43 protein-coding genes and 1 pseudogene (2 of these 44 cut by a window edge) are annotated in these 57,671 nt (G+C 72.4%); 24 read left to right on the top strand and 20 right to left on the bottom strand.

All coding sequences use genetic code 11. The features are described from left to right. On the bottom strand, positions 1 to 70 hold the 5' end (the start) of the coding sequence (locus tag ABGB11_RS15500; protein ID WP_347633173.1) for a hypothetical protein. Its footprint begins 1,001 nt before the window's first position; the window shows 70 of its 1,071 coding nt (coding positions 1–70); its start codon is at positions 68 to 70; the stop codon falls past the left edge of the window. A gap of 95 nt (positions 71 to 165) precedes the next feature. On the opposite strand from ABGB11_RS15500, the gene ABGB11_RS15505 reads away from it, so the two are divergent. Beyond that, positions 166 to 585 (top strand): TIGR03668 family PPOX class F420-dependent oxidoreductase, encoded by a 420-nt coding sequence (locus tag ABGB11_RS15505; RefSeq protein WP_347633175.1) that lies wholly within the window; start codon positions 166 to 168, stop codon positions 583 to 585. Here ABGB11_RS15505 and ABGB11_RS15510 read toward each other — a convergent pair. The 3 genes from ABGB11_RS15510 to ABGB11_RS15520 all read right to left on the bottom strand — a co-directional run bounded on the left by ABGB11_RS15510 (position 582) and on the right by ABGB11_RS15520 (position 3,281). Further along, positions 582 to 1,379, bottom strand: a complete 798-nt coding sequence (locus ABGB11_RS15510; RefSeq protein ID WP_347633176.1) for an alpha/beta hydrolase — start codon at positions 1,377 to 1,379, stop codon at positions 582 to 584. The two genes, ABGB11_RS15505 and ABGB11_RS15510, sit on opposite strands and share 4 nt — an antisense overlap. A gap of 87 nt (positions 1,380 to 1,466) precedes the next feature. After that, positions 1,467 to 2,465 carry an ADP-ribosylglycohydrolase family protein gene (locus ABGB11_RS15515; RefSeq protein WP_347633177.1) on the bottom strand — a complete coding sequence of 333 codons (999 nt, stop codon included), beginning with the start codon at positions 2,463 to 2,465 and terminating at the stop codon, positions 1,467 to 1,469. A gap of 15 nt (positions 2,466 to 2,480) precedes the next feature. Further along, positions 2,481 to 3,281 carry an AraC family transcriptional regulator gene (locus ABGB11_RS15520; RefSeq protein WP_347633179.1) on the bottom strand — a complete coding sequence of 267 codons (801 nt, stop codon included), beginning with the start codon at positions 3,279 to 3,281 and terminating at the stop codon, positions 2,481 to 2,483. Positions 3,282 to 3,343: 62 nt separating this feature from the next. Here ABGB11_RS15520 and ABGB11_RS15525 point away from each other — a divergent pair, with 62 nt between their 5' ends. Further along, positions 3,344 to 3,754, top strand: coding sequence for a DUF2000 domain-containing protein (locus ABGB11_RS15525; RefSeq protein WP_347633181.1), 411 nt, complete (start codon positions 3,344 to 3,346; stop codon positions 3,752 to 3,754). On the opposite strand, the gene ABGB11_RS15530 is transcribed toward ABGB11_RS15525, so the two are convergent. Both ABGB11_RS15530 and ABGB11_RS15535 read right to left on the bottom strand, forming a co-directional pair. Continuing rightward, positions 3,729 to 4,826 (bottom strand): acyl-CoA dehydrogenase family protein, encoded by a 1,098-nt coding sequence (locus ABGB11_RS15530; RefSeq protein WP_347633183.1) that lies wholly within the window; start codon positions 4,824 to 4,826, stop codon positions 3,729 to 3,731. The two genes, ABGB11_RS15525 and ABGB11_RS15530, sit on opposite strands and share 26 nt — an antisense overlap. A gap of 92 nt (positions 4,827 to 4,918) precedes the next feature. Next, on the bottom strand, positions 4,919 to 5,161 hold the full coding sequence (locus ABGB11_RS15535; RefSeq protein WP_021592600.1) for a hypothetical protein: 243 nt from the start codon (positions 5,159 to 5,161) through the stop codon (positions 4,919 to 4,921). Between the two features lie 148 nt (positions 5,162 to 5,309). Between ABGB11_RS15535 and ABGB11_RS15540 the strand changes: the two genes are divergently transcribed. Next, on the top strand, positions 5,310 to 5,903 hold the full coding sequence (locus tag ABGB11_RS15540; protein ID WP_347633186.1) for a Uma2 family endonuclease: 594 nt from the start codon (positions 5,310 to 5,312) through the stop codon (positions 5,901 to 5,903). A gap of 5 nt (positions 5,904 to 5,908) precedes the next feature. On the opposite strand, the gene ABGB11_RS15545 is transcribed toward ABGB11_RS15540, so the two are convergent. The 3 genes from ABGB11_RS15545 to ABGB11_RS15555 form a co-directional block, all read right to left on the bottom strand. Continuing rightward, positions 5,909 to 6,886, bottom strand: a complete 978-nt coding sequence (locus tag ABGB11_RS15545; protein WP_347633188.1) for a pyridoxal-phosphate dependent enzyme — start codon at positions 6,884 to 6,886, stop codon at positions 5,909 to 5,911. A gap of 67 nt (positions 6,887 to 6,953) precedes the next feature. After that, positions 6,954 to 7,799: a hypothetical protein gene (locus ABGB11_RS15550; protein ID WP_347633190.1), complete on the bottom strand. Its 846-nt coding sequence runs from the start codon at positions 7,797 to 7,799 to the stop codon at positions 6,954 to 6,956. A gap of 93 nt (positions 7,800 to 7,892) precedes the next feature. Continuing rightward, on the bottom strand, positions 7,893 to 8,297 hold the full coding sequence (locus ABGB11_RS15555; protein ID WP_347633192.1) for an ATP-binding protein: 405 nt from the start codon (positions 8,295 to 8,297) through the stop codon (positions 7,893 to 7,895). A gap of 128 nt (positions 8,298 to 8,425) precedes the next feature. Here ABGB11_RS15555 and ABGB11_RS15560 point away from each other — a divergent pair, with 128 nt between their 5' ends. The 3 genes and pseudogenes from ABGB11_RS15560 to ABGB11_RS15570 all read left to right on the top strand — a co-directional run bounded on the left by ABGB11_RS15560 (position 8,426) and on the right by ABGB11_RS15570 (position 9,890). Continuing rightward, positions 8,426 to 9,238, top strand: coding sequence for a helix-turn-helix transcriptional regulator (locus ABGB11_RS15560; protein WP_347633194.1), 813 nt, complete (start codon positions 8,426 to 8,428; stop codon positions 9,236 to 9,238). Next, entirely contained in the window at positions 9,235 to 9,429 is a 195-nt protein-coding gene (locus ABGB11_RS15565; protein ID WP_347633196.1) for a DUF397 domain-containing protein, read from the top strand. The genes ABGB11_RS15560 and ABGB11_RS15565 overlap by 4 nt, the downstream gene beginning before the upstream one ends. Positions 9,430 to 9,620: 191 nt before the next feature. After that, a pseudogene (locus ABGB11_RS15570) lies at positions 9,621 to 9,890 on the top strand (nitroreductase/quinone reductase family protein). 156 nt (positions 9,891 to 10,046) lie between these two features. Here ABGB11_RS15570 and ABGB11_RS15575 read toward each other — a convergent pair. Continuing rightward, positions 10,047 to 10,589 (bottom strand): DUF1707 domain-containing protein, encoded by a 543-nt coding sequence (locus tag ABGB11_RS15575; RefSeq protein WP_347633198.1) that lies wholly within the window; start codon positions 10,587 to 10,589, stop codon positions 10,047 to 10,049. A 149-nt stretch (positions 10,590 to 10,738) separates the two neighbouring features. Here ABGB11_RS15575 and ABGB11_RS15580 point away from each other — a divergent pair, with 149 nt between their 5' ends. The 3 genes from ABGB11_RS15580 to ABGB11_RS15590 all read left to right on the top strand — a co-directional run bounded on the left by ABGB11_RS15580 (position 10,739) and on the right by ABGB11_RS15590 (position 12,489). Then, positions 10,739 to 11,317 carry a Uma2 family endonuclease gene (locus ABGB11_RS15580; RefSeq protein ID WP_347633200.1) on the top strand — a complete coding sequence of 193 codons (579 nt, stop codon included), beginning with the start codon at positions 10,739 to 10,741 and terminating at the stop codon, positions 11,315 to 11,317. 110 nt (positions 11,318 to 11,427) lie between these two features. Further along, a complete protein-coding gene (locus tag ABGB11_RS15585) occupies positions 11,428 to 12,069 on the top strand; it encodes a hypothetical protein (protein ID WP_347633202.1) in 642 nt (213 codons plus the stop codon). Next, on the top strand, positions 12,070 to 12,489 hold the full coding sequence (locus ABGB11_RS15590) for an NUDIX hydrolase (protein ID WP_347633204.1): 420 nt from the start codon (positions 12,070 to 12,072) through the stop codon (positions 12,487 to 12,489). Here ABGB11_RS15590 and ABGB11_RS15595 read toward each other — a convergent pair whose 3' ends face one another. Both ABGB11_RS15595 and ABGB11_RS15600 read right to left on the bottom strand, forming a co-directional pair. After that, positions 12,490 to 13,239, bottom strand: coding sequence for a glucose 1-dehydrogenase (locus tag ABGB11_RS15595; RefSeq protein WP_347633206.1), 750 nt, complete (start codon positions 13,237 to 13,239; stop codon positions 12,490 to 12,492). It lies immediately after the preceding gene. Positions 13,240 to 13,250: 11 nt separating this feature from the next. Further along, positions 13,251 to 13,979: an SDR family oxidoreductase gene (locus ABGB11_RS15600; protein WP_347633208.1), complete on the bottom strand. Its 729-nt coding sequence runs from the start codon at positions 13,977 to 13,979 to the stop codon at positions 13,251 to 13,253. Between the two features lie 101 nt (positions 13,980 to 14,080). Between ABGB11_RS15600 and ABGB11_RS15605 the strand changes: the two genes are divergently transcribed. Continuing rightward, positions 14,081 to 14,908: a helix-turn-helix transcriptional regulator gene (locus ABGB11_RS15605; protein ID WP_347633210.1), complete on the top strand. Its 828-nt coding sequence runs from the start codon at positions 14,081 to 14,083 to the stop codon at positions 14,906 to 14,908. Here ABGB11_RS15605 and sbnB read toward each other — a convergent pair. Both sbnB and sbnA read right to left on the bottom strand, forming a co-directional pair. Then, the gene (gene sbnB, locus ABGB11_RS15610) at positions 14,899 to 15,924 is read right to left on the bottom strand and encodes a 2,3-diaminopropionate biosynthesis protein SbnB (RefSeq protein ID WP_347633212.1); all 1,026 of its coding nucleotides are present in this window, start codon (positions 15,922 to 15,924) and stop codon (positions 14,899 to 14,901) included. The two genes, ABGB11_RS15605 and sbnB, sit on opposite strands and share 10 nt — an antisense overlap. Positions 15,925 to 15,948: 24 nt before the next feature. Then, the gene (gene sbnA / locus ABGB11_RS15615; protein WP_347633214.1) at positions 15,949 to 16,914 is read right to left on the bottom strand and encodes a 2,3-diaminopropionate biosynthesis protein SbnA; all 966 of its coding nucleotides are present in this window, start codon (positions 16,912 to 16,914) and stop codon (positions 15,949 to 15,951) included. A 238-nt stretch (positions 16,915 to 17,152) separates the two neighbouring features. Between sbnA and ABGB11_RS15620 the strand changes: the two genes are divergently transcribed. From ABGB11_RS15620 to ABGB11_RS15650, 7 genes are all read left to right on the top strand, one after another. Further along, positions 17,153 to 18,793, top strand: coding sequence for an AMP-binding protein (locus tag ABGB11_RS15620; RefSeq protein ID WP_347633216.1), 1,641 nt, complete (start codon positions 17,153 to 17,155; stop codon positions 18,791 to 18,793). A 458-nt stretch (positions 18,794 to 19,251) separates the two neighbouring features. Continuing rightward, positions 19,252 to 28,746, top strand: coding sequence for an amino acid adenylation domain-containing protein (locus tag ABGB11_RS15625; protein ID WP_347633218.1), 9,495 nt, complete (start codon positions 19,252 to 19,254; stop codon positions 28,744 to 28,746). Next, positions 28,743 to 36,425, top strand: coding sequence for an amino acid adenylation domain-containing protein (locus ABGB11_RS15630; protein WP_347633220.1), 7,683 nt, complete (start codon positions 28,743 to 28,745; stop codon positions 36,423 to 36,425). The genes ABGB11_RS15625 and ABGB11_RS15630 overlap by 4 nt, the downstream gene beginning before the upstream one ends. Further along, positions 36,422 to 40,363, top strand: a complete 3,942-nt coding sequence (locus ABGB11_RS15635; protein WP_347633222.1) for an amino acid adenylation domain-containing protein — start codon at positions 36,422 to 36,424, stop codon at positions 40,361 to 40,363. Before ABGB11_RS15630 ends, ABGB11_RS15635 begins: the two co-directional genes overlap by 4 nt. Before the next feature lie 14 nt (positions 40,364 to 40,377). After that, complete coding sequence (locus ABGB11_RS15640) at positions 40,378 to 40,587, top strand: MbtH family protein (RefSeq protein ID WP_347633224.1); 210 nt, start codon at positions 40,378 to 40,380, stop codon at positions 40,585 to 40,587. Beyond that, on the top strand, positions 40,580 to 41,242 hold the full coding sequence (locus ABGB11_RS15645; RefSeq protein WP_347633226.1) for a GNAT family N-acetyltransferase: 663 nt from the start codon (positions 40,580 to 40,582) through the stop codon (positions 41,240 to 41,242). Before ABGB11_RS15640 ends, ABGB11_RS15645 begins: the two co-directional genes overlap by 8 nt. After that, the gene (locus ABGB11_RS15650) at positions 41,239 to 41,976 is read left to right on the top strand and encodes an alpha/beta fold hydrolase (RefSeq protein ID WP_347633228.1); all 738 of its coding nucleotides are present in this window, start codon (positions 41,239 to 41,241) and stop codon (positions 41,974 to 41,976) included. The genes ABGB11_RS15645 and ABGB11_RS15650 overlap by 4 nt, the downstream gene beginning before the upstream one ends. 67 nt (positions 41,977 to 42,043) lie before the next feature. On the opposite strand, the gene ABGB11_RS15655 is transcribed toward ABGB11_RS15650, so the two are convergent. After that, positions 42,044 to 43,099 (bottom strand): S1 family peptidase, encoded by a 1,056-nt coding sequence (locus tag ABGB11_RS15655; protein ID WP_347633230.1) that lies wholly within the window; start codon positions 43,097 to 43,099, stop codon positions 42,044 to 42,046. Positions 43,100 to 43,399: 300 nt separating this feature from the next. Continuing rightward, on the bottom strand, positions 43,400 to 44,476 hold the full coding sequence (locus ABGB11_RS15660; protein WP_347633232.1) for a S1 family peptidase: 1,077 nt from the start codon (positions 44,474 to 44,476) through the stop codon (positions 43,400 to 43,402). Between the two features lie 309 nt (positions 44,477 to 44,785). Here ABGB11_RS15660 and ABGB11_RS15665 point away from each other — a divergent pair, with 309 nt between their 5' ends. The 4 genes from ABGB11_RS15665 to ABGB11_RS15680 all read left to right on the top strand — a co-directional run bounded on the left by ABGB11_RS15665 (position 44,786) and on the right by ABGB11_RS15680 (position 48,700). Beyond that, positions 44,786 to 45,769 (top strand): ABC transporter ATP-binding protein, encoded by a 984-nt coding sequence (locus ABGB11_RS15665; protein ID WP_347633234.1) that lies wholly within the window; start codon positions 44,786 to 44,788, stop codon positions 45,767 to 45,769. A 43-nt stretch (positions 45,770 to 45,812) separates the two neighbouring features. Beyond that, positions 45,813 to 46,766 carry an ornithine cyclodeaminase family protein gene (locus ABGB11_RS15670; protein ID WP_347633236.1) on the top strand — a complete coding sequence of 318 codons (954 nt, stop codon included), beginning with the start codon at positions 45,813 to 45,815 and terminating at the stop codon, positions 46,764 to 46,766. A gap of 84 nt (positions 46,767 to 46,850) precedes the next feature. Beyond that, positions 46,851 to 47,639 carry an SDR family oxidoreductase gene (locus ABGB11_RS15675; protein WP_347633238.1) on the top strand — a complete coding sequence of 263 codons (789 nt, stop codon included), beginning with the start codon at positions 46,851 to 46,853 and terminating at the stop codon, positions 47,637 to 47,639. After that, positions 47,636 to 48,700, top strand: a complete 1,065-nt coding sequence (locus ABGB11_RS15680; protein WP_347633240.1) for a dihydrodipicolinate reductase — start codon at positions 47,636 to 47,638, stop codon at positions 48,698 to 48,700. The genes ABGB11_RS15675 and ABGB11_RS15680 overlap by 4 nt, the downstream gene beginning before the upstream one ends. Before the next feature lie 9 nt (positions 48,701 to 48,709). Here ABGB11_RS15680 and ABGB11_RS15685 read toward each other — a convergent pair whose 3' ends face one another. From ABGB11_RS15685 to ABGB11_RS15695, 3 genes are all read right to left on the bottom strand, one after another. After that, positions 48,710 to 49,537 (bottom strand): nitroreductase/quinone reductase family protein, encoded by an 828-nt coding sequence (locus ABGB11_RS15685; RefSeq protein WP_347633242.1) that lies wholly within the window; start codon positions 49,535 to 49,537, stop codon positions 48,710 to 48,712. A gap of 289 nt (positions 49,538 to 49,826) precedes the next feature. After that, the gene (locus ABGB11_RS15690) at positions 49,827 to 52,769 is read right to left on the bottom strand and encodes a BREX system ATP-binding domain-containing protein (protein WP_347633244.1); all 2,943 of its coding nucleotides are present in this window, start codon (positions 52,767 to 52,769) and stop codon (positions 49,827 to 49,829) included. A 99-nt stretch (positions 52,770 to 52,868) separates the two neighbouring features. Continuing rightward, positions 52,869 to 54,125, bottom strand: a complete 1,257-nt coding sequence (locus ABGB11_RS15695; protein WP_347633246.1) for a glycosyltransferase — start codon at positions 54,123 to 54,125, stop codon at positions 52,869 to 52,871. A gap of 168 nt (positions 54,126 to 54,293) precedes the next feature. On the opposite strand from ABGB11_RS15695, the gene ABGB11_RS15700 reads away from it, so the two are divergent. Beyond that, positions 54,294 to 54,941 carry a histone deacetylase gene (locus ABGB11_RS15700; protein WP_347633248.1) on the top strand — a complete coding sequence of 216 codons (648 nt, stop codon included), beginning with the start codon at positions 54,294 to 54,296 and terminating at the stop codon, positions 54,939 to 54,941. Further along, complete coding sequence (locus ABGB11_RS15705) at positions 54,928 to 55,380, top strand: peroxiredoxin (protein ID WP_347633250.1); 453 nt, start codon at positions 54,928 to 54,930, stop codon at positions 55,378 to 55,380. Before ABGB11_RS15700 ends, ABGB11_RS15705 begins: the two co-directional genes overlap by 14 nt. Positions 55,381 to 55,401: 21 nt before the next feature. Here ABGB11_RS15705 and ABGB11_RS15710 read toward each other — a convergent pair whose 3' ends face one another. Then, complete coding sequence (locus ABGB11_RS15710) at positions 55,402 to 57,027, bottom strand: CocE/NonD family hydrolase (RefSeq protein ID WP_347633304.1); 1,626 nt, start codon at positions 57,025 to 57,027, stop codon at positions 55,402 to 55,404. A 167-nt stretch (positions 57,028 to 57,194) separates the two neighbouring features. Here ABGB11_RS15710 and ABGB11_RS15715 point away from each other — a divergent pair, with 167 nt between their 5' ends. Then, on the top strand, positions 57,195 to 57,671 hold the 5' end (the start) of the coding sequence (locus ABGB11_RS15715) for a mechanosensitive ion channel family protein (protein WP_347633252.1). 606 nt of this gene lie beyond the right edge of the window; only the first 477 of its 1,083 coding nucleotides appear in the window; it begins with the start codon at positions 57,195 to 57,197; its stop codon lies beyond the right edge, outside the window.

Here is a 57,671-nt window from a genome sequence, read left to right on the forward strand (position 1 = left end):
CCGCGCCCATCGACCACGCGCCCGCCGCGTATCCGGCCCAGCGGGGCCACTGCCTGATGATCGATCCCATGGGACGACCCTCGCCGGGACCCGCCCCGCCCGGCTTCCCGCCGAGGGGGGATCCGCGTACTCCTGCCGGGGGAGGCGGCATGGCAGGCTGAGGGTGTGCCGAAGCTTGCGCCGGACGAGGCGCGCCGCCTGCTGACGACGGTTCCCGTCGTCCGGCTGGCGACCGTGGGGGAGGACGCGCGGCCGCACCTCGTCCCCGTGACGTTCGCCGTCCACCGGGGCGCCGTCTACACGGCCGTGGACCACAAGCCCAAGAGCACGCGGGATCTGCGGCGGCTCGCCAACATCCGCGCCAACCCCCGCGTCGCGCTGCTGGCCGACCACTACGAGGACGACTGGGAGCGGCTCTGGTGGGTCAGGGTGGACGGCCACGCCCACATCGTCGAGGACGCCGCGGGGATGGCCGAGCCCGTGCGGCTCCTGGCCGGCCGCTACGCCCAGTACCGCGAGCGCCCGCCCGAGGGGCCGGTCATCGCGATCACCATCGACGCCTGGACGGGCTGGTCGGCGTCCTAGAGCTTCCTCTGGAAGGCCGTGACCGCCTCGGCGACCTTCTCGGGGTACTCCACGTGCGGGTGGTGCCCCGCCCCGTCCAGCAGGACGACCTCGCCGTTCAGCCTCTGCGCGACCCAGCGGGCCTCGGCGGCCGGGTCGGGCCAGTCGATGTCGCCCGTCCCCATGATGACGAGCACGGGCGCCTGGACCCGGTCGAGCCGCGCCTCGGACTCGGCGTGCGACATGCTCAGGTAGCCGGCGATGACCTTGCCGCGGCCCGGCTCCTTGAAGTTGGCCCTCAGCTTCGCCGTGTGCTCGGCGAAGTCGGCCGGCCGCTTCGGCTCCCACTTCGGGTAGTAGGACATGTACAGCGGCACGGCCAGCCCGGGAATCCGCGCGAGCGCGATCGTCAGCTTCTGCGTGAAACCGGCCTTGCCGTCCCGGACGAACGGGGCCGCCAGCACGAGCCCGCTGATCAGCTCCGGTGCCTCGGCCGCGACCCACACCGCCGCCGCGGCGCCGTTCGAGCAGCCGTAGATTAGCGCCGGGCCGGCGTCCAGGTGCCGCAGCAGCGCCATGAGGTCGTGGGCCAGCGGCGTGCTCCCGTACTCGGGCCACGTCGCGCTCGTCTCGCCCATCCCGCGCTGGTCGACGGTCACGACCCGGTACCCCGCCTCCAGCAGCAGCGGGCGGAGGAACCGGTACTGCGACCGGAGGTCGAGCATCGACGGCAGGCAGACGACGAGGGGGCCGTCCCCGCTGTCGTCGTAGGCGAGACGCCCATCGGGTAGGTCGAGGAACCGGGTCTCGCTCATCGCACGCTCCTTAAACTTTGCTAGCCCCATGGCTAATGAGATTAGCCGTAGGGTGCGGTGCCGTCAAGAGCGGTGCTCTCGCGAGGGTCAGTCCCAGGCGGTGCCGATGGCGGCGAGACGGTCGGCGTACTCGATGCGGGCGGACCATTCGGCGGGCCAGGCGTCCATGCCGAGGCGCGCCCCCGCGAACGCGCCGGCCAGGCACGCGATCGAGTCGGAGTCGCCGGAGCTGGCGGCGCCGCGCCAGATCGCCTCGACCGGCTCGTCCGGGAACAGCAGGAAGCACAGCAGGCCGGTGGCGAGCGCCTCCTCGGCGATCCAGCCCCCGCCGGTGATCTCACAGGGGTCGGACGCCCGGTCGCCGCGCGCGAGGGCCTCGTCGAGCCGGTCGAGGACGGCGAGGCACTCGTCCCAGCCGCGCGAGACGAAGGTCTCCGGGGCGTCCATGCCCGGCTGCTGCCAGAGAGTGCCGAGCCAGCGCTCGTGGTACGTCGTGCGCTGGTCGTGGCAGCGGGCGCGGAGCGCCCCCGGCAGGTCGGACGGGTCGATCCCGTCGGCGAGCCACCGGACGGCGAACGCGGTCAGCTCGCTGGCCGCGAGCCCGGTCGGGTGCCCGTGGGTGAGGGCGGCCTGCAACTGCGCCGCCGCGGCCCGCGTCTCGTCCGTCAGGCCGGGCGCGAGCCCGACCGGCGCGACGCGCATGTTGGCCCCGCAGCCCTTGGAGCCCGCGACGGTGGCCTTCACCCAGGGCAGCCCGGCTTCGAGGCCCTGGCAGGCCCGGATGCAGGTGTGGCCGGGCGCCCGGGTGTTGTCCGGATCGTTCAGCCAGTCGACGAACCGCCGCCGCCACATCGGCGTGATCAGATCCGGGGTGAACGGAGGGTTGGCCAGCGCGTCCAGGAGACCCAGTCCCACCGCGACGGCCATCTGCGTGTCGTCGGTGACGAGCGCGGGATCGCCGTTGAGCTGCGTCGGCCCGTGGTCGCCGAACCGCTTGTGGATCTGCTTCATGGACAGGAACTCGGTGGGTGCCCCCAGCGAATCCCCGTACGCCAGCCCGAACATCGCCCCGCTCGCCCGTTTCATACCGGGCATTCTCCCTCAGACGGCACTCTGGAAGCGGCCCGGCGTCATGCCGTAGCAGCGCACGAACCAGCGCGTCAGATGGCTCTGGTCGGAGAAGCCCGTGCGGGCCGCCACGTCCCCGATGGCCTCGCCCGCGGCGAGCAGGCGGCGCGCGGCACGGAGGCGGAGCTGCCGCTGGTAGTCGCTCGGCCCCATCCCGTACGCCCGCCTGAACCCCCGGTAGAGCGCGAAGCGGCTGCACCCCGCCGCCTCCGCCAGCTCGTCGGCGCCGATGTCGTCCAGGTACGCCTCGTCCAGCCGCCGCCGGGCCCGCTCGACGAACCCGCCGGCCGCCGACGCGCGCACCCGCCTCGTGGCGGCGCGGTCGACCATCGCCCCGACGGTCGCGGTCAGCAGCTCGTCCCGCCGCAGGGCGGGCGCACCCCCGAGCAGGGCCGTGTGCAGGCCGCGCAGGTTCTTCGCCAGGACGGGATCGGGCACGACGGGCGAGTCGAACAGGGGCAGCCCGGCCGGGCCGTCCGCGATGTCGGCCAGGACGGCGGCCACCAGCTCCGGGCCGATGTGCACCATCCGGTACGTGAAGCCCAGCTCGTCGGCGGCATGGCCGTCATGCGGATCGTCCGGATTGAACGCGATGACCATCCCCGCCGCGCTGGTGTGGGCGTCGCCGCGGCACCGGAACGCCTGGTAGCCGTCCTCGGTCACGCCGAACGAGTACGTCTCGTGGCTGTGCCGGTGGTAGACGTGCCGCTCGAAGTGAGCGTGCATCGCCTCCAGGGGGCGGTCGGGCGACCGCCAGTACCTGCTCCAGTCCACACGACCAGTCTGGCGCACGAGCGTTCAAGACGGCGCGCCTCCCGCGCGGCACCCTGGACGGCATGCGTTTCGACACCAAGATCGGGATCGTGGTCCGGGACGACCTGGCCGCCTGGCAGCGGCTCAACGTCACCGCGTTCCTGGCCGGCGCCGTCGCGGGCGGCGTGCCCGGCGTCATCGGCGAACCGTACGAGGACGCCTCCGGCAACCGGTACCTGGCGATGTTCCGGCAGCCCGTGCTCGTCTACGAGGCCGACGCCGCGGCGATCCTCAAGGCCCACGGCCGCGCCCTCGCCCGCGAGATGGACATCGCCGTCTACATCGAGGACATGTTCAAGACCGGCCACGACGAGGCCAACCGGGAGACCGTCCGCGCGGTCACCGCCGAGGACATGCCTCTCGTCGGGTTCGCCGTCCACGGGCCGAAGAACGGCGTGGACAAGGTCCTCAAGGGGCTGCGGCTGCACCCGTGATCCCGGCGAGCGCGGCGAGCCGCTCCCGGTGGCGGTCCGGCGCCCCGAACAGCTGCCGCGACCCCTGCGCCCGCTTGAAGTACAGGTGCGCGTCGTGCTCCCAGGTGAACCCGATGCCGCCGTGGAGCTGGATCGCCTCGCCGGCGGTGCGGAAGTAGGCGTCCGAGCAGTACGCCTTGGCCAGCGCGGCGGCGGCCGGCAGCTCCCCGGGGCTCTCGTCGGCGGCGGCCGCCGCGTTCAGCACCGCCGACCGCGCCGACTCCACGAGCACGAACATGTCGGCGCACCGGTGCTTGACCGCCTGGAACGACCCGATCGGGCGCCCGAACTGCCGCCGCACCTTCACGTATTCGACGGTCATGTCGAGCGTCTTCTGGGCCCCGCCGAGCTCCTCGGCCGCCAGGACGACGGCCGCCACGTCGAGCGCCCGCACCAAGGCGTCCCGCCCGCCGACCTTGCGCGCCGGGACGCCGTCCATCTCGACCCGCGCCAGCTTCCGCGTCTGGTCGAGCGTGGGCAGGACGTTCCTGGTAAGGACGGCCACATCCTCGACGGCATAGATGCCCACCCCGTCATCGCCCTTGGCCGCGACCAGAACCAGATCGGCGATGTGGCCGTCCAGGACGAAGTTCTTCGCCCCCCGCAGCCGCCCGCCCTCGACCGTGGTCTCCACATCCTCGGGATCCCACGACCCGCCGTCCTCGGCCACGGCCAGCGTCGCGATGACCGACCCGTCCGCGATCCCGGGTAGCAGGTCGTGCCCGCCCTCCCCGGCCTCCAGCGTCGCCGCGGCCGTGATCGTCGCCAGGAACGGCGCGCACACCACGGCCCGCCCCATCTCCTCGAACACCACGGCCAGCTCGCGCACCCCGAACCCGGCCCCGCCGTGCTCCTCGGCGATCGCGAGGCCCTGCAGGCCGAGCTGCTCGGCCATCTGCGCCCACACCTTGGGGTCGTAGCCCTCGGCGGTCTCCATCAGCCGCCGCACCTCGGCGGCGGGGGACCGGTCGGCGAAGAACCGCCGCAGCGCGTCCCGCAGCTCCCGCTGCTCCTCGGTGACGACGAGCCTCATCGGGCGGCCTCCCCCACGTGTCCGGCGCTCACCGGATCATCGTGCCGCGCGCCCGGCTCCCGCCTCCCGCGCGTTCCCATCCACCGGGACGATCAGGGCGCCCAGTCGTGCGGACCGAGCACGTACCCCTTGCTCGTCGAGTGGAGGTGGTTGATCGACACCAGATGCCCGAGCGCGGCCCACAGATCCTCCTCGGGCGCCTCGACGAGCGCCCCGATCGTCTCGAAGTCGGCCGCGCCCCGCTCCTTGTCGATTTCCGCCACGGTCTCGTACACGGTCAGCTCGAAGTCACTGAGCTCCTGAACGTCCCCGCGCCTGGCATCTCGCTCATCCATAGACAAACCGTGCCCACTCGCGCCCGTTCTATCTGCCCCACCCGACGCATAGGGCCGTACGCTGGGGGCGTAACGCTCGACAACTACGATCTGTATGCGAAGGGTGGCGCTCTGCTCATAGACTCGCTCGCGAGGAAAGGAGCAGAGCATGACTGTCATGGTTCATGAGCCTCTGTCGCACGGGGACGCCGACGTTCTCCTGGAAGGTTTCCTCGCCCTCGACACCCCGGAGGGCTTCCGAGCCGAGCTGATCGACGGAGAGATCGTCGTGTCCCCACCCCCCATAGGCGCGCACGAGTGGTGCATCGCAGAGATCAGCCTGCAGGTGGTGCGGGACTCCCCGCACAGGTTTCACTGGTCGGGCAACAAGGGTCTGCTCGTGCCAAGTAGTGATGGTGGGCAGCCGGGCAACCGCGTGATTCCGGACGCGACGTTCGTTCTCGCCGAGACGGGTCTCTTCCGCGACGCCGAGTCCTGGATGCCCGTTGAGCCCGGTGGCGTGGCCATGGTGGTCGAGGTGACCTCCTCAAGGCCGGAGGTGGACCGGGAAGCCAAGCGGCGCGGATACGCACGCGCGGAGATCCCGCTCTACCTCCTTGTGGACCGCAGGGAACAGAAGGTGAGCCTGTTCAGCGAGCCGAAGGAAGGCGATTTCCACAAGGTCGAGTGGGTGCCCTTCGGCAAGACCCTCCCCCTTCCGGAACCCATCGACATCGAACTGGACACTTCTGGATTCGCCTGAGCGGCCTACTTGGGGGTGGGGGCCGCGCCGACCCAGCGGTGGTAGGCGTCCAGGTCGACGTTGCTCCCGCACACGATGGTGACCACGTGCCGGCCGGCGAAGCGGTCGCGGTCTTCGATGATCGCCGCGATGCCGAGCGCGGCCGACGGTTCGACGACGAGTCCCGCGTGGTCGAGGAGCATCCGCATACCGGCGATGATCGATGCCTCCTGCACCAGGACGGCATCATCGGCGACCGCCAGAAGATCGTCCAGCACGGCCTGGATGGGAAACCGGCCCGCGACGCCGTCGGCGATGGTGTCGGTCGAATCCGTGGTGACGACACGTCCCTGGCGCCAGGAACGCGTCATCGCCGGTGCCCCAAGCGGTTGGACGCAGATCACCTCGACGTCCGGCGCCAGGGCCTTCATCACATGACCCACCCCGGTGGCCAGCGCGCCGCCGCCGAGCGCGATCAGGACGGTGTCGAAGGACGGCGCGGCGTCCACCAGCTCCAGGCCGATGGTCGCCGCGCCCTCGCAGGTCTCGATGTCCAGGCTGTCCTCGACCAGCCGGATGCCGTCGTGCCGCGCGATGGCCGCCGCCCGCTCGCGCGCCAAGTCGAAGTCGCCGTCCACGAGCTCCAACCGAGCGTCCAGCGCGCGGATGCGGTCGAGCTTGGCCGCAGGCGCGAAGCGGGAGGCCACGACGGCGACGTCCAGCCCCCGGCCGCGGCCAGACCACGCGAGGGCCTGGCCGAGGTTGCCCGCGCTGGCGCACACCGCGGCACGCGAGCCGCCGTCGGCGAGCAGGCTCGCAACGACCTCGGTGCCGCGGCCCTTGAAGCTGCGGACCGGGTTCGCCGTTTCGAGCTTGACGCTCACCGTGCACCCGAGGTCGCGCCCCAGCGCCTCGCAGTCGTACAGCGGAGTGTCGAGAAAGACCGGGTCGATCAGCTGGCGGGCCGCCCGGATCCGGGCGGTGTCGAGGCGTGTCTCCTGCACGGCAAAGCAGCCTAGACCGGCGGATGCCGTCTCCGTTCAGGCGGCCGGTGCCGGGTGGGCGACCAGGCTACGGCCGTTCGCCGTCGCGGGGCTTGAGCGCCTTGATCCAGGGCTCGGGGTCGTCGTGGATCCGAGCACGGAACCGGAATCCCGACTCCACCGTGCTCCATGTGCCGTCGTCGTCCCTCGACGCCCGAGCGCTATCGACGTCGTTGCGGTCGACCGCCAAGAGCACGTAGTCGGGTAGATGTCGTCCGTGATATCGGCTGGGGTAGTGGAAATCGTCGAGGAGCAGCAACCGCTGATCGGTGAGGATCAGATAGCCGTCAGGCCGCCGGTCCCAGTCTTCGTGGTCGGCCAGTGTCCACGCCACGTGCTCGACGGTCTCCATGGGATCGAGTGCGGCGATCACGTAACCGTGGATGTTCTTCGCCCGGTCATGGGCGTGGTGGTGGCCGGCCTGGTCGAGTGCCTCGCTGATCTGCGACCGGAGGTTCGCCTTGGCCAGGAGGGCATTGGCTTCGTCCTTGTCGCCGCGGGCGTCGAGCAGCGATATCAGCGGATCAAGGGCAAACATCTCGCCGAGACGCAATGCTGTGTAATACGCATCGATCGCGCCATCGGCGTCCCCTTGCACTTCCTCGCGGAGCCGGGCCAGTGATAGCGCCGCGTCCGCGGAGTCGCTGTAAACACCCATCTCGATGCAACGCCGGTATGCCTCCTGCGCGCGACCGATGTGGCCCTGCATCCTGAGCGAGTCGCCCAGCCACTTCAAGGCAACTGGCGACCAGTGCTCGGGCCCGCGTTCGACCACCAGTCGGAACGCGCGGCCCGCCATCCCGTACCGCCCCCAGAGATACATCCGCGTACCGAAGAAGAAGAGCCGTACCGCAAGCCACCGGGGCATCGCCATCCCGTCATGCTAAAGGCGCGGTTGCGACGAATCCGAGCAGACCGGTACCGGCCGACGCCCGTAACCGCTGGTGGTCTCGCCGGTCGTGCGGGGTCAGGGCTTGAGGCGGGCCCAGACCCACTTGCCGCCGGACGGGTCGGGCGTGTGACCGCACTCGGCGGCGAGGGCCGCGACGATCGGAAGGCCCCGGCCGCCGTTGTCGTCCCAGTGCTCCTCGGACACATCAAGAGTGTCGAGCGTCGTCTCGACCATCGGACGGGCCCGCGGGCGTTCCGGGCTGGCGTCCCAGACGGCGATGAGGACCCCACCGGAGTCCCGGCTGCACTGGTAGCGGATCTCCTCTCCGGGCGTCGCCGCCGCGGCGTTCGTGACCAATTCCGAGGCGACCAGAAACACGTCGTCCGAAATGTGCGTATAGCCCCACTTGTTAAGACGGGTTTGGGTAAGTGTGCGAGCCAGACCCGGCGCCGCCTTCGACGCCAGCATGGGGATCAGCATGCAGTCCGAGGTTGAGATCATCACTCACCTGCTTCTTCCTGGAGAGGTTCACGGTTCGTGTCCCCAGGGTCGCGATTCGTCATTACGCTGGGATGTATTTGCAAACACCTCAAACAACCAGGACTGCGATGAGTGCCGCCGACGAAATCGACCCAGCGTCCTCGCTCTATGCGTGGCTCGCTTATGACCTGCGGTTCTATCGTCAGAAGCGAGGGCTCACCGGTGTCCAGGTGGGCAAGATCATCAACTGTGTCCGATCCCATGTTGCGAACCTGGAAGCGGGGCGGGCGTGTATCGACATGGGCCAAGCGAAGGCCCTCGATGAGGCATGGGAGACCGGAGGGCACTTCGAACGACTGCTGGGGTTCGCGCGTTCGCTCCATAGCCCGGACTGGTTCCGCCAGAGTGTCGAATATGAGATGAAGGCGGGGATCCTCCGCATTTATCAGGGGCAGGTCATTCCCGTTCCGCTGCAGACCGAGGACTACGCCCGCGCCGGCTTGTCAATGGCTCGCGTCGACGATGTCGAGAAGGCCCTGATGGGCCGCATGGCGCGGCAGGAACTGATCATCGGCAGGGAGGAGCACCCCCTGATGATGGTTCTTCTCGATCAGGATGCGCTGGACCGTCCGGTGGGAAGCCCAGAAGTCATGAAGGCCCAGCTCAAGCGGCTGCTTGAGTTGGGAGAGCGTGCGAATCTGAGTGTCCGGGTCATCGCACGCTCGGCTGGCTGGCACATCGGGTTGAACGGTCCATTCCAGATCATGAGCCTGGAGCGCAGGGACGTCGCCTACGCCGGTGCCTTCCACGGTGGCCGATTGGTCCAGGATGCTGCTGAGGTTCGAGCAATGGCCGTAGACTTCGAATTAATCGGGACGAAAGCCTCATCTGAGGCCGAATCTCGTGCCCTAATCGGGAAGCTCATGGAGGAGTTCGCATGACGATCAACTGGCGCAAGAGCTCCTACAGCGGTAGCTCAACTGACGAGATGTGCGTCGAGTTGGCCCACCTTGCCGATGGTGTCGGGGTCAGGGATTCGAAGGATCCGGACGGAGCCCGGCTGGCTGTGAGCGGCGAGGGCTTCGGTGATCTGGTGCGGCGGATCAAGAAGGGAAGCCTCGACGGGATGTAGGGCGCCGATGCGATGCCGGACGGGCGCCGCCTTTCTGCTGGTGGGGGAACCGGACCGGTCAGGAATCGAGAAGCGGGCCGGAGCAAGCCGCTCCTAGCGTGACCTCCATGGAGAACAGGGTGGAGGTGGACATGGTGCAGCAGCAGGCGGGCGAGCCTAGGAGCGGGACGCCCGGAGCGTTCTCGCGGTGGATGCAGCACCGGATGAACGCCCGCACGAACCGCAAGGTCCGGCGGGGCCGGGGCACGTTCATGGGGATGGACGTGCTGATCCTGAACACGGTCGGGAGCCGGAGCGGGCGGCTTCGCGAGACGCCGGTGGCGTAGTTCGCCGATGGCGAGGACGCGCGGCTGATCGTCGCGTCCGGCGGCGGGAGCCAGAACCCGGACTGGTACGTCAACCTGGTGGCGCACCCCGACCAGGCGCGATCGAGCTGCCCAGGCACGACGCCGTGCCCGTGACGCCGCAGCGGCTTGAGGGCGCGGACCGCGAGCGGGCGTGGCAGCGCATCGCCGCGGCGCAGCCGCGCATTGCGAAGTAGCAGAGCAAGTTAGACCGGCAGTACCCGGTGATCCGGCTCGTCCCGCGATGACGCCGCGCCCCGCGGATCTGGGCTTTCAGCGCCGGGCGTGGCGGATCTTCAGGCGTCCGAAGCCCATGGTGCCGGAGATCAAGATCTTCGGCCCGCCGGGGCGGGAGCGCCGCGGTGGTGTGTAGGCCGAGTCCTTCCACACGGTCTGCAGACCTTCGACGTCGACCTCCGCGTCGCGGGGCACCGTGATCTTCGCCTCGCCGGTGGTGAGCTGCAGCTCGATGTCGACCACCGGATGCTCGATGACCGCCCGGGACAGGTCCAGATGCACCCGGCCGAACGCGGACTCGACCTTCAGCACCCGCGGCACCCGCCATGCGCCGCGCCGCCGGATCCGCCCGCTGACGGCGGCGATCGTGGACGTGGTGGGCGCCTTCTCCGCGGGGAGCGAGGCCAGCGCCGTCACCAGCTCGCCGTGCGTCCCGGCGTCGAACACCCGATTGAGAAGCCCGTCCATCTCCTCATGCGAGATGTGCCCCTCGGTATAGGCCCCCTGCAAGCGCCGCACGGCCGTCTCACGATCGTCTTCGCTGATCCGCGACGACGGGTCTTCCGCCAAGGGGCCCACGCCCTCACTCTAACGCCGCCTCGACGACCGACCTTTGGTGGATCCGGCGATGGGCCCATACGCTGGATGCGCCAGGCTCGGTTGCTACAATCCGCATTCGAAAGGTGACGCTCTGCTTATAGGCTCGTGCGCGAGGAAGGGAGCAGAGCATGACTGTCATGGTTGATGAGCCTCCAACGCAGGGCGACAGCGGTCTCCTGGACAGATTCCTCGCCCTCGATACCCCCGAGGGTCTCCGAGCCGAGCTGATCGACGGAGAGATCGTCGTGTCACCACCCCCCGGTAGCAGGCACGAGCGGACGATCGCCAGGATCAACCGCCAGGTCATGCTGCACAGTTCGACCGCGTTCGACTTCTCCGGCAACATGGGCCTCGTCCTGCCCAGCGACGGCGGTCTGCCGAACTACGTGATCCCGGACGGGACGTTCGCGCCTCTCGACCTGGATGTCTACGACAACGACGACTCCTGGTCGGAACCGGATGGAATCGCCATGGTCGTCGAGGTGACGTCTTCGAGACCGAGAGCGGATCGCGAAGGCAAGCGGCAGGCCTACGCGCGTGCGGAGATCCCGCTCTACTTTCTCGTCGATCGCGACGAGAAGCGGGTGACGCTGTTAAGCAGGCCGGACGGCGAGGACTATGCGCGCACCGATCAGGTGACCGTCGGCAACGGTCTGGCACTCCCGGAGCCGTTCGGGTTCGAGTTGGACACGACCGACTTCGTCTGAGGCATCTCTTCGCGACTTCGCCGAACACCTGGGGTGGGGGTGGCGTCTGAGGGGGTGTGGAGGCTGAGTGTGAGCGGTGTGGTGGGGCGTTGATCCCGGTGGAGTACGGCATGCCCGTGGGCGACGAGCTGTATCGGCGGCATGAGCGTCGCGAGATCTACTTCACCGGGTCGTGCATGGGCGGGCCGGAGCCGTGGTGGTGCTGGTCGTGCGAGCGGTTCGCCGACCCCGAGCCGCGGCCTCCGCGGACGCTGACCAGGGAGGGCTACCAGCTGTCCCTGCTGGACGACATGCGCGACATGGCCCCGGGGGCCGTGCTGGAGCCGCCGGCGCCCTACGACGATCCGCCGGCCGGACTGGTGGAGGAGGCCGGACGGTGGCGGGTCCTGCGGGATCAGAAGATCGCTGATCTGGCGGCGATCCTCGGTGAGCCGGTCAGTGGCGGGCCCTCCCTGCACCGGTTCGCCTTTCCGCTCTGGCCCGACTTCTGGCTCGAGCACACGACCCTGGACACCGAAATCGGCGGATACGTGATCGGCCGGAAGTTCGTGCGGCGGTCCGGGACGCCGATGCGGTCGGTGGACGAGATGCGCCCCTGGTCCGTCCTGCTGTCCGAGGCGCGGGACTTCTTCGGACTGGGGGAGAACCGGATGCCCAACGCGATCTGGCAGGTCGTGCCCTTCGAGGCCGGCGGGCGGCGGATGGAGGCGGTGTTCGTCTTCGACCTGCTCCAGCACGTCTCGGAGGTCTGAATGACCGTCCGGGTCACCGGGGTGGTGATCGAGGACGGACGGCTGCTGGTCCTCGATCAGGACACGGGGGACGGGCGGTCGTGGTCGCTGCCCGGAGGGAAGGTCGAGGCGGGGGAGACCCTGGCCGGCGCGCTGGTGCGGGAGATGAGGGAGGAGACCGGCGTCGAGGCCGAGGTCGGGCGGCTGCTCTACGTCTGCGACCACGTGCAGGCGGGCGTCGTGCACATCACCTTCGAGGCCCGGCGGGTCGGCGGGGCCCTGGTGGCGGGGACCGACACCAGGCCGATTCGCGCCGTGGCGTTCGTCGCTCTCGCGGAGCTGGTGGGGCTCGGGTTCGGTGAGCGGTTCGTGGAGCTGGCCCGCGCCGGGTTCCCCGGCGCGGGCTCCTACATGGGCGAGAAGGCCGCGATCGGCCTCTGATCACTGCGCGGTCCAGCCTCCGTCCACGGCGACGAGGGCGCCGGTGATGAAGCTCGACGCGTCCGACGCGAGGAACGCGACGGTCTCGGCCACCTCCTCGGGGCGCCCGATGCGGCCGATCGGGTGGGCCGGGCCGAACGAGGCGAGCATCGCGCGGCCGTTCTCGACGACGCCCTCCATGATGTCGGTGTCGATCACGCCGGGGAGGACGGCGTTGGAGCGGATCCCCTTCGGCCCGCCCTCGATGGCGAGCACGCGCGTCATCTGGGCCAGCGCGCCCTTGGACGCGGCGTAGGCCGTCTGCGTCTCGAACGCGACGACCGAGGAGACGGACGCGATCGACACGATCGCGCCGCCGCCGCCGGCGTCCATCGCGCGGAACGCCTCGCGGGCCTGGACGAAGTTGCCGCGCGCGTTGACGCGCAGGATGTCCTCGAAGTCCTCGACGGTCGTCTCGGTGATCGGCTTGTTGAGGGTGCGGCCGGCGTTGTTGACCAGGATGTCGAGGCGTCCGAACCGGTCGAGGGCGAGCTGCGCGGTCGAGCGGGCGAGGTCCTCGTCGGCGACGTCGCCGACCAGGGCCGCCACGGTGCCGGACGCGAGGTCCTCGACGGCCTCGGAGCGGTCGGTGACGACCAGGCGGGCGCCTCGGTCGCGGAGGAGGAGGGCCGTGGCGCGGCCGATGCCGCGGGCGGCGCCGGTGACGACGGCGACGCGGCCGGTGAGGTCCCAGGTGGACGGGAGTGACACGGTGGATTCCTTCACGGTCGTTGGCGGGACGGGCGGACGACGATCTCGTTGACGTCGACGCCGTCCGGCTGGGAGAGGGCGTAGGAGACCGCGTCGGCGACGGCGTCCGGGGCGATGGCGTTCGCCCGGAAGGTGCGCATCATCTCCGCGGCCCCGGGGTCGGTGATGGAGTCGGCGAGTTCGGACGTGACCACGCCGGGCGAGACGGTCGTGACGCGGATCGACGGGTCGCACTCCTGGCGCAGCCCCTCGGTGATCGCCCACGCGGCGTACTTGGTGCCGCAGTAGACGGCGCCGGTCGGGACGACCTCGTGCGCGCCGACGCTCGCGACCGTGACGAAGTGCCCGCCGCCCTGCGCGGCGAAGACGGGCAGGGCCGCGGCGATCCCGTGCAGGAGGCCCCGGACGTTCACATCGATCATCCGGTCCCACTCGTCGACGAGGAGCGAGTCCAGCCGCGACAGCGGCATGACCCCGGCGTTGCCGATCAGGACGTCCACCCGCCCGTGCCGGTCGCGGGCGCCCTGGACGAACGCGGCGACGTCCGCCCGGTCGGTCACGTCCAGCCGCACCGGGTCCAGGCCGGCGCCGCAGCGGTCGGCGAGCGCCTGGAGGCGGTCGGTCCGCCGCGCCCCCGCGACCACGCGGTGGCCCTCCTTGACGAGCCGGGCGGCGACGGCCTCGCCGATACCGCTGCTGGCGCCCGTGACCAGGACGACCTTCGATGGATTCGTTGCCATGGCCACCACCGTGGTCGTTCTGCCGGCGATGTGGCAGGTCGCGGGGTTCCTGGGAGTGCCGCACCCAGGAACCCTCGTGGCCCGCGACCTACGATGGCGGCATGACGCGCACCGAACTCGGCGCCTACCTCTCCGCCCGGCGGGCCCGGGTGACACCGGACGAGGTGGGCCTCCCCGCCACCGGGTTCCGCAGGGTCCCAGGGCTGCGGCGCGAGGAGGTCGCGATGCTCGCGGGGGTCAGCGTCGACTACTACGTCCGCCTCGAACAGGGCCGGGAGAAGGCCCCGTCGGCGCAGGTGATCGACGCGCTGGCCGCCGCCCTCCGGCTGGCGGAGGACGGCCGCGCGCACCTGTTCCGCCTGGCCGGGCTCAGCCCGCGCTCGCGCGCCGGCGCGGGCACCGACCACGTCGATCCGGGCCTGCTCCAGCTCATGGACGCGTGGCCGGACAACCCCGCGATCGTCTACAACCGCGCCTACGACGTGCTCGCGTCGAACGCGATCGCCGACGCGCTGTTCCACGACTGGGCGCACTCGCGCAACCTCATGCACGTGGTCTTCACCGACCCGGCCGCCCGGACGTTCTACCAGGACTGGCGCGAGGTCGCCCGCAACAGCGTGGCCGGTTTCCGGCTGGGCCACGGCGAGGCGCCCCACGACCCGCGGGTCCGCGAAGTCCTCACCGAGATGCTCGAACGCAGCCCCGAGTTCGCCGAGCTGTGGGCGCGGCACGACGCTCGCGGCAAGGCGCTCGAACGCAAGCGGTTCCGGCACCGCGACGCCGGGCCGCTGACCCTGACCATGCAGACGTTCGACGTCCGGTCGAGCCCCGGGCAGGAGCTCGTCGTCTACCACGCGGAACCGGGGTCGGCGAGCAGCGAGGCCCTGACCCTGCTCGGGTCCCTGGCCGCGACCGGGCGTCAGCCGTAGCGCTTCATCTCATGGAAGAAACCCGGGACGGTGTTCAGCGAGCCCGACGACGACACGTGGTCGTACACGTACTTCGCCACGGCGAGGTCGAGGACGCCGAGCCCGAACGGTGAGAACACCACCGGCTTGCCGGCGGGCGGCGCGGTCTTCCCGGTGAGGACGTCGTAGAGCGTCCCGTCGACGAAGTCGCGGTTGCCGACCCGCTGCTCGGCCAGGTGCGGGGACGTGTTCGCCTTCATGCAGTGCTCGACGTCGTCCACGATGTTGCAGGACGACAGGATGATCTCGGGGGAGAGGTCGCGGAGCGACACGTGCAGGACGAGCGGGCCGTGCGCGAACCAGGCCGGGTCGTGCACGTGCGGCTCGCCGGCGACGGTCGCGAAGACGACCAGGTCGGACGAGCGGATCAGCGATTCCGCCGACGCGTGGATCGTGATCCGGCCCTTCTCCGACCGCTCCAGATACCCCTGGAAGCCCTCGGCGTGCTCGCGGGAGAGGTCGTGGATCGCGAGCTCGTCGAACGTGAAGCCGTTCCCCGCCAGGTAGGTGTGGATGTACCGGGCGATCAGGCCGACCCCGGCGAAGCCGACGCGGCGCGGCCGGGACCCGCGGGCGTCGGCGAGGGCGGCGGCGGCGAGGGCGGCGGACGCGGCGGTGCGCGCCGCGGAGATGATCGAGCTCTCCAGGCACGCGAACGGGTAGCCGGTCTCGGCGTCGTTCAGGATCAGCACCGCCGACGCGCGCGGGACGCCGTTCGCGACGTTGCCGGGGAAGCTGGAGATCCACTTGATGCCGTGCACGCCGACGTCGCCGCGCACCGATGCCGGCAGGGCGATGATCCGGTCGGACGGCCGGTCGGGGAACCGCAGGAAGTAGGAGTCGGGGTTGACGGTCCGGCCCTCGCCGTGCAGCCGGTAGGCCGCCTCGACCATCCGGGTGACCTCCCGCTCGCGCCCGGCGACCGCGTCGTGGACCTGCTCGCCGGAGATCACGGCGAAAGTGGGGGCCTGCGTCATGGAAACTCCGTGTCGTCTAGATGATCAGTCGCCGAGGATCGCGGCGAGGTCGCCGAAGTGCTCGCGCACCCAGCTCTCCTCGTAGAGGGAGTCCAGGTACCGCTCACCGAGGTCGGGGGCGATGGCCACCGCGATCGGGTCCTCGCCGGGGTACTTCTCCGCCAGCCAGCGGGACGCGCCCGACACGACGGTCCCGGTGGAGCCGCCGAACAGGAACCCCCGCGCCGCGAGCGCGTGCACGGTCCGGATCGTGTCGGTCTCGGGGACGTGGACCACGTCGTCGATGTACGCCTCGTCCACCAGCGCGGGCTTGCTGCTGGTGCCGAGGCCCGGCACCATCCGGCGCTCGGGGATGCCGCCGAACGTGACGGAGCCGACCGCGTCCACCGCCACGATCGTGACCGGCCGCCCGTGCTCCCGGAAGTAGCGGGCGCAGCCCATCAGGGTGCCGGTCGTCCCGGCGCCGACGAAGAGGACCTCCAGGTCGGGGAACTCACGGTCGATCGCTGGAGCGGTCCCGCTGTAGTGCGCCAGCCAGTTGTTCCGGTTGGCGTACTGGTTCAGCCACACGTACCGCGCGTCCTCCGCGCACAGCTCCTGGACGTACTTGATGCGCCCTCCGAGGTAGCCGCCGTTGGCGTCCGTGCCGGAGACGACGCGCACCTCCGCGCCGAGCGCCCGCATGACCCGCATCGACGCCGCGTTGCAGCGCGGGTCGGTGACGCAGACGAACCGCAGCCCGCGGCTCGCGGCGATCAGGCTGAGCGCGATACCGAGGTTGCCCGACGACGACTCCACGATGATCGATTCCGGGGTGATCGCGCCCTCCCGGACGGCCGCCTCCACCATCGCCGCGGCCGCCTTCAGCTTCACCGAGCCGGCGAAATTGAAGCCCTCGCATTTGAGGTAGAGCGGGCGCTCGATGACATGCCGCAGATCGACGTAAAGGTCGTCGACATTGAAATCCTGCGGCGAGGTTATTATCGGCACGCTGCCACCCTGAAATGAAGAAGCAATTCCCTCATCTTCCCCCGAAAGCTCGCCGCGGGCTTCACGCCAGAGCCATGGCGGCTCATCACGGTACCTTCGCGCATCTTGCCGCCGCAACCCCCTGATTACCCGCCGGTAGGGCAGAATGCGAGGTGCTTCTGCCGGGTGTCGGACATAAGCTATGGCCCCGCTTGTATTGCTGTTACAGCGGAGAAGTTCTACATCACGGAGAGTAATGATGAGTGCTCGCGGACCCGCCGTGGACCGGCTGCTCCCCCTGGCCGGGCTGCCCGCCCTGGACGTGTCCGCGGCAGAGGCCCGGCGGGCCCGCGAGCTGGCCGCGCGGCACGGGATGCTGCGGGAACGGGACGTCGACCTGGCTGACCCCGTCATCACCCGCGTGGAGCGGTTCGCCGCCGAGCGGGACCGTCCCGCCGTGACCGACGAGCACCGGTCGCTCTCCTATGGGGAACTGGCCGCCGAGGCCCGGCGCCTGGCCGCGCTCCTGGAGCGGGAGGGGGTCGAACCCGGCACGGTGGTCGGCGTCGGCGGCGGGCGGTGCGCGTCGGTCATCGCCGCGTTCCTCGCGATCGAGCTGGTCGGCGCCCTCTACGTCCCGGCCGACGAGACCTGGCCGGCGGGCCGCGTCCGCGACGTCCTCGACCAGGCGGAGGCGTCCGTGCTGGTCGCGGTCGACGCCGGGGCGACCGCCCCCGCCCTGCTGGAGGGCGCCGCCGAGGCCGGCTGCCGCGTGGTCCGCGCCGCCGCGGCCGAGGGCCTCGCCCCCTGGGCGGGCGAGCCGCGGCCGGCCGCCCCCGACCAGCCCCGGTACGTGCTGTTCACCTCGGGTTCGACGGGCCGCCCCAAGGGCGCGGTCGTCGAGCACCGCGGCATGCTCAACCACCTCTGGGCGAAGAACATCGACCTGGAGCTGACCGGCGCGGACGTCGTCGCGTTCACCGCGCCGCTCGGCTTCGACATCTCGATCTGGCAGATGCTCAGCCCGCTGCTGCTCGGCGGACGGGTGGACGTCATCGGCGACGCGACGGGCCACGACCCGGCGGCCTTCGCCCGTGCGGTGGACGAGCAGGGCATCACGGTCGTCGAGCTCGTTCCCACCATGGTCAGGCACCTCCTGGACGATCTCGCCCCCGGGTCGGCTCATCCTGGGGGGACGACCCCCCAGGCCCCCCGGCAACGGCCCTTCCCATCTGGGGGGACGACCCCCCAGGCCCCCCGGCAACGACCCTTCCCATCTGGGGGGACGACCCCCCAGACCCCCCGGCAACGACCCTTGCCGAACCTCCGCTGGATGATCGCCACCGGCGAGGAGTTGCCGGTGGAGCTGTCGCGCCGCTGGCTGGAGGCGATGCCGCACGCCCGGCTCCTCAACGCCTACGGCCCGACCGAATGCTCCGACGACGTCACCCACCACGCCGTGACCTCCGGTGACCTGGGGCTTCTCCGGCTGCCGATCGGCACCCCGATCGTCAACGCGCGCCTGTACGTGCTCCGTGCCGAGGACGACGGCACGTGGGCGGCGTGCGACGTGGGGGAGACCGGCGAGCTGTTCGTGGGCGGCCTGGTCGTCGGGCGCGGCTACATCGGCAACGACGAGCGGACCCGCGAGGCGTTCTACCGCGACCCGTTCGGATCGTCCCCGACCGGCCGCCTGTACCGGACGGGCGACGCGGTGAAGCTGCTGCCGGCGGGCGCGGGCGGCGAGGACCGGCCCACCCTGCAGTACCTGGGACGCGTCGACCGCCAGGTCAAGATCGCCGGAGTGCGGATGGAGCTGGGCGAGATCGAGGCGGTGCTGCAGCGGCACCCGGCGGTGCGGGCCGCGGCGGTCGTGGTGCACGAGTACCCGCCCAGGTAGGGCCCCTGCCATTTACTCTGCGTAATCGAGCTGACCGGATTCGGTTGCCAACCTTTGTCATCGGGTGAGCGTCAGTCCTCGCCGGATACGCGCGCCCGGCCGGCCGTTTTGTCACTCCTGTTAGCAATGGGACGGGCCAAGTTCTGCTTTTGAGGGGATTGCGAGCCATGTGACAGGCTGGTTGACTGTGACCCCGCTACTCCTGAGTAGGACGTGGGTCGAGGGCGGGTCCGGTCGAGTACGGAAAGCGGCGGCGCTCCGTATTGGCGGGAACACAGGGCGTTGACTCCGGGATCGCGCGGGCCGATCGCGTACCCGGAAGGGACTCGGGGTGAAAGGGGACGGGGAAACCCGGTCAGTTCTGTGGTCATTCTCTTTGAATTTCTGCATCCCGGCGCCTTGCCGGTCCCGATGCCAGGCGTAATGCGAGTCCCCTGCGATCCCGAAAGTGCCGCTTGATGTCCACCAAGTACGTTCCTCTTTCGGCCGCCCAGAAGAGCGTCTGGTACGCGCAGCAACTGGCGCCCGAGACGCCGATCCACATCGCGCAGTACATCGAGATCGAAGGCCCGGTCGACCACGAGCTGTTCGACCGGGTGGCGCGCAGCGCCGTCCACGAGGTGCCGGCCCTCACCGCCCGGCTGGCCGAGCTGGACGGCGTGCCGCACCAGATCCTGGACCCGGACGCGACCGCGACGATCCCGCTCGTCGACCTGTCCGGCGAGCCCGACCCGGAGGCCGCCGCGCGGGCGTGGATCAGGGGGCGGATGGCGGCGCCGCTGCCGCTGGACGCCGACCGGCTGTACGTCACGGCCCTGCTGCGCCTGTCCGCGGACCGGCACTGGTGGTTCATCCGCGCGCACCACGTGATCCAGGACGGCCACAGCGGCTCGCTGATCAGCCGCCGCGCCGCCGAGGTGTACACGTCGCTGGCGAACGGCGGCGAGTACGTCCCCGCCGAGCTCGGCGACTACCGGAAGGTTCTGGCCGACGAGGAGGCCTACCGGGCGTCGGAGAGGTTCGAGCGAGACCGCGCCTACTGGACCGAGCGGTTCGCCGACAAGCCGGTCGCGGTGTCGCTCGCGGAGGAGATGGCCGAGCCGACCGCGGACTACCTCAGCCTGGTCACGGTCGTCCCGCCGGACGAGACCGCCGGGCTGGCCGCGGGCGCCCGCCGGCTGCGCACCGCCACGCAGGGCCTCGCGATCGCCGCGACCGCCGCGTACGTGGCGCGGATGACGGGCACCGAGGACGTCATCCTCGGCCTCGCCGTCACCGGCCGCACGTCGCAGGTGGCGCTGGACACCCCGGCGATGCTGGCCACGATCCTGCCGCTGCGGGTGCGCGTCCGCCCGGACATGACGGTGGAGGACCTCGTCCGCACGGTGACGCGGGCGACCGCGCGGGCCCTGCGCCACCAGCGGTACCGGCGCGAGGACCTGCTGCGCGACCTGAAGCTCCTCGGCGAGCGCCGCCGCCTCTACGGGCCCGTCATCAACGTCATGGCCTTCGACTACCGGCTGGACTTCGCGGGCCTGCCGGCGAAGATGCACGCGATCACGATCGGGCCGATCGACGACCTGTCGATCAACATCTACGACAACTTCGACGGCGCCGGCATGCGCATCGACTTCGAGGCGCACCCCGACCTCTACACCGCGGACGAGGTCTCCACGCACCGGGACCGCTACGTCCGGTTCCTGCGCACCCTCGGCGACGCCGACCCGTCCACCCCGCTCCGCGAGGTCGAGCTGCTGGACGACGCCGAGCGCTCCCTCGTCCTGGACGAGTGGAACGACACGGCGGTGCCCGTCGAGCCGGCCGTCGTCCCCGAGCTGGTCGAAGCGCAGGCCGCCCGGACACCGGACGCCACCGCCGTCGTCGACCGCGGTACCCGGCTCACCTACGCCGAGCTGAACGCCCGCGCGAACCGCCTCGCCCGCCATCTGGTCGGGCGCGGGGTCGGCGCCGAGGACTTCGTCGCCCTCGCGCTGCCGCGCGGCGCCGACCTGGTCGTGGCGGCGCTGGCCGTGCTGAAGGCGGGCGCCGGATACCAGCCGATCGACCTGGCGTACCCGCCCGACCGCATCGCCTACATGCTGGAGGACGCCGCCCCCGCCTGCGTCATCACCGCCGGCGGCGCCGCGCTGCCCGGCGGGACGCCCCGCGTCGAGCTCGACGCGCTCTCATTCGAGGGGCTCTCCGAGAAGGACGTCACCGACGCCGAACGGGTCCGGCGGCTGCGTCCCGCCAACCCGGCGTACATCATCTACACGTCCGGCTCGACGGGCCGCCCCAAGGGCGTCGTCATCTCCCACGCCAACCTCGTCGACTTCTGCGCCGAGTCGATGGAGCGCTACGGGCCCGGCAGCATGCGGCGGGTCCTGTTCTCCACGTCCCTCAACTTCGACGTGTCGGTGTTCGAGTGGCTGGTGCCGCTCACCGTCGGCGGCGAGATCGAGGTCGTCCGCGACCTGCTGGAGATCGCCGAGCGCGGCGGCTGGTCCGGGTCGCTGATCAGCGGCGTCCCGTCGGTGGTCGCGGTGCTGCTGGCGCGCGTCGGCCGGGACGGCGCCGGCGCCGCGGGGGCGTCCCCCCAGGTCCGGCTGGAGGCCGAGTACGTGGCGCTCGGCGGGGAGGCGCTGCCGCCGCAGCTCGTCCGGGACCTCCGGGCGCTGCTGCCGGACGCCCGGATCTCCAACATCTACGGCCCCACCGAGGCGACGATCTTCGTCACCGGCTGGCACGACGACGGCAACGCCGAGGGGAACGCGCCGATCGGCCGCCCGATGGCCAACACCCGCGCCTACGTGCTGGACGACCGGCTCAAGCCCGTCCCGGTCGGCGTGCCGGGCGAGCTGTACGTCGCGGGCGACGGCCTGGCGCGCGGCTACCTGCGCCGCCCCGGCCTGACCGCGGACCGGTTCGTCGCGTGCCCGTACGGCGGACCCGGCGAGCGGATGTACCGGACGGGCGACCTCGTCCGCTGGAACCGCGCCGGGCACATCGAGTACCTGGGCCGCCTCGACCACCAGGTGAAGGTCCGCGGCTTCCGGATCGAGCTGGGGGAGATCGAGGCCGCGCTGTCGGCCCACCCCGCCGTGAAGCAGAGCGTGGTCGTCGCCCGCCGGGACGCGGTCGGCGACACCGTCCTCGCGGGGTACGTCGTCGGCGCCGCCGGTCCCGCCGAGCTGCGCGCGTTCGTCGCGCGGACGCTGCCGGACCACATGGTGCCGTCCGCGATCGTCGTGCTGGACGCCATGCCGCTCACGCCGAACGGCAAGCTCGACCGGGCCGCGCTGCCCGAACCGGACTTCGCCACCGGCCTCACCGCCCGCGGGCCGCGCGACGCCCGCGAGGAGATCCTCTGCGGGATCTTCGCGAGCGTCCTCGGCCTGGAGCGCGTCGGCGTCGACGACGGGTTCTTCGACCACGGCGGCGACTCCCTGAAGGCGACCCGCGTCGTCGCCCGCGCACGCGCCGCGCTGAACGTGGAGCTCCCGGTCCGGGCCCTGTTCGAGGCGCCGACGGTCGCGGGCCTCGCCGAGTACATCGCGTCCGCCGGCGCCGCGGAACGTCCCGCGCTGCGGGCGGCGGAACGCCCCGTGCCGCTGCCGGTGTCGCACGCGCAGGAGCGGCTCTGGTTCCTGAACCGGCTCGAAGGGCCCACCGCCACCTACAACCTGCCGATCCCGCTGCGGCTCACCGGCGCGGTCGACCGGGACGCGATGCGGGACGCGCTGCGCGACGTCGTCGCCCGGCACGAGTCGCTCCGCACCCTGTTCGGCGAGGCCGACGGCGAGCCGCACCAGGTGATCCTCGCGCCGGACGAGGCCGAGCCGCGGCTGGAGGTCACCGAGCCCGACGACCTCCAGAGCGCGCTGTTCAGGGACGCCACCCGCGGCTTCGACCTCGCGAGCGACCTCCCGGTGCGCGCCCACCTCTACCGCCTGGGCGAGGACGAGCATCTGCTCCTCATCGTCCTGCATCACATCGCCGGCGACGGCTGGTCGATGGCGCCGCTCGCCCGGGACGTCATCACCGCCTACCTGGCCCGCCGCGGCGGCGCCGCCCCCGGGTGGGCGCCGCTCGGCGTCCAGTACGCCGACTACGCGCTCTGGCAGCGCGAGCTGCTCGGCGACGAGAACGACCCGGGCAGCCTCGCCGCGCGCCAGATCGCCTACTGGAAGGACGCCCTCGCCGGGCTGCCCGACCAGATCAGGCTGCCGCACGACCGCCCGCGCCCCGACCGCGCGTCCTACCGGGGCGGGCAGGTCGCCTTCGAGCTCCCGGCGGAGCTGGCGGAGGGGCTGCGCACGCTCGCCCGCGACCACCAGGTCAGCGTGTTCATGGTCCTGCAGGCCGCCTACGCGGCCCTGCTCACCCGGCTCGGCGCCGGGACGGACGTGCCGATCGGCTCGCCCGTCGCCGGCCGCACCGACGAAGCCCTGGACGACCTCGTCGGCGTCTTCGTCAACACCCTGGTGCTGCGGACCGACACCTCCGGCGACCCCTCGTTCGCGGAGCTGCTCGCCCGCGTCCGGGAGACCGACCTCGCCGCCTACGCGCACCAGGACGTCCCGTTCGAGCGGCTCGTCGAGGTGCTCAACCCGGTCCGGTCGCTGGCGCGGCACCCGCTCTTCCAGGTCATGCTGACCCTGCAGAACAACCCCGAGGCGTCCGTCGAGCTGCCCGGCCTGGACGTCGCGGTCGAGCCGGTGGACGCCGGCGTCGCGAAGTTCGACCTGGAGTTCCTCCTGGAGGACGCCGCCGACGGCTCGGGCGGGTTCGCGGGAACCCTCGAATACGCGCTCGACCTGTTCGACCGGGCCACGGCCGAACGTCTCACCGGCCTGTTCCGGCGGACGCTGGAGGCCGCCGTCGCGTCGGGCGGCACGGTCACCGTCGAGGGGCTGGATCTGCCCGGCGTCGAGGCCGCCGAGGACGGCCCGGTGGACAAGCGGCTCGTCGCGTACGTCGTCGCGGCGCCCGGCATGACGCCCGATCCCGAGGAGCTGCGCGCCCACGTCCGCGAGAGCCTGCCCGAGTCGATGGTGCCCGCCGCGATCGTCGTCCTGGACGAGATGCCGCTGACCCCGAACGGCAAGGTCGACGTCAAGGCGCTCCCGAAGCCGGACCTGGCGATCGTTCCGGCGACCGACTACCGCGCCCCGTCCGGGGATACCGAGCGGGCCGTCGCCGCCGTCTTCGCCGACCTGCTCGGCGTGGACCGGGTCGGCGCCGACGACGACTTCTTCGCGCTCGGCGGCAACTCGCTCGTCGCGATGCGGGTCGTCAGCCGGATCCGCCGCATGCTCGACGTCGAGCTGCCCGTCCGCGCGCTGTTCGAGGCCCCGACCGTGGTGGGCCTCGCCGCGGTGCTGGGCGGCGGCGCCTCACCCGGGCGCCCGCCGCTGGAGCCGCGGGACCGCCCCGAGGTGATCCCGCCGTCGTACGCGCAGCAGCGCCTCTGGTTCCTCAGCCGGTTCGAGGGGCCGTCCGCGACCTACAACATGCCGGTCGCGCTGCGCATCCGCGGGCCGCTGGACGCGGACGCGCTCCGCGCCGCCGTCGGCGACCTCGTCGCCCGGCACGAGTCGCTCCGCACGATCCTGCCGGACGCCGGGGGAGTGCCCCGCCAGCTCATCCTGGACCCGGCCGCCGCCCGGCCCGAGCTGGAGGTCACCGAGACGACCGAGGCGGAGCTGCCGGCGCGGCTCGCCATGGCCGCCGGGTACGCCTTCGACATCTCCGCCGAGCCGCCGCTGCGCACCCACCTGTTCCGGGTCGGGCCGCGGGAGCACGTCGTGCTGCTGCTCATGCACCACATCGGCGGCGACGGCTGGTCGATGGCGCCGCTGGCCCGCGACTTCATCACCGCCTACGCCACGCGGGCCGGGGGCCACGCGCCGCAGTGGGCGCCGCTGCCGGTCCAGTACGCCGACTACACGCTGTGGCAGCAGGATCTCTTCGGTTCGGAGGACGACCCGGACAGCCTGATCTCCAAGCAGATCGCCTACTGGCGGGACGCGCTGGGCGGGCTGCCGGAGGAGCTGGCGCTTCCGGCCGACCGGCCGCGTCCGGCGGAGGCGTCCTACCGGGGCGGGACGGCCCGGTTCCGGCTGGGCGCGGACGTTCACGCCGGCCTGCTGAAGATCGCGCAGGAGACCGGGGCCAGCCCGTTCATGGTCGCCCAGGCCGCGTTCGCCGCCCTGCTCACCCGGCTCGGCGCCGGGACGGACGTGCCGATCGGCTCGCCGATCGCGGGCCGCACCGACGAGGCCCTGGACGACCTGGTCGGCATGTTCGTGAACATGCTCGTCTTCCGGACCGACACCTCCGGTGACCCGACGTTCCGGGAACTGGTCGGGCGGGCCCGGGAGACCGGCCTCGCCGCGTACGCGCACCAGGACGTCCCGTTCGAGCGGCTCGTCGAGGTGCTCAACCCCCCACGCCACCTGGCCCGCCACCCGCTGTTCCAGATCGGGCTCACCTTCCAGAACAATCCCGGGGCACGGCTGGAGATGCCCGGCTTCAGTGCCGAGCCGGAGCCGCTGAGCGCGGGCGTGTCCCGGTTCGACCTGCTCATGATCCTCACCGAGCGGGAGGACGGGCTCGACGGCGAGCTGGAGTACGCGCTCGACCTCTACGACCCGTCCACCGCGCAGCGCCTCATCGAGCGTTTCGAGCGGTACCTCGCGGCGCTCCTCGCCGACCCGGACGCGCCCATCGGGTCCGCCGACGTACTGGCGCCGGAGGAGCGGTCCCTGATCCTCGGTGAATGGGCCGGTGGCGACGCGCCCGCCGGGGAGCGGGGGACGATTCCGGCGTTGTTCGAGGCGCAGGTGTTGGTTCGTCCGGATGCGGTGGCGGTGTCGTTCGAGGGTGTGTCGTGGACGTATGCGGAGGTGAATGGGAGGGCGAATCGTCTTGCGCGGCGGTTGGTCGCGCGGGGTGTGGGTCCGGAGCGGTTTGTTGCGTTGGCGTTGCCGCGTTCGGTGGATCTGGTGGTGGCGATCCTGGCGGTGTTGAAGGCGGGTGCGGCGTATGTGCCGATCGATCCGGACTATCCGGAGGATCGGATCGCCTACATGGTGCGGGACGCTGAGCCGGTTCTGACCCTTGGCCCAGAAGACCTCGACGCGACCGGCTTCGACGACACGAACCTTGGTCTTGACATCTCTCCGGAGCATCCGGCGTACGTCATCTACACGTCGGGTTCGACGGGGCGTCCTAAGGGTGTGGTGGTTGCGCATCAGAACGTGGTGCGGCTGTTGCGCTCTACGGAGGGGTGGTTCGGTTTCGGGTCGGATGATGTGTGGACGTTGTTCCACTCTTACGCGTTCGATTTCTCGGTGTGGGAGCTGTGGGGGTCGCTGCTGTACGGCGGTCGACTGGTGGTCGTTCCGTACTTGACGTCTCGTTCTCCGGAAGACTTCCTTGCTCTTCTGGAGCGGGAGCGGGTCACGGTCCTGAACCAGACGCCGTCGGCGTTCTATCAGTTGATGGCGGCCGATCGAGAGCGCCCGGGTGCTGATCTGGCGTTGCGGTACGTGGTGTTCGGTGGTGAGGCGCTGGATCTGGGTCGGTTGGAGGACTGGTACTCCCGGCATGGGGAGGATGCTCCGACGCTGGTCAACATGTACGGGATCACCGAAACGACGGTGCACGTCTCCTACCTCGCGCTCGACCGCGCCTACGCGGCGACCGCACCTGGCAGCGTGATCGGTGTCGGCATCCCCGACCTGCGCATCTACGTCCTGGACGACCGTCTCCAGCCGGTCGCGCCCGGTGTCGCCGGTGAGCTGTATGTGGCTGGCGCGGGCCTGGCGCGGGGCTATCTGAACCGTCCTGGCCTGTCAGCGGAACGGTTCGTCGCCGACCCGCACGGTGAGCCCGGGACTCGTATGTATCGGACGGGTGACCTCGGCCGTTGGCTGAAGGACGGCCGTCTCGAATATCTGGGCCGTGCCGATCAGCAGGTTCAGTTGCGCGGTTTCCGGATCGAGCCGGGTGAGATCGAGTCGGTCCTGACCAGGCACGAGACCGTCCACGGTGCTGCCGTCATCGTTCGGGACGACCGGCTCATCGCCTATGTGGTGGGCAACGACGTCGACTCGTCCGAGCTGCGCCGCCATGCGGGCGAGCATCTGCCCAGCCACATGGTTCCCGCGGCCGTTGTTGAGTTGGACGCCCTGCCGCTCACCGCGAACGGGAAGCTGGATCGCAGGGCGCTGCCCGATCTCGACTTCACCGCCAAGGTGTCGTCCCGCGCCCCGCGCACTGCCGAGGAGGAGACCCTCGCGGGGTTGTTCGCCGAGGTGCTCGGCCTGGAGCGGGTCGGGGTCGATGACGGGTTCTTCGATCTGGGCGGTGATTCGATCATCGCCATCCAGTTGGTCTCCCGGGCCCGCCAAGCGGGCCTGGTCATCACACCGCGCGATGTGTTCCAGCATCAGACCGTCGAGGAACTGGCCGCGACCGCCACACCGGTCGGCGAAAACGAGCGGATCGAGACGGAACCGCCCGGCGCCGGTGTCGGGCCCGTCCCGGTCACCCCGATCGTCGCCTGGCTTCGCGAGCGGGTCGGCGGCGACGCGTCGCTGATCCGGCGCTTCCACCAGTCGATGCTGCTGCGCACCCCGCCCGACCTCGGGATCGAGCGGCTCACCGCCGCCTTCCAGACCCTCCTGGACCACCACGACATGCTCCGGCTCCGCCTGGACGTGGACGGCGGGCACTGGCAGCCGGTCGTCCGCCCGCCGGGCTCGTCCGATGCGCGGGACCTGGTCACCCGCGTCGACGTCGCGGGTCTGGACGCCGACAAGCTCTCCACCGTCATCGCCGAGCAGGCCGCCGCCGCCCGCGACCGCCTCGACCCGTCCTCCGGAGCGGTCGCGCAGCTCGTCTGGTTCGACGCGGGCCTGGAGCAGGGGCGCCTCCTCGCCGTCCTCCACCACCTCGTCGTGGACGGCGTGTCCTGGCGGATCCTCCTGCCCGACCTCGTCACCGCCTGGGCCGGGGGAGAGCTCCAGCCCGTGGGGACGTCGTTCCGCCGCTGGGCGCAGAAGCTCGCGGCCGTCGAGCGGAGCGCGGACCAGGTGGAGGACTGGCTCGACATCGTCGACGGCCCGCCGGCGAACCTCGCGCACCGCCCGCTGGACCCGCGCACGGACGTCGCGGCCCGCGCCCGCTCGCTCACCCTCGACCTGCCCGCGGACGTCACCGGGCCGCTGCTCACCGACGTCCCCGCGGCCTTCCACGGGCGGGTCAACGACGTGCTGCTCACCGGCCTCGCCGTCGCTCTCGGCCAGAGGCGCAGGCGGCACGGCGGGCGCGGCACCGGCGTCCTCGTCGACCTCGAAGGGCACGGCCGCGACGCCGTCGTCCCCGGCGCCGACGTCTCCCGCACGGCCGGCTGGTTCACCTCGATCCACCCCGTCCGGCTGGACGCGGGCACCGCGACCGGCGGTGCCGCCGTCAAGAAGGTCAAGGAGCAGCTCAGGGCGGTCCCGGACGCCCTCGGCTACGGGCTGCTGCGGTACCTCGACGCCGACGCGGAACTGGCCGAGGCCCCGCCCGCGCAGATCGCGTTCAACTACCTCGGCCGCGTCGACGGCGGCGACGAGGGCGGCGACTGGACCCTCGCCGCCGAGGAGCTGCCCGCCGGCGAGGACCCGCGCATGCCGATGGCGCACGTCCTGGAGATCAACGCCCTCGCCCGCGACCTGCCCGGCGGGCCCGAGCTGTCGGCGACCTGGACGTGGCCGGGCGGGCTGCTCGACCCCGGCGACGTCCGGGAACTGGCCGAGGGCTGGTTCGCGGCGCTGCGCGCCCTGGTCGCGGACGTCACCGACGGCGCGGCCGGCGGCTTCACCCCGTCGGACCTGCTCGTCGACCTGGACCAGGGCGAGATCGACAGGCTGCAGACCGCGTGGAGGCAGAAGTGGTGAACCGGGGTGATCTCGAAGACATCCTGCCGCTGTCACCGCTCCAGCAGGGGTTCTTCTTCCACGCCCTGTTCGACTCCGGCGACGGCGACGTGTACACCGCGCAGATCGCCCTCGACCTTGAGGGGCCGCTGGACACCGCCGCGCTGCGGACCGCCGCCGGGACGCTCCTGCGGCGGCACGCCAACCTGCGCGCCGCGTTCTGGCACGAGGACCTGTCGCGTCCCGTCCAGGTCGTCCCGCGCACGGTCGAGCTACCGTGGGAGGAGATCACCGCGTCCGGCGCCGAGGCGGACGCCGTCGTCGCGCGGGAGCGGGCGCGCGGCTTCGACATGACCTCGCCGCCGCTGCTGCGGTTCGTGCTCGTCCGGATGGGGCCGGAGCGGTTCAGGCTCGTCCTCACCAACCACCACATCCTGCTGGACGGGTGGTCCACGCCGATCCTCGCGACCGAGCTGTTCCTGCTCTACATGCAGGGCGGTCACGACACGGGGATGCCGCGCGTCACCCCGTACAAGGACTACCTGGCGTGGCTCGCGCGGCAGGACCGGGCCGCCGCCGAGGAGGCGTGGCGCCGCGCTCTCGACGGCGTGGAGGAACCGAGCCTCGTCGCCCCCGAGGCCGCCGCCCGCGCCCCCGAACGCCCCGAGCGGACCGTCACCGAGCTGGACGGGCGCACCACGCGCCGCCTCACCCGCGTGGCCCGCCGCCACGGCGTCACGCTGAGCACCGTCCTGCAGGGCGCGTGGGGCATCGTCCTCGGGCGCCTCCTCGGGACGAGCGACGTCGTGTTCGGCGCGACCGTGTCCGGCCGCCCGCCCGAGCTGCCCGGCATCGAGCAGATGATCGGGCTGTTCATCAACACGCTGCCGGTCCGCGTCCGGTACCGCCCGGACGAGACGCTCGGCACGCTGATGGAGCGGCTCCAGGACGAGCAGACCGAGCTGCTCGCCCACCACCATCTCGGCCTCACCGACATCCAGCGCGCGGCGGGCCACGGCGGTGCGCTGTTCGACACGATGACGGTGCTGGAGAACTACCCGTTCGACCCGTCCTCGATGGACGGGTCCCTCAACGGCGTCCGCATCATCGAGGCCGACTCCTACGACGCGACCCACTTCCCCCTGTCGTTCGTGGCCGTGCCCGGCGAGAGGCTGTCGCTCCGCCTGCACTACCGGCCCGACGTCTTCGAACACCCGGTCGTCGAGTCCCTGCTGGCCCGCGTCCGGCGTTTCCTGGAGGCGTTCGCCGAAGACGCCGGCCGCCCGATCGGCGGCGTCGGCCTCGCCGGCGACGCCGAACGCGCGGCCCTTGCCGCCTGGAACGACACCGCCGCCGACGTCCCGGAGGGGAGCCTCCCGGCCCTCTTCGAGTCCCAGGCCGCCCGCACCCCGTCCGACATCGCCCTCGTCTGCAGCGACACGCGCCTGACCTACGCCGACCTGAACGAGCGCGCCAACCGCCTCGCCCACGAGCTCATCGCCCGGGGCATCGGCCCCGAGGACCGCGTCGCGCTCGTCCTCCCGCGCACTCCCGACATCGTCGTCGCGATCCTGGGCGTCCTCAAGGCGGGTGCGGCCTACGTGCCGATCGACCCGGAGTACCCGTCCGAGCGCATCGCCTACATGCTGGACGACTGCCGCCCGGCACTCTCCATCACGGCCGACGACTTCCCGGACACCGCCGGGCGGCCCGCGCACGACCCGTCCGACGCTGAGCGGGTGCGGCCCCTGCGGGCGGCGAACAGCCTGTACGTCATCTACACGTCGGGGTCCACCGGGCGGCCCAAGGGCGTGACGATTCCACACGCGGGACTGCTCAACTACTTCGAGGCGCACCGCGACACGTTCATCGATCCGGCGATCGAGGCCGCCGGCGGGCGCAGGATGCGGTTCGCCCATCTGGCGTCGTTCTCGTTCGACACGTCCTGGATGGGCCTGCTGTGGATGATGTACGGCCACGAGCTGCACCTCATCGACGACGAGACCCGCCGCGACGTGGACGCGTACACGGCGTACGTGGCGCGCGAGCGGATCGACCTGGTGAACACCACCCCGTCGCACTTCACGTCCCTCCGCGAAGCGGGCCTCCTGGACGACGACGGCAGGCACCTGCCCGCACACCTGCTCCTCGGCGGCGAGGCCATCGGCGAGAGCCTGTGGGCCGAACTCCGCGCGATCCCCGGGCTCACCACCCGCAACCTCTACGGGCCGACCGAGTCGACGATCGACACGATGAACCAGGTGGTCGCGCGCAGCGAGCGCCCGGCCGTCGGCGCCCCCCAGCGCAACACCCGCGCGTACGTGCTGGACCCGGCGCTCCAGCCCGTCCCGCCCGGCGTCCCCGGGGAGCTGTACCTGGCCGGGGCCCAGCTCGCTCGCGGGTACCTCGACCGGCCGGGCCTGTCCGCCGAGCGGTTCGTCGCCGACCCGTTCGGCGCCCCCGGCGACCGTATGTACCGCACCGGCGACCTGGCCCGATGGCGCCCGGACGGGACGATCGAGTACCTCGGCCGCACCGACGACCAGGTCAAGATCCGGGGCTACCGGGTCGAGCCGGGCGAGATCGAGAGCGTCCTCGCCGGATGCCCCGGGGTCGCGCAGGCCGCCGTGATCGTTCGCGAGGACCGGCCCGGGGACCGGCGCCTCGCCGCCTACCTCGCCGGGCCCGGCGTCGACGTCGCCGCCGTCCGCCGGTACGCGGCCGAGCGGCTCCCCGACTTCATGGTCCCGGCCCTCACCGTCCTGGACGCCCTGCCGCTCACCGTCAACGGCAAGCTGGACCGGTCCGCGCTGCCCGCCCCCGACGCGGCCACGCCCGCCGCCCGGGCGCCCCGCTCGCCGCAGGAGGAGATCCTCTGCGGGCTGTTCGCCGAGGTCCTCGGCGTGCCACGGGTGGGCGTGGACGACGGGTTCTTCGACCTCGGCGGCGACTCGCTCACCGCGACCCGGCTCGTCAGCAGGATTCGGTCCGCGCTGGGCGCCGAGCTGCCCGTCCGGGCGCTGTTCGAGGCGCCTACCCCCGCCGGCCTCGCCGGACGCCTCGCGGACGCGGCAGGCGACGTCCGCCCGCCGCTCGTTCCGGCCGAGCGCCCCGACGTCGTCCCGCTGTCGTACGCGCAGCAGCGGCTCTGGTTCCTCAACCGGTTCGAGGGCGCGTCGGCGACGTTCAACATGCCGGTCGCGCTGCGCCTCACCGGGGCGCTCGACCTGGACGCGCTGCGGGCGGCGCTCGCCGACGTCGTCGCCCGGCACGAGTCGCTCCGCACGATCTTCCCGGACGGGACGGGCAGCGCCCGGCAGCTCGTGCTCGACCCGGCGGACGCTTGCCCCCGCCTCGACGTCACCGAGACCGGCGAGGACGCGCTGCCGGCGGCGCTCGCCGCGGCCGCCGGGCAGGGCTTCGACCTGTCGGTGGAGCCGCCGCTGCGGGCGCGGCTCTTCGCGCTCGGCGACGACACGCACGTCCTCGTGCTCGTCCTGCACCACATCGCGGCGGACGGCTGGTCGATGGCGCCGCTCGCCCGCGACGTGGTCCTCGCCTACGCGGCCCGCGCGGAAGGCCGGGCGCCGCAGTGGGCGCCGCTGCCGGTCCAGTACGCCGACTACACGCTGTGGCAGCGCGAACTGTTCGGTTCGGAGGACGACCCGGACAGCCTGATCTCCAAGCAGATCGCCTACTGGCGGGACGCGCTGGGCGGGCTGCCGGAGGAGCTGGCGCTTCCGGCCGACCGGCCGCGTCCGGCCGAGGCGACCTACCGGGGCGGAACGCACGCCTTCGACCTGGACGCCGACCTGCACGCCGGGCTGCTGGCCCTGGCCCGTGAAAGCGGCGCGAGCCTGTTCATGGTCATGCAGGCCGCCTACGCGGCCCTGCTCACCCGGCTCGGCGCCGGGACGGACGTGCCGATCGGCGCTCCCATCGCGGGCCGCACCGACGAGGCCCTGGATGACCTGGTCGGCATGTTCGTGAACATGCTCGTCCTGCGCACCGACACCTCCGGTGACCCGACGTTCCGCGAGCTGATCGCGCGGGTGAAGGCGACCGACCTCGCCGCGTACGCGCACCAGGATCTGCCGTTCGAGCGGCTCGTGGAGGTCCTGAACCCGGCGCGGTCGATGGCGCGGCACCCGCTGTTCCAGGTCGTCCTGTCCTTCCAGAACAACCCCGGGGCACGGCTGGAAATGGACGGCCTCACCGGCGGCGCCGAACCCCTCACGGCGGGCGTGGCCAAGTACGACCTGTCCCTCTACCTAGAGGAACGGCACGGCGACGACGGGGCGCCCGGCGGGATCGAGGCCGGTCTCGAATACGCCCTCGACCTCTTCGACCCCGGCACCGCGCAGACGATCGCGGAGCGCTTCGAGCGCCTCGTCCGCGAGCTCGTCGCCGACCCGGACGCGCCGGTCACGGCCGCCGAGATCCTCGACCGGACCGAGCGCCGCACCCTCCTGCGCCGTTGGGCCGGTGGCGACGCGCCCGCCGGGGAGCGGGGGACGATTCCGGCGTTGTTCGAGGCGCAGGTGTTGGTTCGTCCGGATGCGGTGGCGGTGTCGTTCGAGGGTGTGTCGTGGACGTATGCGGAGGTGAATGGGAGGGCGAATCGTCTTGCGCGGCGGTTGGTCGCGCGGGGTGTGGGTCCGGAGCGGTTTGTTGCGTTGGCGTTGCCGCGTTCGGTGGATCTGGTGGTGGCGATCCTGGCGGTGTTGAAGGCGGGTGCGGCGTATGTGCCGATCGATCCGGACTATCCGGAGGATCGGATCGCCTACATGGTGCGGGACGCTGAGCCGGTTCTGACCCTTGGCCCAGAAGACCTCGACGCGACCGGCTTCGACGACACGAACCTTGGTCTTGACATCTCTCCGGAGCATCCGGCGTACGTCATCTACACGTCGGGTTCGACGGGGCGTCCTAAGGGTGTGGTGGTTGCGCATCAGAACGTGGTGCGGCTGTTGCGCTCTACGGAGGGGTGGTTCGGTTTCGGGTCGGATGATGTGTGGACGTTGTTCCACTCTTACGCGTTCGATTTCTCGGTGTGGGAGCTGTGGGGGTCGCTGCTGTACGGCGGTCGACTGGTGGTCGTTCCGTACTTGACGTCTCGTTCTCCGGAAGACTTCCTTGCTCTTCTGGAGCGGGAGCGGGTCACGGTCCTGAACCAGACGCCGTCGGCGTTCTATCAGTTGATGGCGGCCGATCGAGAGCGCCCGGGTGCTGATCTGGCGTTGCGGTACGTGGTGTTCGGTGGTGAGGCGCTGGATCTGGGTCGGTTGGAGGACTGGTACTCCCGGCATGGGGAGGATGCTCCGACGCTGGTCAACATGTACGGGATCACCGAAACGACGGTGCACGTCTCCTACCTCGCGCTCGACCGCGTCCAAGCCGCCACAGCGCCCGGCAGTGTCATCGGTGTCGGCATTCCCGACCTGCGGGTCTATGTTCTCGATGGGCGCCTCCAGCCCGTTCCCCCTGGTGTCGCCGGTGAGCTGTATGTGGCTGGCGCGGGCCTGGCGCGGGGCTATCTGAACCGTCCTGGCCTGTCAGCGGAACGGTTCGTCGCCGACCCGCACGGTGAGCCCGGGACGCGTATGTATCGGACGGGCGATCTCGGCCGTTGGCTGAAGGACGGCCGTCTCGAATATCTGGGCCGTGTCGACCAGCAGGTTCAGTTGCGCGGTTTCCGGATCGAGCCGGGTGAGATCGAGTCGGTCCTGACCAGGCACGAGACCGTCCGGGACGCCGCCGTGATCGTCCGGGACGACCGGCTCATCGCCTACGTCGTCGCCGACGGGGTCGACACCGCCGACCTTCGCCGCTTCGCCGGACGCTCGCTGCCCGCCCACATGGTTCCCGCGGCCGTTGTCGAGCTGGACGCCCTGCCGCTCACCGCGAACGGGAAGCTGGATCGCAGGGCGCTGCCCGATCCCGACTTCACCGCCAAGGTGTCGTCCCGCGCCCCCCGCACTCCCGAAGAGGAGACCCTCGCGGGGTTGTTCGCCGAGGTGCTCGGCCTGGAGCGGGTCGGGGTCGATGACGGGTTCTTCGATCTGGGCGGTGATTCGATCATCGCCATCCAGTTGGTCTCCCGGGCCCGCCAGGCGGGCCTGGTCATCACACCGCGCGATGTGTTCCAGCATCAGACCGTCGAGGAACTGGCCGCGACCGCCACACCGGCCGGCCAAGGCGAGCGGATCGAAGCGGAACCGCCCGGGGCGGGGATCGGCCGGATCCCGGCCACCCCGATCATGCGCTGGTTCCAGGAGCTCCACGGCCCCGTCGCCGGGTACAGCCAGCGGGTCCTGCTCCAGGTCCCGCCGGACCTCGGCACCGGCAGGCTGGCCGTCGCGCTCCAGACCCTCCTGGACCACCACGACATGCTCCGGCTCCGCGTCGACGGCACCGACTTCGAGGTCACCGAGCCGGGAACCGTCGACGCCGCCGCGCTCGTCCGCCGGGTGGACGTCGCGGGCCTCGACGCCGAGTCCCTGCGGGCCGTCCTCGCCGACGAGGCGGAGGAGGCCCGCCGCCGCCTCGACCCGGCCGCCGGGACGATGGCGCAGCTCGTCTGGTTCGATGCCGGTCCGGCCGAGTCCGGGCGCCTTCTCCTGATCCTCCACCACCTGGCCGTGGACGGCGTGTCCTGGCGGATCCTCCTACCGGACCTCGTCACCGCCTGGGCCGGGGGAGACCTCGACCCCGTGCCGACCTCGTTCCGCCGGTGGGCGCAGCGCCTCGCCGCCGAGGCGTCCGACCCCGCGCGCGCGGCCGAGCCGCCGCTCTGGGACGACGTCCTCGCCACCCCTGACCCGGTCCTCGGCGCCCGCCCGCTGGACCCCGCGGCCGACACGTTCGGGACGGCGCGGCACCTCACGCTCGACCTGCCCGCCGACGTCACCGGGCCGCTGCTCACCGACGTCCCCGCCGCGTTCCACGGGCGGGCCAACGACGTGCTGCTCACCGGCCTCGCCCTCGCCGTCGCCGAATGGCGGCGCGACCGCGGCGTCACCGACGAGACGGCCGTCCTGGTCGACCTCGAAGGGCACGGCCGCGAGGAGATCGTCCCCGGTGTCGACCTGTCCCGCACCGCGGGCTGGTTCACCTCGATCCACCCGGTCCGCCTGGACGCCGGCTGGGTCGACCCCGCCGACGTCCGCGACGGCGGCCAGGCCGTCGGCACCGCCCTCAAGCGGGTGAAGGAGCAACTCCGCGAGATCCCCGACAACGGCATCGGCTACGGGCTCCTCCGCTACCTCGGCCAGGCCGTCCGCCCCGGCCGGCCTCCGCAGATCGCGTTCAACTACCTCGGCCGCTCCGCCGCGCCCGAGGCCACCGACTGGGGCCCCGCCGACCAGGCCGACGGCGCCGCCCTCGGCCCCGGCCAGGACGACGCGCTCGGCCTCGTCCACGCCATCGAGGTCAACGCGCACACCCGCGACCTGCCGGACGGCCCCGAGCTGTCCGCGACGTGGACGTGGGCGGGCCGCCTGTTCGACGACGCCGCGATCGAGGACCTCGCCGGCCGCTGGTACGCGGCGCTGCGCGGCCTGGTCGCGCACGTGACCGGCGGCGCGGCCGAAGGGCCGGTCGGCGGGTTCACCCCGTCCGACCTGTCCCTGGTCGACGTCAGCCAGGAGGAGATCGACGAGCTCGCCGCCGAGCTCGACGGCGAATGGGAGCTGGAGTGAGCACGTCGCAGCTTGAGGACATCCTCCCGCTGTCCCCGCTACAGCAGGGCCTGTTCTTCCACGCCCTCTACGACTCCGGCCACGACGTCTACACCGCCCAGATCGTGTTCGACCTGCGCGGCCCCCTCGACGTGGACGCGCTGCGCGCCGCCGCTACGACCCTCCTGCGCCGGCACGCCAACCTGCGCGCCGGCTTCCGGCAGCGCAAGGAGGGCTCGCCCGTCCAGGTCGTCCACCGGACGGTCCGCCTGCCGTGGCGGGAGGAGGACCTGTCCGCCCTGCCCGAGGCCGAGCGCGAGACCAGGGCCCGGGACCTGGCCGACGCCGAGCGCGCCCGGCCGTTCGACATGGCGAGACCGCCGCTGCTGCGCTTCCTGCTCGTCAAGCTGGCGGACGGCCTGCACCGCATGGTGTTCACCAACCACCACATCCTGCTGGACGGCTGGTCCACGCCCGTCCTGCAGACCGAACTGTTCGCGCTGTACCTCGCCAAAGGCGACGACACCGGGATGCCGCGCGTCGCCCCGTACAAGAGCTACCTCGCCTGGCTCGCGCAGCAGGACCGCGCCGCCGCGGAGGACGCCTGGCGCCGCGCCCTCGACGGCGTCCACGAACCCACCCTCGTGGCCCCCGGCGCGGGCGACCCGGGCAGCGGCGCCCCGGGGCGCGTCCGGACCCGCCTCACCGAAGAGCTCACCTCGGCGCTCAACGCCCGAGCCCGCGCCCAGGGCGTCACCCTCAACACCGTCCTGCAACTCGCCTGGGGGACGCTGCTCGGCCGCCTCACCGGCTCGACCGACGTGGTGTTCGGCGCCGCCGTCTCCGGCCGGCCGCCCGAACTCCCGGGCGTCGAGCAGATGATCGGCCTGTTCATCAACACGCTGCCGATCCGGGTCCGCGTCCGTCCCGCCGACACCGTCGCGGACGCGCTGACCCGCCTCCAGGACGAGCAGGCCGCGCTGATGCAGCACCACCACCTCGGCCTGTCCGACATCCAGCGGCTCACCGGCACCGGGACCCTGTTCGACACGATGACCGTCCTGGAGAACTACCCCTTCGACCCGGACGCCGCGGGAACCGACCTCGGCGGCCTCTCCCTCCACGACGTCGACGGCTACGACGCGTCCCACTACCCGCTGACCTTCGCCGCCGTCCCGGGCCGGGGGCTGTCCCTGCGCATCGACCACCGCGCCGACTTCTGCGGCGAAGCCGGCGCGGCCCGCCTGATGCGCCGCCTCACCCGCATCCTCGACGCCATCGCCCACCGCCCCGACCTCCCCCTCGGCCGCATCGACGTGCTGGACGAGGACGAGCGCGCCAAGGTCCTCCGCGACTGGCAGGGCCCCGCCACGGCCCGCCGCCCCGGCACCCTCACGGCCCGCTTCGCCGCGCAGGCGGCGAGGACACCGGACGCCGTCGCCGTCCGCGCGGCCGGCGAGTCCCTCGGCTACGCCGAGCTGGACGCGCGCGCGAACCGGCTGGCGCACCTTCTCCTCCGCCTCGGAGTCGGCCCGGAGACGCCCGTCGCGGTGCTGCTGGACAGATCCGCCGAAACCATCGTGGCGACGCTCGCGATCCTCAAGGCGGGCGGGGCGTACGCGCCGATCCACCCCGGCTACCCGCCCGAGCGGATGGCGTGGGCTGTCGCCGAGGTCGGAGCGCCCGTCCTGCTCGTCGACTCGCCCATGCGCGACCGCGCCGCCGGCCTCGGCACGTCCGCGCGGATCGTGGTCGTGGACGACGACCCGCGGATCGCCGCGCAGCCCGCCACCGACCCGGGCATCGAGTGCCGTCCGGAGCAGCTCGCCTGCGTGTTCTTCACCTCCGGCTCGACCGGGACACCCAAGGGCGTCATGGTCTCGCACCGCGACGCGGTCGACCTCGCCACCGACGAACGGCTCGGGAACGGGGCGCACGACCGGGTGCTCGTCCACTCGCCGCACGCCTTCGACGCCTCGACCTACGAGATGTGGACGCCGCTGCTGCGCGGCGGGACGGCCGTCGTCGCCCCGCCCGGGCCACTGGACGGCGAGGCCCTCGGAGAGATCATCGCGGCGGAGGACCTCACCGGGCTGTTCCTCACCACCACGCTGTTCAACCTCGTCGCGGACGAGCGGCCGCACGCGTTCGCCGGGCTCCGCGAGGTGCTGACCGGCGGGGAGGCGGGCTCGCCGGCCGCGATGCGCAAGGTCCTCGCCGCGTGCCCGGACACCGAGGTCTGCAACATGTACGGGCCGACCGAGGCGACCACGTACACCACCCTCGCCGAGCAGCGGGAGCCGCTCGGCGACCCGTCCGAGACGGCGCCCGCCCTCGGCCGCCCCTTCGGGGACATGCGCATGTACGTCCTCGACCAGGGACTGCGGCCCGTCCCGCCCGGCGTGGTCGGTGAGGCGTACATCGCCGGCGCCGGGGTCGGCCGGGGCTACCTGCGGCGGCCGTCGCTCACCGCGGAGCGGTACGTCGCCGACCCGTTCGGCGCGCCCGGCGACCGCATGTACCGGACCGGCGATCTCGTCCGATGGCGGCCGGACGGCAGCCTCGACTACGTCGACCGCGCCGACTCCCAGGTCAAGGTCCGGGGCTTCCGGATCGAGCTGGGCGAGATCGAGGCCGCCGTCGCCGCCCACCCGGCCGTCGCGAACGTCGCCGTTCTCGCCCGCGAGGACACCCCGGGCGTCAAGACCCTCGTCGCCTACATCATCGCCCCGGACCTGGCCTCCGAGGAGGGCGGCCCGCCACCCGCCGGTGCACAGCCCACGGTGGAAGGTCTGCGCGAGTTCGTCGCGCGGAAGCTGCCCGAGTACATGGTGCCCGCCGCGTTCGTCCGGCTGGACACCTTCCCCGTCGGGCCGAACGGCAAGCTCGACCGGCGCGCCCTCCCCGCGCCCGACCGCGAGGAGGCCGCCGCCGGACGCGCCCCCCGCACCCCCGCCGAGGAGCGGCTCTGCGCGATCGCCGCGGACGTCCTCGGCCTCGACCGCGTCGGCGCCGACGCCAGCTTCTTCGACCTCGGCGGCGACAGCATCGCCGCGCTCAAGCTCGCCGCCCGCGCCCGGAACGCCGGCATCGAGCTCACCCCGCGCGACGTGTTCACCCACCAGACGGTCGAGGCGCTCGCCAGGGCCGGCGAGCCGGGGGACCGGCTCGGTTTCGAGGTGCTGCTGCCGATCCGCACGTCCGGGACCCGGCCGCCGGTCTTCTTCGTCCATCCCGCCGGCGGGCTGGCCTGGAGCTACCTGCAGCTCCAGCGGCACCTCGGCCCCGACCAGCCGGCCTACGGGCTCCAGAACCGCGCGTTCACGCGGGACGAGCCGGCCGGCTCCGTGGAGGAGATGGCGCGCGACTACGTGGAGCGGATCCGGACCGTCCAGCCGGCCGGCCCGTACCACCTCGCGGGCTGGTCCCTCGGCGGGCTCGTCGCCTACGAGATGGCGGTCCGGCTCCAGGCCGCCGGGGAGCGGGTCGGCCTGCTCGCCATCATCGACGCCTACCACGGCCAGGACCTCGAATCCGAGCGGCGCGAGATCCTCCCCGAGCTGCTGGAGTCGATCGGCATCGACGCGACGATGGTCGCCGAGGACGGCAACCCGGACATGGCGCAGATCATGGCGGTCCTCGCCGAACGCGACGACGCCCTCGCCACCCTCGGCGAGGACGACCTGGTCAACGTCTACCGCAGCTACGAGAGCGGGCTCCGCCAGGCCGAGAGGTACCGGCCGGGACGGTTCCGCGGCGACGTCCTGTTCTTCACCGCCACGCGGGGCCGCACCGCTGCCTCGCCGACGGGGCGGTCCAACTGGGGGCCGCTCGTGGACGGCGAGATCGAGGACTGCCCGCTCGACGCCGACCACCACCTGCTCATGGAGCCGCGCCCGGCCGCCGAGATGGGCGCCGTCCTGTCCGCCAAGCTCGACAAGCTGCACAGCACGCACTGAAAGGGACGACGCAGATGACGAACCCCTTCGAAGACCCGGACGGCACCTACGTCGTCCTCGTCAACGGCGAGAACCAGCACTCGCTCTGGCCGTCCTTCGCCGAGGTCCCGGACGGATGGACGGTGGCCAAGGGCGAGGACACCCGCCAGGCGTGCCTCGACTACATCAACGAGCACTGGACCGACATGCGGCCGAAGAGCCTCATCGAGGCGATGGGTGACTGAAGGGGGCCGGGCCTCGCCTCCGGAAGGCGCCGCTCTGGAGATCCCCGCCGTCATCGAGTGGGAGATGGAGATGCGGGACGCCGCCGACCTGCGTCCCGCTCCGCTGCCGGGCGTCGAGATGACCTTCACCCTGGCGGGCGTGCCGTCCGCCGACGTAAGCCGCGCCCTGTACGCGGCGGTCGGCGCCCGCGTCTGCTGGACGGACCGCTTCCCCTGGACGCACGCGCAGTGGCGCGCCTGGGTGGAGCGTCCCGAGCTGTCCACCTGGATCGCGATGGCCGAGGGGACGGTCGCCGGCTTCTTCGAGATCGAGGCGCAGCCGGGCGGCGACACCGAGATCCATCTGGTCGGGCTCACGCCCGCGTTCGTCGGCCGCGGGTACGGCGGCTACCTCGTCGAGCAGTGCACCCGCCGCGCCTGGCAGCGCGGGGAGCTGTGGGCGGTGGACTCCGGGCCCGCGTCCCGGGTGTGGCTGCGCACCAGCAGCCTCGACCACCCGAACGCGATCGCCACCTACCGGCGCCGGGGCTTTAAGGTGGCGGCGGAGAGCACCGCGCCGAAGCTCGTCCCGGACCCGCGGGTCGCGCCGTGGCCGCTCCCGCACGACCCGCGCGTGGCGACCCGCCGCCACGAGGAGGAGGAGTTGATCACGTGACCTGGTTCCGCTGCCCCGAGACGCGGCCGTGGGCGTCGCTGCGGCTGTTCTGCCTTCCGCACGCGGGCGGGTCGGCGGTGTTCTACCGGACGTGGGCCAAGGAGGTCAGCCCGGCCGTCGAGCTGCACGCCGTCCAGTACCCGGGGCGCGCCGACCGGATGGCGGACGCGCTCGTCACCGACGCGCACCAGCTCGCCCGGCTCATCGCGGGGGCGATGGCCCCGCTGATGGACCGTCCCGCCGCGATCTTCGGGCACAGCATGGGCGCCGTCCTCGCCTACGAGGTGGCGCGGCTGCTGCAGGAGCGGGGCAGCGCGCCCGCGCACGTGTTCGCCTCCGGCGCCCGGCCGCCGCACGACCGCGGCGACGAGCGCGTCGCGGACCAGGACGACGACGGCGTCGTCGCCGAGATGATCAAACTCGGCGGCACCGACGCCGAGGCGCTGCGGGACCCGGAGCTGCGCGAGCTCGTCCTCCCGTACGTCCGCAACGACTTCGCGCTGATCGAGAACTACGCCCACCGGGACGGGACGCGGCTGGCGGTCCCGGTCACCGCGATCGTCGGGGACTGCGACCCGCAGGTCACCCCCGACCAGGCCCGCGGCTGGGAGCAGGTCACCGGCGGGCGGTTCGCGCTGAAGGTGCTCCCGGGCGGCCACTTCTACCTCGCCGAGCAGCGGCCGGCCGTGATCGGCGAGATCCACCGCGCGCTGGAGGTCCCGGCGCTCGGCTGACGCCCGGGCGGGCCGCCCCCACGGAGTCCGTGTGGGGACGGCCCGCCGCTCATGGGAGCCTCCTTGATCAGTAGACGCTGAGCCCGTAGCGGTTCAGCACCTCGGTGACGGGCTGGAAGAACGTCGTCCCGCCCCAGGTGCAGTTGCCGCTGCCGCCCGAGGTCAGGCCGAGCGCGGTGGACCCGGCGAACAGCGAGCCGCCGCTGTCGCCCGGCTCCGCGCAGACCGTGGTGCGGATCAGGCCGCTGACGGTGCCCTCCGCGTAGTTCACGGTCTGGTTGAGCGCCGTCACCCGGCCGTTGTGCAGGCCGGTGGTGCTGCCGCTGCGGTACACGGTCTGCCCGACCGTGGCGTTCGCGGAGCCGGTGATGTTGCGGGAGCCGCTGTACAGCTGGACGGCGCCCGCGGTGTCGGTCGGGGTCGAGGTGTACTGCACCACGCCGTAGTCGTTGCCGGGGAAGCTGCTGGCGACGGTGCGGCCGAGCGTCCGCCCGGACCCGTCGGTCCAGGTGGTGCCGATGTTGGTGCAGTGCCCGGCGGTGACGAAGTAGTACGTGCTTCCGCTCCGGACGTTGAAGCCCAGCGAGCAGCGGGCGCCACCGGTGTAGATGGCCTCGCCGCCGAGGGTGAACGTCCGGAACGACCCGGCGACCCTCTCCGTGCGGACGGCCGCGCCCTGCTTGGCGGCGGCGGCCTGCACCTTCTTGAGCTTGGCGCCCTTGACGGTGCTGTCCATGGTGAGGACGACCTGGTTGTTCGCCGGGTCGACGGCCCAGGCGGTGCCCGGGACGGTCGCCTCGCGCTTGAGCGCCGACATGACCTTCTTCAGGTCGGTGCCGCTGCGCGTGACGGTCTTGGGCACGGCGCCGGCGGCGCGGACCGCCTGGGCGGCCTTCGCGTCGGTCACCGTGACCACCAGCGTGCCGCCCTTGAGGTAGGAGCCGGCGGTGCTGGAGCCGAGCTGGTGGGCGAGCTTCGCCGCCACGGTTCCGGGGGCGGAGGGAGCGGCGGGTGCGGCCGGAGCCGCGGACGCGCTGGGAGCGGTGGCGAGGGCGGCGGCCACCAGGCCTGCCGCCGCCGTGGTCACGGCCGCGGCGCCGACGCGCCTGTGACGGATCTTCACTTGTGCCTCCACGGGGGATTGGGCGCACCCGAGTGGTGCACCGGAGGTCACCGACATGGTGTAAGAACGGTCAAGGTGCGCGTAAGACGCAGAAGGTGACCAATTCGGGACGAAGCCATTGGCAGGCTCGGAGCGTCCGCCGTGGTCAGTCGAGGGGTACCGGCCAGTACGGCCTGGAACAGAACAAGGTTCGGCCCCGGTCCCTCGCCGGGGGCGGTCGAGGGACCGGGGCCGGGCATCGAGGCGTCCCGCCGCCTGGGAGCTCCGGCGGGCCGTCAGGTCACCCTTGCGGGTCCGGGGTCAGTAGACCTCGACTCCGAACTCCGACAGCGGCTCGGTCACGGGCTGGAAGAACGTGACGCCGCCGGACGAGCAGTTGCCGCTGCCGCCGGACGTCAGCCCGAGCGCGCTGGACCCGGCGAACAGCGGGCCACCGCTGTCACCCGGTTCGGCGCACACCGTCGTCTGGATCAGACCGCTGACGGTGCCCTCCGCGTAGTTCACCGTCTGGTTCAGCGCGGTGACCGCGCCGTCGTGGACGCCGGTGGTGCTGCCGCTGCGGGTCACGGTCTGCCCGACCGTGGCCTCGGCGGCTCCGGTGATGTCCTGGAACTGCCCGTTGACGGTGACGCCGCCCTGGGAGTCGGCCGGGGCGGAGTCGTACTTGACGATGCCGTAGTCGTTGCCGGGGAAGCTGCTGCCGGCGTTGCTGCCGAGCGTCGCTCCCGACTCGTCGGTCCACGTCGAGCCCGCCTCGGTGCAGTGCCCGGCCGTCAGGAAGAAGAACTCGCTCCCCTTCTTGACGTTGAAGCCGAGCGAGCAGCGGGCGCTGCCGGTGTAGATGGGGTCGCCACCGGCGGCGAACATGCGGAACGCGCCCGCGACCCTCTTGGTCCGGACGGCCGCGCCCTGCTTGGCGGCGGCGGCCTGCACCTTCTTGAGCTTGGCGCCCTTGACGGTGCTGTCCATGGTGAGGACGACCTGGTTGTTCGCCGGGTCGACGGCCCAGGCGGTGCCCGGGACGGTCGCCTCGCGCTTGAGCGCCGACATGACCTTCTTCAGGTCGGTGCCGCTGCGCGTGACGGTCTTGGGCACGGCCCCGGCGGCGCGGACCGCCTGGGCGGCCCTCGCGTCGGTCACCGTGACCACCAGGTTCTGGGTGGCCTGGTCCACGTAGGCGCCGGCGCTGCGGCCACCGAGCTGCCGCGCCAGCTTCGCGGCCACCCCGCCGGTGTCGGACAGGGTGGTGACGCGCCCGGTGGGCGCGTCGAGGGACGCATCGGCGGGACCGGCGACCAGGGCGGTCGCCAGCAGCCCCGACGCCGCCACGGTGACGGCCGCGGCGGCGCCGCCGATGCGGGTGGAACGGATCTTCACTGTGCCTCCAGGGGGGATTGGGCGCACCCGTGTTGGTGCGCCGGAGGTCACGGGACATGCTGGAAGAATCCTGAACGTCGGCGTAAGGCGAGAAAGTGACTAAACGTCCCGGTACGGCTTGTCACAATGGGTGCGCGATGCGTGCCCGAAACTAGGGCAGGATCACCCGTTTAGCCCGATCTGTGCCTGGACGGTAGGTCCAACGGGTCTCCTCGGCGCGGCGTCCCGGACGTAGAGTCGGAGGCGACGGGGGGGCCGGACATACGACGCGGATCCCCCGCCCCCGGTTCCCCCGGCTCGGGAGTTCCCATGGGTGTCGAGATCCGGGTGGAAGGGCTCAGGAAGTCGTTCGGGCGGCAGGTCATCTGGGAGGACGTGTCCTTCACCATCCCGGCGGGCGAGATCTCCGCCCTGCTCGGGCCGTCCGGAACCGGGAAGTCGGTGTTCCTCAAGAACCTGATCGGGCTGCTGCGTCCCGACCGGGGCCACGTCTACGTCGGCGGCGGCGACGTCCCGCGGCTGCGCGAGCACGACCTCTACGAGCTGCGCCGGCAGTTCGGGGTGCTGTTCCAGGACGGCGCCCTGTTCGGCTCCATGAACATCTACGACAACATCGCCTTCCCCCTGCGCGAGCACACGAAGAAGGGCGAGGCGGAGATCCGGCGCATCGTGCTGGAGAAGATGGAGATGGTCGGGCTCACCGGCGCGGAGGACAAGCTGCCCGGCGAGATCTCCGGCGGGATGAAGAAGCGCGCCGGGCTCGCCCGCGCCCTCGTGCTGGACCCCGAGATCATCCTGGCGGACGAGCCGGACTCCGGGCTGGATCCCGTCCGCACCGCCTACCTCAACCAGCTGTTCGTCGACCTCAACACCGAACTCGGCGCCACCTTCCTCATCGTCACGCACGACATCAGCACCGCGCGCGTGCTGCCGGACAACCTCGGCCTGCTGTTCCGCCGCGGCCTGGTGATGTTCGGGCCCCGGGAGATGGTGCTGTCCAGCCCGCACCCGGCCGTCGACCAGTTCTTCAACGCCCGCCGCCAGGGGCCGATCGGCATGGCCGAGGAGAAGGACGTCGCCGACGCCGCGGCCGAGCCGCAGGGGCCGCCGCCGAAGCCGGCGCCGATCCCTCCGCAGCTGATGCCGAGCGACGGGCGGCTGCGGCCCTCGATGCGGCGCCCCGGCGGGTGGCTGCGCGAGCACGGGGTCACCCCGCCGCCGGGGTCGTTCGTCGACGACGCGGGCAACGACTGGCTCACCGACTGGGACGCCCTCGTCACCGGCCGCCGGTGACCGGAGGGTGACGCCGGACCGCCCGGAACGGGAGAATGGTCCGGTGACGCTCCTTTTGACCCGTTCTGACCTTGAGACGCTGCTCGTTCCGGAGGCGTGTCTGGACGCGCTGCGCCGCGGCTTCCGCACGGCGGACGGTGGCCCGGCCGCCCGCCGCGTGATCGCGAAACTGCCCGGCCAGGGCACGGCGACGGCGCTGATACCGGGACTGGTCGAGGACATCCCCGCCTACACGGTGAAGGTGAACGCCAAGTTCCCCGGCAGCCGCCCGGCGCTGCGCGGCGTCGTCTGCCTGCACGACCTCGGTACCGGCGAGCTGCTCGCGCAGCTCGACTCGGCGACCGTCACCGCCTGGCGCACCGGCCTCGCCGCCGCGCTCGGCACGCACGCGCTGGCCCGCCCGGACGCCGGCGAGGTCGCCGTGATCGGCGCCGGGGCGCAGGCGGAGCTGGTCCTGCGCGGGCTCGCCGAGCTCCGGGAGATCGGCGGCCTCACCGTCTGCGACCTGGACGCCGGGCGCGCCGCGGACTTCGCCGGGCGGCACGGCGACCGGCTCGGCGTGCCCGCGGCGGTCGCGGCGGACCCGCGCGAAGCCGTCCGGGACGCCGGGATCGTCGTCATGGCGACCTGGGCGCGCCGCCCGATCCTGCACGCCGCCGACGTGGCGCGCGGGACGCACATCACCTCCCTCGGCGCGGACGAGCCCGGCAAGGCGGAACTGGGCGCCGACCTGCTGGAGGGCGCCCGCGTCGTGGTCGACGACGTCCCGCTCGCCGTCGAGATGGGCGTGCTGGCCGGCGCCGGGCTGGACGTCAAGCACGCGGCCGGGACGCTGCACGACCTGCTGCGCGGCCAGGTGCCCGGCCGGGTGAAGGGCGACGAGGTCACCGTGTACGCGCCGGTCGGGCTGCCCTGGCAGGACCTCGCGCTGAGCTGGACGGCCTACCGGGCGGCCCTCGACGCCGGGGCCGGCGTCCGGTTCGACTTCCTCGCCTGACCGGCCCGCACAGCTTATTGAAACACGTTCTACATTCTGCGTAGGCTGTGCGGGCAGTGACGCGACGGACCGGAGGTGACGCCGGTGATCTGGGACCGGTTCCGCATCGAGGACAGGGTCGCGGTGGTGACCGGCGCCGGGCGCGGCATCGGCGCGGCCACCGCGGTGGCGCTCGCCGAGGCAGGCGCCGACGTGGTGATCTCCTCCCGGACCGAGGAGCAGCTGCGCAAGGTGGCCGGCGAGATCGAGGCGGCCGGGCGCCGGGCGCTCGTCGTCCCCGCCGACCTCTCCGATCCGGATGCCGCCGCCGGGCTGGCCGACCGCGCCGCCGGCGAGTTCGGCCGGCTCGACATCGTCGTCAACAACATGGGCGGCGCGATGCCCGTCCCCTTCTTGGACACCTCGCCGCGGAGACTGGAGAACGCGTTCCAGTTCAATGTCAGCACGACGCACGCGCTGACCCGTGCCGCCGTCCCGCACCTGCTGGAGGCGGACGGCGGCAGCGTCGTCAACATCTCCTCGGTGATGGGCCGGATCGCGGGCCGCGGCTACCTCGCCTACGGCACCGCCAAGGCAGCCCTCGCCCACTACACCCGGCTCGCCGCGCTCGACCTGGCCCCGCGCGTCCGGGTCAACGCGGTCGCCGTCGGCTCCGTCGCGACGTCCGCGCTCGACATCGTCATGACCAGCGACGAGCTGCGCACCGAGATGGAGGACCGGACGCCGCTGCGGCGCGTCGGCGTCCCCGAGGACATCGCCGCCGCCGTCCTCTACCTCGCCTCGCCCGCCTCGGCCTACGTCACCGGCAGCGTCCTGCGCGTGGACGGCGGCATCGAGACCCCGAACCTCGACCTGCGCCTGGAGGATCTGTGACGTACCGCGTCGTCCAGTGGAGCACCGGGAACGTCGGCCGGCACGCGATCGCCGGCATCGACGCCCGGCCGGACCTCGAACTCGCCGGCGTCTGGGTCTCCACCCCGGCCAAGGCGGGCCGCGACGCGGGCGATCTCGCCGGCCTCGGCCGCGACCTCGGCGTCACCGCCACCGGCGACGCCGAGGCGCTCCTCGCGGCGCGGCCCGACTGCGTCGTCTACACCGCGATGGCGGACACCCGGATCATGGAGGCGATCGACGACCTGTGCCGCATCCTGCGCGCCGGCGTGAACGTGGTCTCCAGCAGCCCGGTGTTCCTCCAGTTCCCGGACGGCGTCGTCCCGCCCGAGATGTCGGACCCCGTCCGGGAGGCCGCCGCCGCGGGCGGTGCGTCGATCTTCGTCAACGGCATCGACCCGGGCTTCGCCAACGACGTGCTCCCGCTCGCCGTCACCGGCATCAGCGAGCGCATCGAGCAGGTCCGCTGCATGGAGATCCTGAACTACGCCACCTATGACCAGGGCACCGTGCTGTTCGACATCATGGGCTTCGGCCGTCCCCTCGACGAGACGCCCATGCTGCTGCAGCCGGGCGTCCTCACGATGGCGTGGGGGAGCGTCGTCCGGCAGATCGCCGCCGGTCTCGGCGTGGAGCTCGACGGGATCGACGAGGAGCACACCCGCCTGCCGGCGCCCGAGGACTTCGACGTCTCCTCCGGGACGATCGGGAAGGGCACCTCCGCGGCCCTGCGCTTCGAGGTCAAGGGGATGCGCGGAGGCGAGGCCGTCGTCGTCCTGGAGCACGTCACCCGGCTGCGCGACGACCTCGCCCCCGGCTGGCCGCGGCCCGCCGGCGCCGGCTGCTACCGCGTCGAGGTGCGCGGCGAGCCGAACTACACCGTCGACCTGCGGCTGCTCGGCACCGACGGCGACCACAACACCGCCGGCCTGAAGGCCACCGCGATGCGCCTGGTCAACGCCGTCCCCGCCGTCGTCGAGGCGCCGCCCGGCCTCCTCACGGCCCTGGACCTCCCGCTGGTCCCCGGCCGTGGCCTGCTCTAGAGGCCTGCTCTAGAGTTCGAGCGTGTCGAGGAGCGGCACGAGCCGCTCCTCCTCGCGGTCCAGATGCGCCTCCAGCGTTCCGGTGAGCCGCTCGACCTCGGCGAGCAGCGACGCGGGCTCACCGGCGTCGAGGACGCGGCGCAGCTCGTCCAGCAGCTCCTTCACCGTCTCGTGCTCGCTTCTCAGCCGCGCCATCAGCGGTGCGAGCCCCGGATACCGCCGCTCCAGAACGGGGAACATCTGCGTGTCCTCGCCCAGGTGGTGGTTGCCGAGCCCCTGGCACAGCGTCAGGCAGTTGATCCGCAGCTGCGCGCCGATCCCGGCGCCCGACGCGGCGACCTCCGTGCGGATGAGCGCGAGCTCCGCGCGGAACGCGTCGTGCACCGCCAGGAGCATCGCGCCGGGCGTCTCCGGCCCGCCGGGCGGCCCGGACACGGCCGGGACCAGGCCGACGACGGGCAGCGTCCGCCCCGACTCGGTCTCGTAGTCGGCCCATCCGGCATCGGCCTCCACGGCGCGCGCGAAGGCGCGGCCGCGTTCGTCCCCCGCGAGGACGACGGCGTCCGCCTCGTAAATGAAGGAGCCGCTCTCCACCGTCACGCGCGGGTTGGCGACGAGGTTGTGGAACCACGCCGGGTTCTTCGGCGCACCGCCGGCGGAGGCGATGACGAGAACGCGGCTGAGACCGTCCGGCAGGTACGCGAGCGGCGTCGTGTGCGGGGCGCCGGTGCGCGCCCCGGTCGTCGTCAGCAGGAGCAGCCGCCCGCCCTCGAACGGGCCGCCGACCCGCCCGCCGTTCGCGCGGAACTCCTCGATGATCCGGGTATTGAAATCCATCTGTCTCCTGAATTGTTTTCGGGCATGCTGAACAAAGCCATAGGGATGGCGCACGCCTATGGCTTGGAAAAGGGTGGTGGAGGGCATGCCGGAAGCGCGGGCATGCCCGATGACGTCGCGCTCGGCACGACAGGTGAGGGAGAAGGACGCGAGTGGAAAGGCGGGCCGCGTGCCCGCCCCGGCCTCACTCGGAGGCCGGGAACCTCACTCGCTCATGGCCCAAGGCCGACCCGGCAGTCACGCGTCGAAGGGTACTCAGCGTTTCGGGCAATTGCAAGATCGCGGTAATTCAGATGCCTTCACGGTGGGCGATGGCGGCGGCCTGGGTGCGGCTGGTCGCGTTCAATTTCGCGAGAATGTTGGAGACGTGGACGCTGGCCGTCTTCGGGGAGATGAACAGGGCCGCCGCTATCTCCCTGTTGTTGCGCCCCTCCGCGACGAGTTTGAGGACCTCGCGTTCGCGGCCGGTCAGCGAGGCCAGGGGGCCGGAGGGCTCGGCGCGCGCCCGGCGCCCGGCGGCGAGGCGGGCGCGGGCGCCGAGGTCGCGCAGGGCGGCGAGCAGCGGCCGCGCGCCGAGGCGTTCGGCGCTCTCGACGGCCGCGCGCCACTCCGCGGCGGCGGCCTCCCGGTCGCCGCTCTCGACGAGGGCCTCCGCGAGCCGCCACCGGGAGCGCGCCACCTCGTAGACGAACCCGCCGTCCGGGTCGCCGTAGGTGAACAGGTCCGCGGTCCGGCGCCACAGGCCGGCGTCGTGCACCCCGTCCACGCGCCGGCGCTCGGCCTCGGCGCGGGCCAGCCAGCCCTGTCCCTCTCCGCCGATCCAGGTGCGCGGGTGCCCGTGGACGTCGAGCGCCACGACGCTGCGGGCCACATCAAGCAGCAGGTCGCCGGCCTCCGCCGCCGCCCGGACCGCGTCCTCGTCGCCGGCGGCGCGGGCGCGGGCGGCCCGGTCGGCCTCCGCCCACAGCCCCGTCGCGGCGATCCGGATGGCGCCGACCGTGTCGCGGTAGACCGTGCCGAGGACGTCGCGGACATGGGCGGCCGCGGTGTCGGGGTCGCCCCGCCACAGGGCGTGCTCGGCGGCGAGCCCGCGGGCGAGGTAGTTGATGAACGGGTCCCGCGGGCACAGCGGCATGATCCAGCGCAGCCGCTCCTCGACCGTCGGCGTGCCCTGCGCGACGTCGAGGAACAGGGCGTACGCCGACACGTGGCCCCCGGTCGACCGGACGACCTGGACCGGGAACTCGTCGGCGAGCCGGCCCGCCTCCGTCCAGTCCCCCGAGGTGTAGTGGACGAGGAACCGCAGGGAGCGCAGCACGGTCCCGAACGTGCTCCACGCGATGCCCTTGTCGACGGCGTACTTCACCCCCTCGTCGGCGGCCCGGACCGCGCCCGCGAGGTCGCCGCGGTCGAACTTGGTCCGCGCGTAGTGGAACGCCGCCCGCATCGCGATCATGGAGTTGCCGTCGTCCGCCGCGGCCAGCTCGTGCGCCCGCGCGAACACCTCGGCGACGCCGGTGTCGGCCTCCCGCGACTCCCGGTGCACGCCGAGCGTGACCAGCAGGCTGGCCTCGGCGCCGGACGCCCCGGCCGCCCGCGCCGCCTCGATCGCCTTCTCGGCGAACGCGGGCATCTCCCCGTCGAGGTCCCGGTAGAGCAGCGTCCGGGCGTAGGTGGCGAGCGCGTGGGCGCGCTCGACGGTGGGCGGGTCGGCGGGCAGCATCGCGAAGGCCTCCCGCGCCACCGCCAGCGACTCCTCGTCCTCGTCGATGTCGCTGAGGTAGCTGGCGAGGTGCCCGCGGATCTGGGAGCCGAGCACCACGTCCGCGGGGTCGGCCGCGGCCAGGATGCGACGTAGCCGGTGCACCGCCCGCCGCAGCTCGCCGGCCCGCGCGGACACCTGGGCGGCGGTGAGCGACAGCCGCAGCCGGTCCGTCCCCGCCGCGGCCTCCGGTTCCGGGACCGCCTCCCACAGCTCCAGCGCCCGCTCGTAGTGCTCGAACGCCTCGGCGGGAGCACCCAGCCGGTCGGCCTCACGCCCCGCCCGGACGGACGCGGCGAACGCCGCCGGCAGGTCGTGCGCGGCGAGGCTGTGGTGCGCCAGCTCCGCCGCCGAGCCGCGCGTCCCCTCCGGGAGGCCCGCGAGGAGGCGGGCGAAGTCGGCGTGCAGCCGGGTCCGCTCGCCCGGCAGCAGGTCGGCGTAGACGGCCTCCCGCAGCAGCGCGTGCCGGAACGTGTACCCGCTGCCGGACGGGACGAGCAGCTGGTGCGACACCACCTCGCGCAGCGCCTCGCCGACCGCCGCCTCGTCCAGGCCGGACACCCGCCGGACGAGCTCGTCGTCGACCCGGCGCCCGGCGACCGCGGCGACCCGCACCACGCGCTGGCCGCCGTCGGAGAGCCGCTCCATCCGCGACAGCAGCAGGTCGGCGAGCCCGGACGGCAGCTCCGCCGTCCCGTCGTCGCGGTCGTCCAGGCCCGAGGAGTACAGCTCGGCCGCGTAGAACGGGTTGCCCTCCGAGCGGCGGTGCACCCGCTCGACCACGTCCGCCGTCACCGGCGCGGACCCGCGCGACAGCTCGGCGAGGTACTCGGCGGTCTCGCCCGCGCCGAACGGCCGGACCTCGACGCCCGTCACGTTCGGCAGCCGCAGCAGCTCCGCCACCACCGGCCGCAGCGGGTGCCGCCGGTGCAGGTCGTCCGACCGGTAGGTCCCGACGAGGCAGACCCGCTCGCGCTGCAGCACGCGACTGAGGAACGTCAGCAGGTGCCGCGTCGACCGGTCGGCCCAGTGCAGGTCCTCCAGGACGAGCAGGACGGGCCGGTCGTTCCCGAGCTCGCCGAGCAGGCCGAGGACCGCCCCGAACAGCTGCTGCTGCCCCAGCTCGGACGCCGCGCCGGGGCCGCCGTCGCCGTCCGGCAGCAGGCGCCCGAGGACGGGGCGGGCGGCGAGCGCGGCCTTGACCTCGCCCGCCTCGGCCGTGCCTTCCTGCGCGGCCGTCCACAGCGCGTCCGTCAGCGGCAGGTACGGCATGCTCTCGCCCAGCTCGGCGCACTGCCCGACGAGCACGGCGAAGCCCTTGCCGCGGGCCTCCTCGGTGAGGGTGGACACCAGGTGCGTCTTGCCGACGCCGGCGTCCCCGCTGACGAGCACCACGCCTGCACTGCCCGCGGCGGCGCGGTCCAGCGCCGCGGTCAGCTCGGCCAGCTCCGCCGTCCTGCCGATCAGCACCGAACGCCCCTTCCGGTCATCCCGTCGAGTATCCCACCGGCGGGAACGTGAACGGGCCCCGGATCCGGTGGGGATCCGGGGCCCGCGGGGCGGGGCTCGTCAGCCGGCCAGGGCGGGGGTCCTGTCGGCGTCGTGCTCCGCCGCGTCCTCGGTCTCCGGCTCGGGCTCGGGGACGGGCAGGACCTTCTGGTACGCGCGCAGCGTCTCGGCGGCGACGCGCTCCAGCGAGTAGCGGGAGCGGGCCCGGTCCGCGGCGGCGATCGAGTAGCCGTGCAGCGTGGTCTCCTCCGCCAGCAGGGTGCGGATCGCGCGGCCGATCACGACCGGACGCCCAGGCGGGACGTGCAGGCCGGTGATGTGGTCGAGGACCTCGTCGGCGTTCGCGCCGGACGGCGTCGCCACGACGGGGACGCCGCAGGCCATGGCCTCCAGCGGCATCGACGGGCACGGCTGGTGCGGGGTCAGGCAGAGCGCGAGGCTCGCCGTCCGCAGCAGCTTCGGCAGGTTCTTGCGGGGGAGCCGGCCGAGGAAGATGACCCGGTCGGCCACGTGCAGCTCCTTGGCGAGCGTCCGGAGGCGGTGCACGGTGGCGTCGCTCTCCAGGTCCTCGCGGGCGGGGCCGCCGGCGACGGCCAGCTCGGCGTCCGGCACGTGCACCAGGGCGCGCATCCCGGTCTCCACGTCCCCGGCCTCCAGGTCGTCGCAGAGCATCACGAGGCGGGGTCGTCCGCCGTGCGGCATCGCGGGCCCGACCTGCGCGAACTGCTCGCCGTCCACGCCGTAGGGGACAACGGCGACCGACGGGCGGGGCACGCCCATCCGCACGACCGCGCCCGCCTCCTCCTCGTGCCCGGCGAGGACCACGTCGGCGTCCCGGCCGATGGCCTTCTCCAGCCGGTCGCGGTGCGGGTGCACCTGGTGCCCGGCGCGGCGCTCGGCGGCCGACACGCCGTGGTAGCTCTGCGCGAACGGGATGCCCAACTCGCGGGCGACGGCGCAGGCGGCGAGGCCGCCGATCCAGCCGTGCGCGTGCACGATGTCGGGACGCCCGGCGCCGGACCAGCGGCGCCGGAGCCCGTCGGCGAAGTCGCGCAGATGCTGGAGCAGCTCGTCGTCGGACAGCGGGCGCGCGGGGCCGGCGTCGAGGTGGACGAGCGCGGCGCCCGGTGCCAGCCGGACGCGACCGCGCGCGGACCGGTCCTGCCGGCGCGTGTAGACCGTGACCTGGTTGGGCTCACCGTCGGCGGTCAGCGGACGGGTGAGCGAACGAGCGAGATCCCGGACATGAATTGACTGCAGGTGTTCGCCGTCAAGGTCGGAGGCGGACACGAGAGCGATGTTCAAAGGGCGGTGCATGACGGATCCTCCGGGACTACACAGGGGAAGCTCGGAGGTATCTGCGTCGTAGACACCTGCTCGGCCATTGTCATATCCGCCCGCCGTCTCCGTCAAACCTGGCGAATCGGATCTCGGGGAGGCGCCCGCCCCGCGAAGCACCCCCCACCTGCGGGGATACTGGAGCAGATGGATGACGAACCCCTCTGGTACGTGGCGTACGGCTCGAACCTCGTCCGCGAGAGGTTCGCGTGCTACCTGTCCGGCGGTCGCCCGCGCGGCGGCGCCCGCCACCACACCGGCTGCCGCGACCCCCGCCCCGCCCGCGCCGAGCAGTCCATTACGGTGCCGGGCGGCATCTACTTCGCGCACACCTCCCAGACCTGGGGCGGCGGCATGGCCTTCTACGACCCGGACCTGCCCGGACGCGCCGCCGCCCGCGCCTACCTGCTCACCCGCCGCCAGTTCTGCGACGTCCTCTCCCAGGAGATGCGCCGCGACACCGGCACCGACCACGACCTCTCGGAGGCCGTCGCGCACGGCCGCCAGCGGATCGGCCCCGGCCGCTACGAGACCGTCCTGAAGGTCGGCGAGCGCGCGGGCCGCCCCATGCTCACCTTCACCTCGCCGGCGCCCGCCCCGCCCAACCCGCCGTCCGCCTCCTACCTGGCGATGCTCGGCCACGGCCTGCGCGAGGCCCACGGCTGGCCGCCCGAGCGCGCCGCGTCCTACCTGGCCGGCCGCCCCGGCGCGCACGGCCACTGGACGCCCCGCGACATCGCCGCCCTCCTCGAACCGAACCGCGTTCCGCTAGGTTCGTCCCATGAACGTCGGTGACGTCGTTGACGACTTCGAACTCCCCGATGAGACGGGCGAGACCCGCACCCTGAGCGGCCTGCTGGAGAAGGGCCCCGTGGTCCTGTTCTTCTACCCGGCCGCCATGACCCCCGGCTGCACCGCCGAGGCCTGCCACTTCCGCGACCTGGTCGCCGAACTCGCCGAGGTGGGCGCCCACCCCGTCGGCATCAGCGCCGACCCCGTCGCCAAGCAGAAGGAGTTCGCCGACAAGCACTCCTTCGGCTACCCGCTCCTCTCCGACCCCTCCGGCGAGGTCCGCGCCGCCTTCGGCGTCAAGCGCGGCCTGGCCCTCATGCCCACCAAGCGGCAGACCTTCGTCATCGCCCCCGACCGCCGAGTCCTGGCGGTCATCAAGAGCGAGATCCGCATGAACACCCACGCCGACAAGGCCCTGGCGGCCCTCCGCGCCCAAAGATAGAAGGCGGCCTCCGCGCGGTGGTCAGGGGGTTACGGGGAGGGTTATGGCGGACGGGTGGTCGGGAGTGTGGAAGATCTCCTGGTCGGCGGTGAGCATTTCGGTGGCGGTGCCGATCGGGGCGCCGGTGCCGGGGTTGCGGGCGATGCGGGGATAGGCGCCGCTGGCCACCTGGACGCGGATGCGGTGGCCGCGGCGGAAGCGGTGGCCGGCGGGCCACAGTTCGATCGCGACGCGGCGGACGCCGTCCGGGCCGGGCTCCGGGGTGCCGGGGACGAGGCGGCGCATGCCCTCGCAGAGGTTCAGCGACTCGCCGTCCGGGGTGACGTCGCAGAGGCGGACGACGAAGTCGGTGTGCTCGCGGTCGGAGCGGATGTGCAGGTCCGCGGTGACCGGGCCGATGATCTCCACGTCGTCGTCGAGGACGTCGGAGGTGTAGGTCAGCACGTCGCGGCGCCGTTCCAGGCGCTTCTGATCGGTGGACGGGCGGGTCTCGCCGAGGAGGGTCGGTCCGCCGAGGAACGGGGTCGGATGGTTCGGGTCGTACCGGTAGGTGTCCGGGGCGGACTCGGGGGGCGCGGCGGGGGAGAGGGCGCCGTCCGGCTGGAGGTGCCAGCGCTCCTCCCGCATGCCGGGGACGGGCCAGTCGGGGAACTCGCGCCACTCGTCCGCGCCGGTGATGAAGAGCCGGACGGGGTTGTCGCGCAGCTCGGACGGGTCGTCCAGCAGGTGCGCGCGGAACCACTTGACGGCGTCGGCGACGGAGCCGCGCATCATGCGCTGGTCGGCGTGGAACCAGGGGCCGATGGTCAGGTAGGGGCGCTGCCCGGCGGCGCGGAGCGCGGCGTAGTCCTTCATCTGCCAGGGCAGGAAGATGTCGTACCAGCCGCCCGTCATGTTCACCGGGGCGGTGACCTGGGACACGGTGGGGCTGAAGTCGCGCTTGTCCCAGAACGGCGTGTCGGGCCCGTTGACCAGGAGGTCCTGGAAGAACCGCTGCTGCGCGCCGGTCGCGAGCCGGTCCAGCTCGGCGAGGGGGCGTCCCGACAGGGTGGCGCGGCGGGCGCGGCGCGGCGACATGATGCCGGTGGTGATGCCGGAGAGGTTGTTCTTCATCCGCGCGGTCAGGTCCACCCAGATGAGCGCGGATTCGAGGGCGAAGGTGCCGCCGACGTTCACGGCGTCCCGGAACGTGGAGGCCGTGACCTGCATCGACAGGGCCTTGAGCTCGGGTCCGGCCTCGGCGGCGACGGCCCACTGGACGTAGCCGAGGTAGCTCGGGCCGTGCATCGCGAACGTGCCGCCGAACCAGGGCTGCGACGTGAGCCACTCGATGGTGGCGAGGCCGTCCTCGCGCTCGTCCAGTGCCTCGAAGACGCCGCCGGAGCCGAAGCCGCCGCGGACGCTCTGCACCACGGCCTGGAACCCGTGCGACGCGAACGCCTGCCCGCACATGAGCCCGAACGGCCCGCGCCGCCCGTAGGGGGAGCGGACGAGCACCGTCGGCGCCCGCTCGGCGTCGGCGGGAGCGTACCGGTCGGCCAGCAGCGTCACGCCGTCGGCGGCGGGGACCTCCAGGTCCCGCTCGACCGTCACACGGTGGGGGCCGTTCCGCAGTCCGAGCGCCGTGACCCCGAGCCGGCGCATCATTCCCACGCCTACCACCCGATTGATCGTAACCGGCCGGTAGCCGGGCGCTGAGGCCACATGTCCGTGATGTGCCTCGCAGCGGGCCGGGGCTTCACTACGATCGAGGAGCCGTAAACACGCAAATCGGGCGGCGGTGCGCCGCCGGCGGAGGGAGAGATACGCGCGTCATGGGTGATCTTGGCGACCTGGGTGTTGATCTGGGCGACCTGAGCTGGGGTCGGGTCATCGCCGCGGCCGTCGTGATGGCGATCGCGATCGCGGTCGCGGTGGTGCTGCGGCTGGTGACCGGGCGGCTGTTCCGCCGGGCCGGCGACACCCGGTGGGCGTGGGACGACCTGGCCGCCCGCCTCGTCCGCGACCTGGCGATGCCGCTCGCCGTGCTGCTCGGCCTGTGGACGTCGGCGAAGGTGCTGGAGCTGCCGCGCGGCACCCTGGACGTGACGGCCAGGGTGCTGACGGCGATGACGATCCTGGTGGTCTCGCTGGCGCTGGCCCGGCTGATCGCGGCGCTGGTCACCTCGATCGCGCTGGCCCGGCAGGGCGTCGCCGCGAACGTGACGATCTTCGCCAACATCACCCGGGTGGTGGTGCTCGGCGTCGGCGTCCTGGTGATGCTGCAGAGCGTAGGAGTGTCGATCACGCCG

This window comes from Actinomadura sp. B10D3, from assembly GCF_039871695.1.
Taxonomy (GTDB): domain Bacteria; phylum Actinomycetota; class Actinomycetes; order Streptosporangiales; family Streptosporangiaceae; genus Spirillospora; species Spirillospora madurae.

Coding starts and splice junctions, on each gene's coding strand:
- ABGB11_RS15510 (WP_347633176.1), bottom strand. CDS start 1,379: ATGAGCGAGACCCGGTTCCTCGACCTACCCGATGGGCGTCTCGCCTAC.
- ABGB11_RS15515 (WP_347633177.1), bottom strand. CDS start 2,465: ATGAAACGGGCGAGCGGGGCGATGTTCGGGCTGGCGTACGGGGATTCG.
- ABGB11_RS15525 (WP_347633181.1), top strand. CDS start 3,344: ATGCGTTTCGACACCAAGATCGGGATCGTGGTCCGGGACGACCTGGCC.
- ABGB11_RS15530 (WP_347633183.1), bottom strand. CDS start 4,826: ATGAGGCTCGTCGTCACCGAGGAGCAGCGGGAGCTGCGGGACGCGCTG.
- ABGB11_RS15535 (WP_021592600.1), bottom strand. CDS start 5,161: ATGGATGAGCGAGATGCCAGGCGCGGGGACGTTCAGGAGCTCAGTGAC.
- ABGB11_RS15540 (WP_347633186.1), top strand. CDS start 5,310: ATGACTGTCATGGTTCATGAGCCTCTGTCGCACGGGGACGCCGACGTT.
- ABGB11_RS15550 (WP_347633190.1), bottom strand. CDS start 7,799: ATGGCGATGCCCCGGTGGCTTGCGGTACGGCTCTTCTTCTTCGGTACG.
- ABGB11_RS15555 (WP_347633192.1), bottom strand. CDS start 8,297: ATGCTGATCCCCATGCTGGCGTCGAAGGCGGCGCCGGGTCTGGCTCGC.
- ABGB11_RS15560 (WP_347633194.1), top strand. CDS start 8,426: ATGAGTGCCGCCGACGAAATCGACCCAGCGTCCTCGCTCTATGCGTGG.
- ABGB11_RS15565 (WP_347633196.1), top strand. CDS start 9,235: ATGACGATCAACTGGCGCAAGAGCTCCTACAGCGGTAGCTCAACTGAC.
- ABGB11_RS15580 (WP_347633200.1), top strand. CDS start 10,739: ATGACTGTCATGGTTGATGAGCCTCCAACGCAGGGCGACAGCGGTCTC.
- ABGB11_RS15585 (WP_347633202.1), top strand. CDS start 11,428: ATGCCCGTGGGCGACGAGCTGTATCGGCGGCATGAGCGTCGCGAGATC.
- ABGB11_RS15590 (WP_347633204.1), top strand. CDS start 12,070: ATGACCGTCCGGGTCACCGGGGTGGTGATCGAGGACGGACGGCTGCTG.
- ABGB11_RS15600 (WP_347633208.1), bottom strand. CDS start 13,979: ATGGCAACGAATCCATCGAAGGTCGTCCTGGTCACGGGCGCCAGCAGC.
- ABGB11_RS15605 (WP_347633210.1), top strand. CDS start 14,081: ATGACGCGCACCGAACTCGGCGCCTACCTCTCCGCCCGGCGGGCCCGG.
- sbnB (WP_347633212.1), bottom strand. CDS start 15,924: ATGACGCAGGCCCCCACTTTCGCCGTGATCTCCGGCGAGCAGGTCCAC.
- ABGB11_RS15620 (WP_347633216.1), top strand. CDS start 17,153: ATGAGTGCTCGCGGACCCGCCGTGGACCGGCTGCTCCCCCTGGCCGGG.
- ABGB11_RS15625 (WP_347633218.1), top strand. CDS start 19,252: ATGTCCACCAAGTACGTTCCTCTTTCGGCCGCCCAGAAGAGCGTCTGG.
- ABGB11_RS15640 (WP_347633224.1), top strand. CDS start 40,378: ATGACGAACCCCTTCGAAGACCCGGACGGCACCTACGTCGTCCTCGTC.
- ABGB11_RS15665 (WP_347633234.1), top strand. CDS start 44,786: ATGGGTGTCGAGATCCGGGTGGAAGGGCTCAGGAAGTCGTTCGGGCGG.
- ABGB11_RS15685 (WP_347633242.1), bottom strand. CDS start 49,537: ATGGATTTCAATACCCGGATCATCGAGGAGTTCCGCGCGAACGGCGGG.
- ABGB11_RS15695 (WP_347633246.1), bottom strand. CDS start 54,125: ATGCACCGCCCTTTGAACATCGCTCTCGTGTCCGCCTCCGACCTTGAC.
- ABGB11_RS15700 (WP_347633248.1), top strand. CDS start 54,294: ATGGATGACGAACCCCTCTGGTACGTGGCGTACGGCTCGAACCTCGTC.
- ABGB11_RS15705 (WP_347633250.1), top strand. CDS start 54,928: ATGAACGTCGGTGACGTCGTTGACGACTTCGAACTCCCCGATGAGACG.
- ABGB11_RS15710 (WP_347633304.1), bottom strand. CDS start 57,027: ATGATGCGCCGGCTCGGGGTCACGGCGCTCGGACTGCGGAACGGCCCC.